Annotated in this window: 40 protein-coding genes and 1 pseudogene; 23 read left to right on the forward strand and 18 right to left on the reverse strand. The window is 63.5% G+C overall.

The window, feature by feature from the left end; genetic code table 11:
• Positions 1-118 precede the first annotated feature (118 nt).
• From ACFVVK_RS19125 to ACFVVK_RS19140, 4 genes and pseudogenes are all read right to left on the reverse strand, one after another.
• Positions 119-1099, reverse strand: a complete 981-nt coding sequence (locus ACFVVK_RS19125) for an aldo/keto reductase (protein ID WP_390270629.1) — start codon at positions 1097-1099, stop codon at positions 119-121.
• Entirely contained in the window at positions 1096-1599 is a 504-nt protein-coding gene (locus ACFVVK_RS19130; protein WP_390270632.1) for an SDR family NAD(P)-dependent oxidoreductase, read from the reverse strand. The genes ACFVVK_RS19125 and ACFVVK_RS19130 overlap by 4 nt, the downstream gene beginning before the upstream one ends.
• Positions 1550-1657, reverse strand: a pseudogene (locus tag ACFVVK_RS19135) (SDR family NAD(P)-dependent oxidoreductase); the annotation flags it as partial. The gene ACFVVK_RS19130 and the pseudogene ACFVVK_RS19135, both read right to left, overlap by 50 nt.
• A 137-nt stretch (positions 1658-1794) precedes the next feature.
• Positions 1795-2763, reverse strand: coding sequence for a helix-turn-helix transcriptional regulator (locus ACFVVK_RS19140; RefSeq protein WP_390270635.1), 969 nt, complete (start codon positions 2761-2763; stop codon positions 1795-1797).
• A 948-nt stretch (positions 2764-3711) separates the two neighbouring features.
• Between ACFVVK_RS19140 and ACFVVK_RS19145 the strand changes: the two genes are divergently transcribed.
• From ACFVVK_RS19145 to ACFVVK_RS19170, 6 genes are all read left to right on the forward strand, one after another.
• The gene (locus ACFVVK_RS19145) at positions 3712-4722 is read left to right on the forward strand and encodes a LacI family DNA-binding transcriptional regulator (protein ID WP_390270744.1); all 1011 of its coding nucleotides are present in this window, start codon (positions 3712-3714) and stop codon (positions 4720-4722) included.
• Positions 4723-4883: 161 nt separating this feature from the next.
• Entirely contained in the window at positions 4884-5693 is an 810-nt protein-coding gene (locus tag ACFVVK_RS19150; protein ID WP_390270637.1) for an ABC transporter permease, read from the forward strand.
• Positions 5694-5700: 7 nt separating this feature from the next.
• The gene (locus ACFVVK_RS19155; protein ID WP_390270640.1) at positions 5701-6660 is read left to right on the forward strand and encodes a carbohydrate ABC transporter permease; all 960 of its coding nucleotides are present in this window, start codon (positions 5701-5703) and stop codon (positions 6658-6660) included.
• A gap of 77 nt (positions 6661-6737) precedes the next feature.
• Positions 6738-8345: an ABC transporter substrate-binding protein gene (locus tag ACFVVK_RS19160; protein ID WP_390270643.1), complete on the forward strand. Its 1608-nt coding sequence runs from the start codon at positions 6738-6740 to the stop codon at positions 8343-8345.
• A gap of 120 nt (positions 8346-8465) precedes the next feature.
• Entirely contained in the window at positions 8466-9974 is a 1509-nt protein-coding gene (locus ACFVVK_RS19165) for a glycoside hydrolase family 32 protein (RefSeq protein WP_390270646.1), read from the forward strand.
• A 123-nt stretch (positions 9975-10097) separates the two neighbouring features.
• On the forward strand, positions 10098-11033 hold the full coding sequence (locus tag ACFVVK_RS19170; RefSeq protein ID WP_390270648.1) for a carbohydrate kinase: 936 nt from the start codon (positions 10098-10100) through the stop codon (positions 11031-11033).
• Positions 11034-12024: 991 nt separating this feature from the next.
• Here the strand turns inward: ACFVVK_RS19170 and ACFVVK_RS19175 are convergent.
• The 3 genes from ACFVVK_RS19175 to ACFVVK_RS19185 all read right to left on the reverse strand — a co-directional run bounded on the left by ACFVVK_RS19175 (position 12025) and on the right by ACFVVK_RS19185 (position 17627).
• Positions 12025-13431 carry an FAD-binding oxidoreductase gene (locus tag ACFVVK_RS19175; protein WP_390270651.1) on the reverse strand — a complete coding sequence of 469 codons (1407 nt, stop codon included), beginning with the start codon at positions 13429-13431 and terminating at the stop codon, positions 12025-12027.
• 75 nt (positions 13432-13506) lie between these two features.
• Positions 13507-16773 carry an ATP-binding protein gene (locus ACFVVK_RS19180; protein ID WP_390270654.1) on the reverse strand — a complete coding sequence of 1089 codons (3267 nt, stop codon included), beginning with the start codon at positions 16771-16773 and terminating at the stop codon, positions 13507-13509.
• Positions 16774-17282: 509 nt separating this feature from the next.
• The gene (locus ACFVVK_RS19185; protein WP_390270657.1) at positions 17283-17627 is read right to left on the reverse strand and encodes a hypothetical protein; all 345 of its coding nucleotides are present in this window, start codon (positions 17625-17627) and stop codon (positions 17283-17285) included.
• A 217-nt stretch (positions 17628-17844) separates the two neighbouring features.
• On the opposite strand from ACFVVK_RS19185, the gene ACFVVK_RS19190 reads away from it, so the two are divergent.
• Positions 17845-18525 (forward strand): alpha/beta fold hydrolase, encoded by a 681-nt coding sequence (locus tag ACFVVK_RS19190; protein ID WP_390270660.1) that lies wholly within the window; start codon positions 17845-17847, stop codon positions 18523-18525.
• 185 nt (positions 18526-18710) lie between these two features.
• Here ACFVVK_RS19190 and ACFVVK_RS19195 read toward each other — a convergent pair whose 3' ends face one another.
• The 9 genes from ACFVVK_RS19195 to ACFVVK_RS19235 form a co-directional block, all read right to left on the reverse strand.
• Complete coding sequence (locus tag ACFVVK_RS19195) at positions 18711-18908, reverse strand: hypothetical protein (RefSeq protein ID WP_390270663.1); 198 nt, start codon at positions 18906-18908, stop codon at positions 18711-18713.
• A gap of 139 nt (positions 18909-19047) precedes the next feature.
• Positions 19048-19746: an alpha/beta hydrolase gene (locus ACFVVK_RS19200; protein WP_390270666.1), complete on the reverse strand. Its 699-nt coding sequence runs from the start codon at positions 19744-19746 to the stop codon at positions 19048-19050.
• A 613-nt stretch (positions 19747-20359) separates the two neighbouring features.
• Positions 20360-21049 carry a GntR family transcriptional regulator gene (locus tag ACFVVK_RS19205; protein WP_390270669.1) on the reverse strand — a complete coding sequence of 230 codons (690 nt, stop codon included), beginning with the start codon at positions 21047-21049 and terminating at the stop codon, positions 20360-20362.
• A 30-nt stretch (positions 21050-21079) separates the two neighbouring features.
• Entirely contained in the window at positions 21080-22537 is a 1458-nt protein-coding gene (locus tag ACFVVK_RS19210; protein WP_390270671.1) for an NAD-dependent succinate-semialdehyde dehydrogenase, read from the reverse strand.
• 95 nt (positions 22538-22632) lie between these two features.
• Positions 22633-23886, reverse strand: coding sequence for an aspartate aminotransferase family protein (locus ACFVVK_RS19215; RefSeq protein WP_390270675.1), 1254 nt, complete (start codon positions 23884-23886; stop codon positions 22633-22635).
• 29 nt (positions 23887-23915) lie between these two features.
• Positions 23916-25049 (reverse strand): FAD-dependent oxidoreductase, encoded by a 1134-nt coding sequence (locus ACFVVK_RS19220; protein ID WP_390270678.1) that lies wholly within the window; start codon positions 25047-25049, stop codon positions 23916-23918.
• 2 nt (positions 25050-25051) lie between these two features.
• Positions 25052-25855, reverse strand: a complete 804-nt coding sequence (locus ACFVVK_RS19225; RefSeq protein ID WP_390270681.1) for an amino acid ABC transporter ATP-binding protein — start codon at positions 25853-25855, stop codon at positions 25052-25054.
• Entirely contained in the window at positions 25852-26745 is an 894-nt protein-coding gene (locus ACFVVK_RS19230; protein WP_390270683.1) for an amino acid ABC transporter permease, read from the reverse strand. Before ACFVVK_RS19230 ends, ACFVVK_RS19225 begins: the two co-directional genes overlap by 4 nt.
• Positions 26746-26792: 47 nt before the next feature.
• On the reverse strand, positions 26793-27719 hold the full coding sequence (locus tag ACFVVK_RS19235) for an ABC transporter substrate-binding protein (RefSeq protein WP_390270686.1): 927 nt from the start codon (positions 27717-27719) through the stop codon (positions 26793-26795).
• Between the two features lie 406 nt (positions 27720-28125).
• Between ACFVVK_RS19235 and ACFVVK_RS19240 the strand changes: the two genes are divergently transcribed.
• The 10 genes from ACFVVK_RS19240 to ACFVVK_RS19285 all read left to right on the forward strand — a co-directional run bounded on the left by ACFVVK_RS19240 (position 28126) and on the right by ACFVVK_RS19285 (position 38936).
• Positions 28126-28800, forward strand: a complete 675-nt coding sequence (locus tag ACFVVK_RS19240; RefSeq protein ID WP_390270690.1) for a haloacid dehalogenase type II — start codon at positions 28126-28128, stop codon at positions 28798-28800.
• 26 nt (positions 28801-28826) lie between these two features.
• Entirely contained in the window at positions 28827-30104 is a 1278-nt protein-coding gene (locus ACFVVK_RS19245) for an NAD(P)/FAD-dependent oxidoreductase (RefSeq protein ID WP_390270693.1), read from the forward strand.
• A gap of 8 nt (positions 30105-30112) precedes the next feature.
• Positions 30113-31606: an aldehyde dehydrogenase family protein gene (locus tag ACFVVK_RS19250; RefSeq protein WP_390270695.1), complete on the forward strand. Its 1494-nt coding sequence runs from the start codon at positions 30113-30115 to the stop codon at positions 31604-31606.
• On the forward strand, positions 31603-32679 hold the full coding sequence (locus tag ACFVVK_RS19255; RefSeq protein WP_390270698.1) for a tartrate dehydrogenase: 1077 nt from the start codon (positions 31603-31605) through the stop codon (positions 32677-32679). The genes ACFVVK_RS19250 and ACFVVK_RS19255 overlap by 4 nt, the downstream gene beginning before the upstream one ends.
• Positions 32676-33392 carry an SDR family oxidoreductase gene (locus tag ACFVVK_RS19260; protein ID WP_390270701.1) on the forward strand — a complete coding sequence of 239 codons (717 nt, stop codon included), beginning with the start codon at positions 32676-32678 and terminating at the stop codon, positions 33390-33392. Before ACFVVK_RS19255 ends, ACFVVK_RS19260 begins: the two co-directional genes overlap by 4 nt.
• Complete coding sequence (locus ACFVVK_RS19265; RefSeq protein ID WP_390270704.1) at positions 33386-34084, forward strand: alanine racemase; 699 nt, start codon at positions 33386-33388, stop codon at positions 34082-34084. Before ACFVVK_RS19260 ends, ACFVVK_RS19265 begins: the two co-directional genes overlap by 7 nt.
• Entirely contained in the window at positions 34081-34497 is a 417-nt protein-coding gene (locus ACFVVK_RS19270) for a hypothetical protein (RefSeq protein ID WP_390270707.1), read from the forward strand. The genes ACFVVK_RS19265 and ACFVVK_RS19270 overlap by 4 nt, the downstream gene beginning before the upstream one ends.
• Before the next feature lie 61 nt (positions 34498-34558).
• A complete protein-coding gene (locus ACFVVK_RS19275) occupies positions 34559-34939 on the forward strand; it encodes a RidA family protein (RefSeq protein ID WP_390270710.1) in 381 nt (126 codons plus the stop codon).
• 309 nt (positions 34940-35248) lie between these two features.
• Complete coding sequence (locus ACFVVK_RS19280; protein ID WP_390270714.1) at positions 35249-35707, forward strand: hypothetical protein; 459 nt, start codon at positions 35249-35251, stop codon at positions 35705-35707.
• Positions 35708-38609: 2902 nt separating this feature from the next.
• Entirely contained in the window at positions 38610-38936 is a 327-nt protein-coding gene (locus tag ACFVVK_RS19285) for a CPBP family intramembrane glutamic endopeptidase (RefSeq protein WP_390270717.1), read from the forward strand.
• A 1302-nt stretch (positions 38937-40238) separates the two neighbouring features.
• Here the strand turns inward: ACFVVK_RS19285 and ACFVVK_RS19290 are convergent.
• Entirely contained in the window at positions 40239-41228 is a 990-nt protein-coding gene (locus ACFVVK_RS19290; protein WP_390270720.1) for a sugar-binding transcriptional regulator, read from the reverse strand.
• Between the two features lie 316 nt (positions 41229-41544).
• Here ACFVVK_RS19290 and ACFVVK_RS19295 point away from each other — a divergent pair, with 316 nt between their 5' ends.
• From ACFVVK_RS19295 to ACFVVK_RS19320, 6 genes are all read left to right on the forward strand, one after another.
• The gene (locus ACFVVK_RS19295; protein WP_390270723.1) at positions 41545-42507 is read left to right on the forward strand and encodes a sugar phosphate isomerase/epimerase family protein; all 963 of its coding nucleotides are present in this window, start codon (positions 41545-41547) and stop codon (positions 42505-42507) included.
• Positions 42508-43476, forward strand: a complete 969-nt coding sequence (locus ACFVVK_RS19300) for a PfkB family carbohydrate kinase (RefSeq protein WP_390270726.1) — start codon at positions 42508-42510, stop codon at positions 43474-43476.
• A 137-nt stretch (positions 43477-43613) separates the two neighbouring features.
• Positions 43614-44672 (forward strand): substrate-binding domain-containing protein, encoded by a 1059-nt coding sequence (locus tag ACFVVK_RS19305; RefSeq protein WP_390270729.1) that lies wholly within the window; start codon positions 43614-43616, stop codon positions 44670-44672.
• 14 nt (positions 44673-44686) lie between these two features.
• Positions 44687-46192 carry a sugar ABC transporter ATP-binding protein gene (locus tag ACFVVK_RS19310; protein ID WP_390270732.1) on the forward strand — a complete coding sequence of 502 codons (1506 nt, stop codon included), beginning with the start codon at positions 44687-44689 and terminating at the stop codon, positions 46190-46192.
• A complete protein-coding gene (locus ACFVVK_RS19315; protein ID WP_390270735.1) occupies positions 46189-47277 on the forward strand; it encodes an ABC transporter permease in 1089 nt (362 codons plus the stop codon). The genes ACFVVK_RS19310 and ACFVVK_RS19315 overlap by 4 nt, the downstream gene beginning before the upstream one ends.
• Positions 47278-47470: 193 nt before the next feature.
• The gene (locus ACFVVK_RS19320) at positions 47471-48415 is read left to right on the forward strand and encodes an amidohydrolase family protein (RefSeq protein WP_390270738.1); all 945 of its coding nucleotides are present in this window, start codon (positions 47471-47473) and stop codon (positions 48413-48415) included.
• 435 nt (positions 48416-48850) lie between these two features.
• Here the strand turns inward: ACFVVK_RS19320 and ACFVVK_RS19325 are convergent, their stop codons facing one another.
• Positions 48851-49363, reverse strand: a complete 513-nt coding sequence (locus tag ACFVVK_RS19325) for a gluconokinase (protein ID WP_390270741.1) — start codon at positions 49361-49363, stop codon at positions 48851-48853.
• Between the last annotated feature and the right edge of the window lie 96 nt (positions 49364-49459).

The following is a 49459-nucleotide window of genomic DNA, read 5'->3' on the forward strand; positions in this document are numbered from 1 at the left end:
GAACGCGTTCGCGATTACCTTCGCCGGCCGGTTCGAAAGAACCACTCACTAATGAAAACCGGCCGGACCCACCCACCGTTTATCGGACAGTCCCCGGCGGGACACCCACGGCCAGGGATCAGCGGTCGATCGAGACCATATTGGCGTCGTCGTGCCGCGCCCCTGCTGCGGGCTGGAGTGAGTTCAGGCGCTCGAGCTGGTCTGCGGTGAGCTCGACTGAATCGGCTGCGGTGTTTTCCTCCACACGGGATACGCGGCGGGTTCCCGGGATCGGGGCGATGTCGTTCCCACGGGTCAGCAGCCAGGCGAGTGCTGTCTGGGCGGGGGTGGCGCCAATCTCCGCGCCGATGCTCTGGACTTCGTCGACGATGCGCAGGTTCCGGACGAAGTTTTCCCCCGTGAAGCGCGGGTTGGTTTTGCGCCAGTCATCATCGGCGAAATCCTCCACCGTCCGGATCTGCCCGGTGAGCAGACCATGCCCGAGCGGTGAGTAGGGGACGAAGCCGATGCCCAGTTCACGCAGTAGCGGTAGAATTTCGTCTTCGACGTCGCGGGTCCACAGGGAGTACTCGGTCTGCAGGGCCGAAACGGGCTGCACGGTGTGTGCCCGGCGGATTGTGTCCGGGGAGGCCTCGGACAGGCCGAAGTGCAGTACCTTACCCTCGCTGATCAGGTCCGCGACGGCCCCCGCCGTCTCTTCGATGGGCGTGTTCCGGTCGACCCGGTGCTGGTAGTAGAGGTCGATATGGTCGGTGCCCAGTCGCCTCAGGGATCCCTCGACAGCCGTGCGGATGTTCGCTGCGCTGCTGTCCGTGACACCGGGACCGCCACCGGAATGGGAGACAAGGCCGAACTTGGTGGCGATCTTCACTTCGTCACGGCGTCCCTTAATGGCCTGACCCACGATTTCCTCGCTCAGGAACGGCCCGTAGATCTCCGCTGTGTCGATGTGGGTGACTCCGAGCTCGAGTGCACGGTGGATCGTGCGGATCGATTCGCTGTTATCCAGGGCGCCCTCGCTGGTGTAGGTGCCGGCCATGGTCATGGCGCCGAGGCCGATGCGGGAGACTTCCAGGTCCCCGAGACGTACGTTTTTCATGCTGTGTTCTCCTTCGGTAGGGTTCTCAGGCTTGGGACGTGGGCATGGCCCACAGCTCGGCGATGGAGGATCGTCGGTGGCGGGTCACCATGTACGCGATGCTCTCGGCTGTCCTCCGGCTGCAGCTTCTCGGGGATGTTCTCCGCGTCGGAGACGGCGAGGTCGCCTTTGACGGTGTCGTTGTTGTGTGAGATCAGTTCTGTTTCGACTGCGCCGGGCTCGAGTACGCCGACCCGGACGTGCTTCTTCGTGATCTTCTGGCGTAGCGCTTCGGTAAAGCCGTTCACGCCGAACTTCGTCATGTTGTACGCGGCGAAGTTCACCCACGCCTGCCGTCCGGCGATCGAGGAGATGTTGACGATGTCCGCGACGCCGCGCAGTTCGTCGTCCGCCGCCGGCCGCCTCGATCTCGGCCACGAGTGTGTCGAGGCGGTCCTTGCGCCGGGCGACGACGGCGACGGACGCCCCGTGCTCGGCGAGGGCACGGGCGGTGGCCTCACCGATGCCGCTGCTGGCCCCGGTTACCAGGGCAACAGTTCCGATGAGTTTTTCTGTCATTGGTTGTTCTCTTTCATAGGGTTTTTGGCTGAATTTGGGCAGCAGTCAGCAAAGTCCGTTCAACGGAGACTGTTAGCGGGTTTGCCCGAATTGCTCGTTAAGTGGTTGCTACTGCGGTGACGGCGGGGTCTTGTCAGTTATGTCGTTGTTCTGTCTTGCCCAGGGCCTGGTTGGAGGCGCTGCGCCTGGGAACGGGCAGTTCTGGACGTTTCGTCTTCGGCGTCCTTGGTGGCGGACGGCGCCGCCGCCCAGCTGGCGAGGAACGCCAGCGCACTTGCGGAGGCCGAGCCGGGCTCGGCGGTGAAGGTGAACAGGGTCTGGCCTTCGTCGCCGGGCAGGTGCAGCGTCTCGAACTGCAGGGACAGGTCCCCGGCCACCGGGTGATGGAAGCGCTTGGTTCCCGTGGTATGGATCCTTACGTCATGCCCCGCCCAGAGTGCGGCGAACAGGCCGCTGCGGGCAGTCAGCTCCCCAACCAGTTCGTTCAATGCCCGGTCGTGCGGGTTCCGCCCAGCTTCCAGGCGCAGCATGGCTACCGTGGTGCCGGCCACCACGTTCCAGTCCGGGTACAGGTCCCCGGCGCGCGGATCGAGGAAGAGATAGCGCGCCTGGTTCGGCGGAGCGCCCGGAAGGTCGTGGCCGAAGGACACCTCGGAGTCGAATACATCCGCGTACAGCGCCCTGCCCAGCAGGTTGGCTGCGAGCACGTCCGAGCGGCCGTTCTGCACCAGCGCGGCTGCCCCGCTCATCCCGTCCAGCAGGCGCAGCACCCCGGAGCGGACCCGCTGCTGCGATGGCCTCCTGGGCGTCCGGCGTGCCGGTGTGTTGGCGGTCCGGGCCAGGTCTATCAGGTGGGCCCGCTCGGCCTCATCCAGCTGAAGGGCCGAAGCCACGGCCTCAAGGACCGAGTCGGAAACGCCGCGGAGGCTGCCGCGTTCCAGCCGGGTGTAATAGTCGGTGCTCACGCCGGCAAGCTGCGCCACTTCCTCGCGCCGCAGGCCCGGCACCCGACGCAGTTCCCCATAACTCGGGATACCGGCCTGGTCCGGGCTGATCTTCGCACGGCGTGAGATCAGGAACTCACGGATGTCTTCTCTTCTGTCCACATCCATCACGCTACGCAGCTTGTCCGGCCGGTGGCAGTGTCCATCAGACACCCCCACCGTACGCCCTATGCCTGCAGGTGCGCACCGGAGAACTGTTTTGCTGCTTCGCTTCAGCTGATCGGGTCGGTTGGCCGCGTATGCCCTCGGTTGAGGGTCGGGGGCGCAGACCATCGCGCTTTGTGGGTGATCCGGGCCGTCCGTCGTCAGGCTGGGGTGTACTTCAGTGAGACCGGCTGCTGCTTCGCGCCGGCGCGGTCCGAGCCATGCGCTCATCGACCGTTCCCCCTGGTCCCGGGAGTGGCTTCGGGGGAAACCGGCCCTCGGCACTTATCCAGGCGGTGATTTCTTCCATTCGGGCCGTAGCAGCGGGGGAGAGGGCCGTACCGGCGGCGGCGTGCTGGGCGGCCTCGAGCCCCGGCTCTCGCAGCGGGGGATAATCAGGTGGTACCCGGTGGTGGGGGCGCGGCGCGCACGAGCAGGCGATGCGTTTCCGGCCCAGCCCGAGCCGGTACATCAATACCCATTCCGGGTCCTGGGCTCGCGGTAGCCGTCTGTCCATGACGGCTCCTCCGGCCACAGCGGCCGGCTCGGGGGGGGGCAGCGGGGGCGTGGCGCAAACACCAAGGCACGCCGGGGCGTCGGGGGCCGTCGCACAGAAGCCGTTGTTGGACAAGACATCGAAGATGGCAAAGCAAGGCAGCAACGGAAAAGCCCTGAAACGCTGCGGACTCGAACGCTAGAGGACGACAGTCGGGGTCCCCGTAGTCCCCGGTGCGCGTCGAACCGTCCTGCGGTTGGTAAGGCTGGCACTGTGCTGTTTCCGTCCGTTATGTTGACCAGTGCTGTGATGCACGCTACAGTTCATCAGGAGTTATACGAATAACTTTTACATGCTAGTGGCCCAAGGAGGTGCCCATGGCCGGGTTGAGGCCCAAGTCGGGACCGACGATGAATGATGTCGCCGCTGCTGCCGGTGTATCGCAGGCCACTGTGTCTTTAGTCTTAAACTCCGCCTCCGGATCGCGTTTTTCGGAGGACACCCGTCGCCGGGTGCGTGACGCCGTGGATCGGCTCGGGTACCGCACTAACGCCCACGCGAAGGTGCTGCGCGAGGGCGTTGCCGGGATGATCGGCTTTGTCGGCGACTTCGTGGCGTCGTCACCGTTCGCCGGACGCATCATTGAGGCCGCCCAAGACCGGGCGTGGGAGTCTGGACTCCTGCTGCTGACCGTTAATACGGGAGGCGACAGGGCGCTCGAAGCGGCCTCGCTGGAAACGATGTTGTCCTACAAGGTGGCGGGCGTGGTCTACGCGTCCATGTACCACCAGATACTGGATGTCCCTGAAGTCCTCGGCGACGTTCCGTCGGTGGTCCTGAACTCCGAGGACCGCGGCGGGCGGTTCAGCAGTGTCGCGCCCGACGAGGAAAAGGGCGGTTACACGGCCACCCGGCGCCTTATCGACGCCGGCCACACCCGGATTGCCTTGATCAACAACGACAGTCTTGAGAGCGGGCTGCCGGCCGCAGTTGGCCGTTTCGCAGGCTACTCCAAAGCGATGCGCGAGCACGGGCTGGAAGTGGCTCCGGGGTTCGTCCGCTTCGGACACGGCACCGAACCCGACGGATTCGAACACGCCACGAGCCTGCTCACCGCCGCCTACCGGCCCACCGCTATTTTCTGCGGGACGGACCGAATGGCGTGGGGCGCCTACCAGGCGGCCGCCACCCTAGGATTCTCCATCCCGACCGATCTCTCAATCGTCGGTTTCGACAACCAGGAAACCCTGGCCCCCCACCTCAGGCCCGCGCTGACCACCCTTGAACTGCCGTTCGAGGCAATGGGACGTCGGGCCGTCGACCTTGTCCTCCAGGGCGCGGAACCCGGTGGCCGGGTCGAGCTCATGGAGTGCCCTTTGATCGAACGGAATTCAGTGACACATCCTAAGGAGATGCCATGAGCCGCACCATCCCGGCCCTACGCCGGCGTCCTGCCGCGGCGCCGTTGCCACAGCGAAGGATTTCTTTTTCGCTGCGCCTGAAAAGAATCTTCCGGGCCTGGCAGTTATACGTATTACTTGGGCCCGCCCTTGTCTACATCCTGATTTTCAAATACTGGCCCATGTATGGCGTGCAGATCGCTTTTAAGAACTACAACCCGGCGAAAGGTTTCACGGACAGCCCGTGGGTGGGCCTGACGCACTTCGTCCGGTTCGTGAACTCGTACCAGTTCGGCCAGGTCCTCGGAAATACGGTGTGGATTGCCGTTCTGGGCCTGTTGGTGGCCTTTCCGATTCCGATCATCCTGGCACTGCTGGTCAACCAGCTCCAGAGTGAGAGGTTCAAGAAGTTCACCCAGACGGTGCTCTACTCGCCGGCGTTCATATCCACTGTCGTAGTCGTCGGTATCATGTTCGTGGTCCTGTCTCCCCGCTCGGGCCTGGTCAACAACGCGATCCAGCTTGCCGGCGGTGAACCTGTCTTCTTCATGGGATCCGCGGAGTGGTTCCGGCCCGTCTACGTCATCTCCGACGTCTGGCAGAACGCCGGGTTCTCCATGATCGTGTACCTGGCGGCCCTGGCGGCCATCGATCCGGCGCTTCACGACGCGGCCAAGGTCGATGGCGCCTCCAAGCTGCAGCGGGTCCGGCACATTGACCTTCCCGGCATCATGCCGGTGGTAACGATCCTGTTCATCCTGGCTATCGGCAACCTGCTCAACGTCGGTTTCGAGAAGGCGCTGCTGATGCAGACGCCGCTGAATCTTTCGAACTCGGAGATCATCCAGACCTACGTCTACCACGCGGGTCTGCAGCAGGCCCAGTTCAGCTACTCGGCCGCGATCGGCCTGTTCAACTCCGTCCTCAATCTGGCGCTGCTGCTCTTCTTCAACACGGTGGCGCGCCGGGCCAACCAAGCGACCCTGTGGTGATGCCGACATGTCTCTGATTACCAACCCCCGCACTACCGACGCTCCGAAGCGGACCCTCAATCAGGTCCGCCCCAGGCAAACGCTGAGAGACAGGTACGGTGACCGCGTCTTCAACGTCACCGCCACGGCTATCCTGCTGCTGTCCATCCTGGCTGTCGTCTACCCTCTCTACTTCATTGTGATCGCGTCCGTCAGCGATCCGAACGCGATCTATGAGGGCAAGGTCTGGCTGTTCCCTTCCGGCGTGACCCTGGAGGGTTACCAGCGGATCTTCGCGGACAGCAGGATCTGGAACGGCCTGGGCAACACGCTGATCTACACCGTCCTGGGGACCGCCATCAGTGTCAGCACGATCCTTTGCGGCGCCTACGCACTGTCCCGCAAAGACATGCCGGGCCGGAAATTCCTGATGCTCCTGTTTGTGATCACGATGTTCTTCGACGGCGGCCTCATCACCAAGTACCTGGTGGTCCGCGACCTGGGCATGCTCAACACCGTCTGGGCCGTCGTGCTTCCCGGCGCCGTCGGAGTCTGGAACCTGATCATCGCCCGTTCCTTCTTCGAACACACCATCCCGAATGAGCTGCGTGAAGCCGCCCAGATGGACGGGGCCACCGACTTCAAGTTCTTCTTCAAGATGGTCCTGCCGCTCTCCAAACCCCTGATCATGCTCATGATCATGATCCACGTCGTGGCCCAGTGGAACTCGTTCTTCGACGCCCTGATCTTCCTGAACGACGACACCAAGTACCCGCTGCAGCTCGTGCTGCGCAACATCCTCATCCAATCCGATGTTTCATCCACCGGCACCACCGGGGGAGACATCCAGTCCTACGCCGCAGCGCAAAGGATCGCAGAGCTCACCAAGTACGCCATGATCGTCGTCTCGAGCCTGCCGCTGATGATTGCCCTGCCATTCATGCAGAAGCACTTCACTAAGGGCGCCATGATCGGCGCCGTGAAATAGCGATACTTCCCCCCGCGCCACCCGTCCCAGGCGTTCTCCGCCGGCCGGATAAACCACACCTGAGAATAGGAATGACCATGGCAATCAGCCGCAAATACGCCGTCCTTGGCGCCCTCCTGACCGGAACACTGGCGTTCACCGCATGCTCCGGCGGCAATTCCGGCTCCCCGGAGGCCGCAGACGCCTCCGCCGACTACGGGTACCAGGCGACCGGCTTCCCGATCGTCAGCAAGCAGCTGACCCTGAAGTTCTCGGGAACGAAAACGGCCCTGGCGCCGGACTACAACACCATGACCGTGGTGAAGAACTGGGAAAAAGACACCAACATCCACATCGACTGGCAGAACCTGCCCGAGGCGGTCTTCCAGGAAAAGAAGAACCTCATCCTGGCCAGTGGGGACCTTCCCGACGCGTTCTTCAACAGCGGCCTGACGGATGCCGAAATCGCAACGTACGCCGCGAGCGGCACCCTCATCCCGCTCGAAGGGCTGATCGAGAAGAACGCGCCGAACCTCTCCAAACTGCTCGCGGCACGGCCCGACATCAAGGCAGCCATCACTTCCTCCGACGGACACATTTACTCCCTGCCGTCCGTTGAAGAACTGGGCCTGGTCCAGTTCCCCAACGAAATCGCCATCAACACCACCTGGCTGAAAAAGCTCAACATCCCGATGCCCAAGACCATCGCCGAATTCCACGACGCCCTGCTCGCGTTCAAGACCCAGGACGCGTCCGGGACCGGCAAAACCATCCCGCTGAGCTTCATGCCCGGCTCCTGGTGCGGAGACATCGTTGACCTGATCGCGGCCCTCGGCGGCGTGCCTGACAACATGGACCACCGCATCGTCCAGGACAACAAAGTCATCTTCACCCCCACCCAGGACGGCTACAAAAAAGCCATCCAGACCCTGCACCAGTGGTACCAGGAAGGCCTGATCGACCCCGAATCCTTCTCCCAGGACGACAAGGCCTACCTCGCCAAGGGCAAGGCGGCCACAGAAAACCTCGGTGCGTTCGCCTGGTGGGAACTCCCCGAGATGGTCGGCGCGGACCGGGCCAAGGACTACGCGCTGGTCCCCGTGCTCCAGGGTGTGGACGGCAAGCGAATCGCCAGCCAGTCCAACAACCAGGAAATCGCCCGCGGCGCCTTCGCCATCACCCGCGCGGACAAATACCCCGCCGCGACCATGCGCTGGGCCGACAATCTCTACGATCCCATCCAGTCCGCGCAGGCCAACTGGGGACCGATCGGTGAGACCCTGAAGAAGGACGCCAGCGGGCCGCTGGTCCAGATCCCGGCCCCGGCCGGAACGTCCGAAGGAGAACGCCGCCAGAAGGTTGCCCCGGGCGGCCCGAAGGCCAACACCGCGGAGAACTTCAAGACCGTCGTCGCTCCCGAACCCCGTGCGGCCGAGCGACAGAAGACCGTCAACGAGAACTACAAGCCCTTCGCGGGCAACGACGGCTACCCCGCCGTGGCACTGTCCGCCGACGAACTCCAGCAGATCAGCAGTATCGAGACCGACAGCGCCTCCCTGGTCAAGCAGAACGTCGCCAAGTGGATCGTCTCCGGAGGAATTGAGCAGGAATGGGACGGCTACGTCACCCAGCTCAAGAACATCGGCGTCGAAAAAATGATCGAGGTCTACCAGCAGGCCTACGACCGTTACAAGAAGAACTCCTAACCACGAACTCCTAGCCACGAACACCGCGGGCAGGCCGGCGCACCACGCGCCGGCCTGCCCGCCACCCGGGAACCGCACCGGGTATTCCCGCCGCACCAGCACAGAAGCGAGACCACCCTCATGACTGCCGTGACCGCCACGACGGCCGACACTTTCCGGCCTGCCCTGCACTATGCAGCCCGGAACACCTGGCTCAACGATCCCAACGGGCTGATCCACCACGCCGGGGTCTACCACCTGTATTACCAGAACAACCCGCTGGACAACGTCTGGGGAAACATGTCCTGGGGCCACGCCACCTCCACGGATCTGCTGGCCTGGACCGAGCATCCCGTCGCCATCGCCTGCGACGAATTTGAAGACATCTTCTCCGGCAGCATCGTCTTTGACCGTGACAACACCAGCGGATTCGGCACCGGAACAGCCGCGCCGCTGGTGGCGGTGTATACCAGCGCCTACAAGGCGGCCTCCGCACACCATGGCATCCAGGCCCAATCCCTTGCCTACAGCCTCGACGGAGGCTACACATGGACCAAACACACCGGAAACCCGGTGCTGAACCGGGAATCCGCCGAGTTCCGCGACCCCAAGGTGTTCCGCTACGACGGCGACGCCGGCAGCTACTGGGTCATGGTGGCGGTGGAAGCCAAGGACTTCGAAGTCGTCCTCTACAAGTCCTTCGACCTCAAGGACTGGGAGCTGTTGAGCTGCTTTGGCCCGGCAAATGCGACCGGCGGCGTCTGGGAGTGCCCGGACCTCTTCCCGCTGGCCGTCGACGGCGACCCGGAGAACCTGAAATGGGTCCTGACGGTAAATCTCAATCCCGGCGGGCCGAACGGCGGTTCAGCCGGGCAGTATTTCGTCGGAGACTTCGACGGGACCACATTCACCTCAGCCACCACAGTTACCGACGGCCTGCAGGACCCGGACAGGCTCGGCGATTATCACTGGCTCGACTGGGGCCGGGACTACTACGCGGCCGTCTCGTTCAGCGACGTTCCAGATGACCGGCGGCTCATGATCGCGTGGATGAACAACTGGGCATACGCCAACGAGATCCCCACCTCGCCCTGGCGCAGCCCCATGTCCTTGGTCCGTGAAGTGTCCCTGCAGAGCGTGGGTGGGAGCTGGCGGCTGGTGCAGCAGGCCGCGGGGGAGCTGGCCCCACACGCTGAGCAGACCCCGTCATTCAGCGTCGCGGCAATCGACGTATCCGATGGCCGGCACGTCCTGGACGGTGCAGCCGGCAGCGTCCAACGCATCGAGCTCACCGCCACGCCGGGCACAGCCGAGGAATTCGGGCTGATTGTCCGCGGCCAAGGAGCGGAGGGAACCCGCATCGGTATCCGCCCCACGGAAAGCCGCCTCGTCGTCGACCGCAGGGAATCCGGTCAAACAGAATTCCACGGATCGTTCGCGTCGATCGACACTGCCCCGATCCGGACGGCGGACGGTTCCTACGAGCTCACCGTCTATGTGGACCGCTGCTCCGTCGAGGTTTTCGCCCAAGGCGGCCAGATCACCATGACCGAATTGATCTTCCCGGCCCCCACCAACACCGAGGTCTCGCTCTACGCCATCGGGGGCACCGCAACCGTCGACAACCTGAGTGTCACTCAATACGCATAACGGTCAAGGGATTGCCGGTCCAGGGGTCGGCGGCCCCGCCGACCCCACGGCGCGAGCACGCCCGCCGGCGTGGCCGCCGCGTTCACGACCGCGAGCCTGACACCACCCAAAGAAAGACATGACATGCACCATTTAGAGGCCCCCGGGCCAGCCCGTCCGCTCCTGGACGCCGTGGTCGTCGGCGAAGCGCTCATCGACGTCGTCTCCTCGCCCGAGGGGACGGTCGAATACCCCGGCGGGTCACCCGCCAACGTCGCCTACGGGCTAGGCCGGCTCGGCGTCCAGACCGGGCTGCTGACCGCCCTTGGCGACGACGAACACGGCGCCGCCATCGAAAGGCACCTGCACAGTGCCGGCGTCACCCTCCTGCCCGGCTCCTACTCCCTGGACAGAACCGCATCGGCGACAGCAACGCTCGCCCCGGACGGATCCGCAAGCTACGACTTCGACATATCCTGGGCACTGGAACCGGTCGCTCCCGCCTACATCCCGAAGGTCCTTCACACCGGTTCGATCGCCACGTTTCTCGCACCGGGCGCCGACGCAGTCAAATCCATCCTGCAGCAGTGCCGCCACGAATGCACCATCACCTATGACCCCAACATCAGACCCGCCCTGCTCGGCAGCCACGCCGAGGCAAAGTCCATCTTCGAAGACCTCGTGCACCTGACAGACGTCGTCAAACTCAGCGACGAGGACGCCCACTGGCTCTACCCCCGGAAGAAACTGGAGGACACAGCGAAGCACCTCCTGGGGCTCGGCGCCGGGCTGGCCGTCATCACCCAAGGCTCACAGGGTTCACTGCTCGCCACCGCTGCGGCACAGCTGAACGTCCCATCCGTAAAATCCAGAGTCGCTGACACGATAGGCGCAGGCGACTCGTACATGGCAGCCCTGATCCTCGGACTCCTCACCCGCGGGACCGACGGCTTCGCGCCGGCTGTCCTGGAACAGCTGGGACGCACAGCCTCCATGGCCGCCGCCATCACCGTGCGCCGCGCGGGCGCAAAACCCCCGACCTTGAAAGAACTCCGGACCGAGCTGCAGCCCGCGTTTTAGCCACGGAGCGGACTCAACTCATCGGCCTTGCCGGCGCCGCGGATTGCGGACGGCGTTGCTTTCAGCGCGACCAGCACCAAGATCTCTTGGCCACGAACGAACACGTCGGCGATGGCGGACCGATCCTGGCCAGCCGGCTGCGATCGTCCCCGCCCTGCGGGGGTCCGTGCCCTGTCCGGCGGCCTCGAAGGGCAGGAAGCCATGGCCACGACCATATCCGCCGCTGGTGCAGACATTCTTAGCCATCAATTCCGGCGCCCTGAGGGCGGGATGCTCGATGAGCTTGTCGCAGGGTGCCGGACCTTGTCACCCAGGCGGATCTCCGCGCAGCATCAGGGTCGGGCGGGGAGAGGCCCAAGTGACGCCGACTACCGCCCTAACCGTGGCCGACGGGCAGACAAAGGCACTACCCCCGGCACTGAGGGTAGCGGAGAATCGATGATCCAAAACAGTTCATGGTTTGGCGCAATGTCCGTTACCTGTCCGCGGTGGACGGGGGTGGCTGTGGTTGGTCTTGTACCTATTCAAGCTGTGGGTCCTGTTGACGACATGACCTGCGGGGATTTCCTTAAGGTCTTTTTCTCCGGAATCCGCTTTTACCGGTGGCCTGGGGGGAGGGCTGGTTCCCGTTTGTCCGGCCAAGAAGGGTGTGCATGTTGTCCACACCAGAGTGAGTTTCCTGCCGTTGCTGCTTCGTGGCCCGCTCCTTGCCTGCTGCCCAGAGGGGGGCAGGAAGTTTCCCGGAAACCGGGGGATCTTCCTGCCTCAACTCACGGAACTTCAGGGGTTTGCTGGGTACCGCGGACCCATCCGCGGTGTCAATGTTCGTGAAATTGGTACCTTGGATGATCGAGAAATTGAGCGATAACAAGACCACCGCAGTGGCGGCCTTGCCGGTCAGGTGCGGGGGAATGGAAGTGCCTCTGGCGCGGGCTGTCAGGTTGCTTCCGGATCCTCGGTCGATCATCGACTTCCCACGCAGGCCGTGCTGTCACACCATGGGGGCGATGTTCTGGTTCAAGCGGAATAGATTGGTGGGGTCGTATTCGTTCTTCAGTGCCACGAGCCGCCGGTAGGTATCCGCCGGGTACGACGCCCGGACGAGCGCCGTATTCGCTTCACCTGTGAAATTCACGTAGGCAGCCGCATCCGGACCGAGCGCGGACGTTACGCCCCGGGCCCATTCGATGACATCCGCGAACCCCTCCGCCGTCGGCGTGCGCGCAATAACATTGACGATGAATTCTTGGTCGCGGAGTGCGAAGGCCGTTGCTTCGGCCGGAACGCGGCCGACCGCGCCGCCAAGATGGTGCACATGAATCTCCGTCATGGCGTTGGGCAATGCCGCAAACGAGTCCAGCAGCACGCGAACGGATGCGTCGTCGGCGGCGCGCAGAAATGCCGAACGGAAATAATTGTGCACACCCCGCGGGTACAGCGGATCGAGCGCCTGCTGCCACCCCGTGTACGGGTGGGCCGCGAACACATCGGCGATGACCGTACCCAATGACCGGAAGGGTGCGGTGGCGGCCTCGCCGACATCGAGAGCGCCGGACCAGCACCCTGCCACAGCGATGACTGGCTTGCCGTGCACTGATTCTGGCAGGAACGGGACCGGCGGCGCCGTGGTCATGTTGACCAGCGTGGTCAGCTCATCGGGGGCCGCCGCGCTGGCCGCCCGAAAGCCGCGCAACACCTGCTCTGCCTCTTCTGCGGGGTAGAAGACCAGGCCGGAAAGGACGATGGGCCCCACTTCGTGCAGTTGGTACTCGAAGGACGTCACCACACCGAAATTGCCGCCGCCGCCGCGCAGTCCCCAGAACAATTCGGGGTGCTCGTCGGCGCTGGCGTGAATAAACTGCCCGTCAGCGGTGACGACGTCGGCGCCGACCAGGTTGTCGCTGGCCAGCCCGTGCTTGCGCACGAGCCAGCCGATGCCGCCGCCGGTGGTGAAGCCGGCGATGCCTGTCGAGGACACCAGACCACCGGTCACCGCGAGTCCGAATTGCTGGGTCTCCGCATCCACGTCCTTCCAGGTACACCCCGCCTGTGCCGCCACGCGGCGGCGGCCAGGGTCTACCTGGACCCCCTTCATCAGCGAAAGGTCCAGCACGATGCCGTCGTCGACGGTGGAAAACCCGGGGATCGAATGGCCACCGCCGCGAACCGACAACGGCAACCCCTCGCTGCGCGCGAAATCGACCGTGCGGATCACATCTGCCACACCCGCACAGCGTGCGATGAGCATCGGGTGCCGGTCGTGGGCCCCGTTCCAGATTCTGCGTACGTCGTCGTAGTCCGCGTCCCCCGGCCGGACGACTGTGCCGCGCAGGCCGACGGCGAACTCGGTGATGGTGGCCTCGCCGATGCGGGTCGGCCTAGTCTGCGTCGTAGTCACGATGCGTTCCTCCTGATTGCTGTTTGTTTGTCAGATCCATTTGTCAGATCCAGGAGTAACGCTATGGAGCCGTCCTCAACGAGCAGTCAACGCCGTCTCAACATCATCGTCGGAGTCCCGCCTACGCAGTGCGGCCAGCCGCCGACCGGCGATGAGGCATCTTGTTCGGTCGAAAATCGCCCCAGCCTTGTCAATTTCGCGGGCCGCCCGATGCGGGTCGCCGAGCTCGTTGGATAGCTCTGCCACCATCAACCGTAGCCAGCCTGTGTGTCGCCGCCATGGGTCGACCCTTTCCGCTGCCCGCCTGTACATTTCCCGCGCTGCCCGGACCTCCCCGGAGATCAGTTCGGCGGCGCCTAGAATGGTCAACGTGGCACCCATCCCCACCTGATCTCCCGCGGACTCGAACCCTGAAAGGCAACGCCGAGCGTCTGTCAGGCCGCGGTCGATATCACCACCCATGGCGCGGAGCAGGGCGATATTAATCTCGGTCAGCAGTTCGCCCCGCCGGTCGCCCAGGCCGAGCCGAAGCTCCCGCGCCAAGGACAGGGCCTCATCAGCCGCGCTGTGGTCGCCGCAGTCGCGCAGAATGCAGCCAAGTTGGTGAAGTGTTTGCGCCCTAGCCAGGTCGTCTCCTAACTCGGCGAAATGTTCGGCTGCATCCGTGATAACGGATATCGCAGACTGCGTGTCCATTGAAAGCCTGGCCGCGTAGCCGATCGCGGACAGCACGTAGCCTTTGGCCTGGATGACGCCAACCCGCCGGCCCAACAGCAGCGTCTCCTCGAGACAGGGGACCAACCGTCCGGCGATCGGGATCAGTTGCAGGCTGGGCGTGATCACCGGGAGAAAAGGTGGAGTGCCGGTTTCAGACTGTTCGAGTTCGCTCAGGCAGGTATTCAAGTGACGGGCGGCGAGTGGTCCGTCCTCCCGGGACAAAGCGCACTGGCCAAGCAGCCAACTGCTGGCAGCGCATTGTTCGGGTCTGCCACCTTGGACTGCCTCGGTGTGCACGTCGGCTGCCAGCTGTTCGGCCTCGTCCAAGTCGAAGGTGCTCCAAGCGAGCGAGGTCTCAATGAGCCGGGCCATCATCACCTCGTCGGGGTTGCCGATCTTCCGCATGATTGCCAGGGCCTCCGCGCCGAGCGCCCGATGCCGATCGCCGCGGCCCTGCCGGCTGTCCAGCCCGGTCAGGCCGATGAGAGCGGCCGCACGAGGCCGGGTCGAATCGGGAGCCACCGCCAAGGCTCGCTCGACCCAACGTGCTCCCTCGACCGCGTGACCGCGGACGAACCAGAACCGCCACAGGCTGGCGGCGAGCCGGAGCGCGGCCTCGGGCTCGCGGGCGCACGACCAGCGCAAGGCAGCGCGCAGATTGTCGTGCTCGCGGTCGAGTGACTTCGGCTGTTCGATGACCACCCCAGTGGCGCGTTCGGGATTGTGGGATTCGGCGAAGGCAAGGTAATAGGCGCAGTGGGCAGCCGCCAGTCGAGCCCCTTCACCTGCACGATCGAGATTCTCTTGGCAAAACTGGCGAACTGTCTCCAATTGCCGGTATCGGGTCCCGGCGCCCCTCCTTTCGGTGACCACCAAAGACTTGTCCACCAGCTTGGCCAACAGGTCAAGCAGTTCTATCTGCTGGAGGGGCGCGTCAGCGCAGACTGCTACCGCCGCGTCGAGGGTGAAACCACCGGCGAACACAGACAGCCGGCGCAGCAGGACCTGCTCCGGTTTGGTGAGCAGTTCGTGGCTCCATTCCAAGGTGCCACGCAGCGTCTGGTGCCGAGTGACGCCGCTGGTTCCCCCGCCGAGCACGGACAAAGCATCGCCCAACCTCTCGACGATCTCGGCGGGTTCAAGTATGGCGGTCCTGGCCGCGGCCAATTCCAGGGCCAAAGGCATCCCGTCGAGCCGTCGGCACAACTCTGCCACCCCCTGGGCGTTGTCGGCGTCGAGCGCGAAACCCGGCCGGACCTGCGCTGCGCGCTCAACGAAAAGCCGGACAGAGGGCAGGCGGCCCAGCACGGCCAGGTCGAGAGCGTCGGTCCGCAGGGGCGAGGGCAGGGGCAATGACGGCACCCGGTAGGTGTACTCCCCGTCGGCATGGAGTGGCTGCCGGCTGGTGGCCAGCACCTTAACCCCAGAGGATCCGTCAAGCAGCGCGACGACGAGTTGCGCACAGGCTGAGAGCAGGTGTTCGCAGTTGTCCAGCACGAGGAGCAGCGAGCGTCGCCGCAGTTGGTCGACCAGCGCTCGCACGGGGCTTGGTGCCGCGCCGGAATCCAACCCAAGGACCTCGGCTACGGCATCGGCGACCAGAAGCGGCTCCCCAACGGCCGCGAGGTCGACGAACCAGACTCCGTCCACGTACTCCGGACGAAGTGTCTTCGCGGCCTCCAATGCCAGTCTGGTCTTGCCGCTGCCGCCGGCCCCGGTGAGGGTGAGCAGGCGCGCATGGCCCATCAGCCGCTTGACGTCAACGAGCTCACGCTCGCGCCCGATGAAGCTTGTCAGCGGGGACGGTAGACAACCGGTGGCATCGTCTTCGCCGGTCCCACCGACGGGCTGGTGGAGGCGCTCCTCGGGCGGCGAGCCGGTCAACAACTCGCGAAACAGTCCCGTCGTCCGGACGTCTGGGTCCGTCCCGAACGCGTCTAAGAGTTCGTCGACTAGCCGCTCATATCGTGCCAGTGCCTCCGACCGCCGGCCCATTCCAGCCAGCACTGCCATCTGCGCCCGCACGGCTCCCTCGTGGACGGGATCAGATTCGAGCGCACGGGTGAGGATGACCAACGCCTCCTCCGGTGCACGCTGCGCCACCGTGGACGCCAGTTTTACCAGTACCTCGCGATGGATTTCCCGGAGCTCATCGCGGCGTGTCGCCAGCCAATCCGCATCCGGCAGATCCGGCAGGAGATCACCACCGTACAAGTCGGCCGCATCGCGCAGGCTTGCCTCGACACCGGCAGCCAACGCTGCCACGGCCGAACGCTCGAACTGCAGGACATCGACATCGACCAGGCCCCTGTCATCCAGCACCACCACCTCACCGCGGATGGCGAGCAGCCCGTCGCTGCCGGCTCCAGCGCCAGCGAGCGTACGGCGAGCGACGTACAGGGTCTGATGCAGATTCCGTGCCGCGGCCATCGGCTCCATGTCAGGCCACAGGCGGTCCAGTACCTGCTCGCGACGGCCACGCTGACCACGCGCCAATGCCAGCATCGCCACCACGGCCTTTGCCTTCTGCAGTCGCCAGCGGCTGTTCTCGACGGCGTTCCCGTTGACGTACACGGTGAACGAGCCGAGAAGTTCGATGCGCAACCCGCTTTGGGTAGGCTTCATGGTTCTTCAGTATCCGCTCGCCATCCGGCGTTGTCGAACAAAGGAATTTCCCACACGCTCGCTGCCTTGGCGCAGTCTGTGAGCGGCCCATCACTAGCAAGCAAACCACCAGAACCACAGCAGCCCAACCGTCCCAGCCCGGCTGGATTCAGCAGTTTGGGTCGGCCGTAGCGAAACAACGGGGGAGAGTGTGTCTGAGCCGAGGGATACACCTGCCCGCCAGTGGGCATAACCCGCCCGGCGCATCCCCCATTGCTTCCGACCCCCGCTCAGCGCTGCAGGAATTGCGAGCGGCGCCGGACGCGGAAGCCGGACGGAATCACCGGCCACTGTGGCTTTCCGGCGAGGGGCCCTGGCGTCGTCAGTTCGTCGCTTCGGTGTTTGTATTGCTTCGCATGGCTTCAGCATCCCACCCTACGGCTTGGCCGTACAGGTGATGTGCCACCGCCTCCCGGGGCGTCATGATGCCCTCCTCTCGGGGTGGACGTCCGGTCTCTCCCGGTTGCTGCTCACGCGACCGGGGTCCAGTTTGAGGAGGCCAGCCAGGCGCCAAGGTCGAAGACGTCGGGTACGAGTGCGCGGGTCGCTTCGAAGTCGGCCTGGTAGGCAGGCGTTTCGGCGAACCAGCGGAACATTTCGGCCATGTCGCCGAAAGGGGCGATGGCCTCGCGCGGCAGGGCCTCGTACCGTGCGGGAAGGCCTGCGTAGGCGCCTATCGCCTTCGCGATCTGCCGTTGCCGTGGATGTGGCGGACGGGGAGGGCGGGGTGGCGGCGTTGGCCGGCAGTGCCATGGCGGTGAGGGCCCCGCGCCGATCAGGGTGGCGCCTGCCGCGATTTTCCGGACGTTGTTCACAGTTTTTCTCCTTGCTGGTTCCACTCCGGCTTTCGAAGCTGTTCCTATCCTCAGATTGAACCCTGTCGGACTACCTTCATCCTGCTGTGCGCATACTGTGACTGTTTCGGCACGTCAGACTCGCAAAAAATCACTATCGCGCGATGGTGCGGATCATTCCCCGGCGTCACACTGGTCGTATGCGGAATCACCGCGCACACACGGAAGGAGAACAACCATGCCGAAGAACATCAGCATCGTCTTCGCACACGGACTGTTGGCTGATGGTTCCTGTTTCAGCAAGGTGATGGGCCCTCTCCAGGCGGAAGGCTACGAATGCCTCGCCTCACAGCACGGCCTCGACGGCCTCGCGAAGGACGTCGCCAACGTCACCCGCAACATCGCCCGGGCGTCCAACCCGGTCCTCCTCGTTGGACACTCGTACGGCGGCACCCTCATCACCCACGCCGGCGTCGACGACCGCGTGCGCGGTCTCGTCTACATCTGCGCCCTCGGCCCCGACGAGAACGAGACCTCGCAGGCTCAGCAGGACCGCTACCCGAAGACCCCGATCTTCGCGCACATCGAGGTCAGCGACAACCGCATCTGGCTCGGAAAGTCGGGCGTCCCGTACTTCGCCGGGGACCTTCCCGAGGAGGAGCAGGCGCTGGTCTGGGCCACCGCCATGCCGCCCGTGCCCGACCTGTTCGACCAGAAGGTCGACGGCACAGCCTGGCGGACCAAGCGCAGCTGGGCGATCGTCGGAGCCAACGACCAGACCGTGCAGCCCCAGCTGGAGCGCGACTCCGCTGAACGCATGGGAGCGCGCACGTTCGAACTGCAGTCCAGCCACGTCCCGATGCTCTCCCAGCCCAAGGCCACCCTCGACATCATCCGCGAGGCCGCCGAGTCACTGTAGGTAGGCACCGCCGGGCGCGCGTCCACCATCTGTCTTCGACGGGGCCGTGAGCGTTCGCCCGTAGCGAGGTCGAAGAGGTGCTCGCGCCCGTGCGCGACGGCAGCGCCGGCTCGACGCTCAAGTTGGATCCGCCCGACGTTGCCGTATCAACCCCCGCGGCGTCGGGACGTTGAATGGCCCCTTTTTTATTCGTAGAACTCGAAGCGCGGCTCGCCCTGGACTCCGGCCCGCTCCATAGCCTCCTTCAGTTGCGGGAGGTTCGTGAAAGCGCGGGCCTCGTCCACGGAATCGAAGTAGTGGAGCACGAGAACGTTGTTCGGATCATCAACTGTGCGGTGCACGGACTCGCCCGTTATCCCGCCGAATTCCGGCACGTCCGACACGGAATCGTAGATCTTGCGCCAGGCGTCGTAGTCGGCAACGCGGTGCCTATAAGTAAGAGTGCCATTCGGGCTCCTAAGAATTGGATTGTCTTTGTGCGCGCGTCCAAGGTACTGGGCGCTGAGCCCTTGGATGTCCCTGCTAGCCGCGCCTTCCGGCCGCTGCTTCCTTGATCAGTGATGCCACAGCCTGGGGCTGGGAGACGTACACGGAGTGGCTTGCGGCAACTTCGGTGACCGAGGAACCAGCCCGTTGCGACATCGCCTGCTGCGCGGCCGGCGGGATCATCCTGTCTTCCGTGGTGAGCAGGTACCAGCTGGGCAGGGCGCGCCACGCGGGCTTGGTGACCGCTCCCTGGAGGGCGTCAATGCCCCAGGGGACCTGCGAGTCAGCCATGAAGGCAGCCTGTCCCGGCGGCACGTCCGCCGCGAAGGAATCGGCAAACTTTTCGCGGTCCAGGAAGAGGAAACCGTCCCGGGGCGGCAGGATGGGTGGGACGGGCGCGCCAGGTGGCGGATCGGCGATGAGGGTGTTCACGGATTCGCCCGTGTCGGGGACGAACCCGGCGATGTAGACCAGAGCCGCGACCTTCTCGTCGGTGCCGGCCTCGGTGACGACGACGCCTCCGTAGGAATGTCCGACGAGCACGACGGGGCCCTCGCAGCCAGCGATGGCCATCTTGGTGGCGGCAACGTCGCCGGCCAGGGAGACGGTCGGGTTCTGGACGACCTGAACGTTGTAGCCGTCGGCGGTGAGCAGATCGTACACACCCTGCCAGCCCGATCCGTCGACGAAACCGCCGTGCACCAGCACAACGTTCTTTAGCGCTTCTTCGGACATGGGATCCTCCTGCTTCGATGGGGGTAATAGCCGGATGCTAGCGCCGCCCGTTCCGGTCTGCCAGAGTCAAAGGGCTGGGCTTGCCTCGAAGTCTGCCGCCCGGTTCGGCCAGCTCGTGTAAGCCATCTAGCTGTGGACTCACAGACTTCGGAAGTGACAGACTTCCGGTTCTGAGGACCGCAATTTTCGCACTCTGATAGACCGCGAATTCTGGGTCTCTAATCACGGTTTTGTTATACGTTTAGTTCTTTTTTGAACTCACCAGATCGTGATGGCATGTCGCGGACCAGATACGACGCCTGGGTGAGGGGTCCGTGCCGCTACCTGGAGCAAGTCTAGAACTCGTTCATCCGGTCATCGTCTCCTCGGGCATCGGGCGGGGCCTGTGGTGACGCCCGTCCGGCGTCGATTGCTGGCGATGCTGGGGAGGACGACGTTGAATGTTCCTATGATCGACTGGCTTCTACTCTCCAACCTCGGCACCGCTCTCGGTACCGCTCTCGGTACAACGGTGCTCGCCGTCGCGACGTTCATCTCCACTAGGTCGGCCAACCGTTCGGCGCGGCTGGCCGAGCGCGCACTGCTGAACGGGTTGCGCCCCATCCTGCTGCAGTTATGCCAGGACTTGCGCCTCTTTCGAGGCATTGAGATCCTCTACAGCCCCCTGCATATGGGTCCGGATAGCCTGTTGCAGCGCTAGTTCGTCTCCCGCCTCGAGCAGGTCCAGCAGCTTCTGGTGCTCGGTGACCAGCACGTCCACGCGCGGGTAGGCCACTTCGAGGTCCAGAATGCACATGCGCGATTCGGCAGCCAGTGTTTCGTAGATCCGGATCATCCGGGAGTTCCCGGTCCCGGCCACGAAGGCGGTGTGGAAGTCCATGTCGAGCTTGGCCAGCGCCTGCCAGTTGGCGGCCGCAACGTTCTTGGCCATGTTGGCGATGATGCCCTTAAGCGTCTGTGCTGTCTTCTTGACCTTCTCCGGGCCCGCGTTGAGCAGCATGTGCGCGCAGGCCATTTCCACGGCTTCGCGGACGTCGTAAATCTCCTGGATGTCTTCCTCGGACAGCTCCAGGACAAAGACGCCTCGGTTGCGGACGCTGACCAGGATGCCCTCCTGGCAGAGCCGCTGCAGCGCTTCGCGCAGGGGCCCGCGGGAAGTGTTCAGCTGCGTCGCCAGCACTGATTCGTTGATCTGCTGGCCAGGGCGGAACTTGCCCTGGACAATGCGTTCGCGGAGCTGGTCAGCGATTAGCTCTGCGGTGGGTCTTCCCTGAAGCACTAGTAGTTCGCCTGATGCCGCCATCTGCGTCTTCTCCTTGGGTTGCGGCCGATGTTAATGGACGGGAATAGCCGTGTACTTGTATTCGAGGAATTCTTCTATGCCGATCTTTCCGCCTTCACGGCCCAGTCCGGACTGCTTGATCCCCCCGAACGGGGCGGCGGGGTTGGATACGAGGCCGGTGTTCAGACCCACCATCCCCACTTCCAGGGCCGCAGAGAACCGCATGGCTTTGTCCACATCCTGGGTAAAGACGTAGCCCACCAGGCCCCAGGGGGTGTCATTGGCCCGGCAGATCACTTCGTCCTCACTGTCGAAGGAGGTGATGGCGGCCACGGGGCCGAAAATTTCGGTGCTCATCAGCTCGGCATCGTCGGGCACGTCCACCAACACCGTCGGTTCGTAGAAATAGCCAGGGCCGTCCCCCCGGCGCCCGCCGGTGAGTACGCGGGCGCCCTTCTGTACGGCGTCGGCCACCAGGGACTCCACCTTGTCCAGCCCGGACAGGCTGATCAGCGGCCCCACGTCCGTCCCGTCCTGGGCGCCGTTTCCCACGCGAAGCTCGGACATGCGCTTGGACAGCTTCTCGGCGAAGTCCCCGGCCAGGTTGCGGTGCACAAAGAAGCGATTCGCTGCCGTGCACGCTTCCCCCATGTTCCGCATCTTAGCCTTGAGGGCGCCGTCCACGGCGCGTTCCAGGTCCGCATCTGCAAGGACAATGAAGGGTGCGTTGCCGCCGAGTTCCATCGAGGAGCGCATGACGTTCCCAGCCGCCTGTTCCAGCAGTAGTTTTCCTACCGCCGTGGAACCGGTGAAGCTGACCTTGCGGGCAATCCCGCTGCTCATCCAAGGTTCCACCACGGAGGCGGCGCTTGAAGTGGTGACCACATTGAGCACCCCGTCAGGGAGGCCGGCCTCGCGGAGGATCTCTACCAGCGCCAGCGACGTCAACGGGGTCAGCTCCGCCGGTTTGAAAACCATCGTGCAGCCCGCTGCCACGGCCGGTGCGATCTTCCGTGCACCCATGGCCAGCGGGAAGTTCCACGGCGTGACGAGGACGCACGGCCCCACCGGCTCTTTGGTGATCAGGATGCGGTTGTTCCCGTCCACGGTGCTGGTGTGGTCGCCGCCCACCCGTACCGCTTCTTCGGAGAACCAGCGGAGGAATTCAGCCCCGTACGCCACTTCGCCCTTCGCCTCAGCCAGGGGCTTGCCCATCTCGGCGGTCATGATGGCGGCCAGCGCATCGGAGTTCTCCAGCACCAGTTCGTAGGCTTTGCGCAGGATGTCCGCCCGCTGCCGGGGAGTGGAGGCCGCCCACCCTGCTTGCGCACGGCCGGCCGCTTCGATGGCGAGCCGCGCGTCGTCGGGGCCCCCATCGGCCACGCGGGCAATCACTTCGCCGGTGGCCGGGTTCTCCACCTCGAAGGTTTGGGACGAGGCTGCCGGCCGCCAGGCGCCGTCGATGAACAGGTCTGTCCGCAGGGCGGTTGGATCAAGGGAAAAACTCATGGTTCCGCTTTCACTAGGGGAATAGGGGGCTCGTCCGGGAAAGCCCGACGCCGGCGCCCGGCGGGTGCCGGGGGTTTGGGTCCGGGATGGGCTGGTCAGGCCGTGCCCGCCTTGAGTGCTTGGGCGAACCGGCTCAGTCCGGCCTGGATTTCCTCGCTGCTGACATTGAGCGCGGGGATGATGCGGACAACGTTGCCGTGCGGCCCGCAGGTGAGCAGCAGCAGTTCCTCGGCCACGGCAGCCTGCTGGACAGCCAGCGCGGTGGCGGCGTCCGGGGTGCCGTCCGGCGCGGTGAACTCCACGCCCTGCATCAGACCCAGTCCCCGGACGTTGCCGATGGGTGCGAAGTCCTGGGCCAGCCTGTCCAGACCGGCCCGGAGCTCCACTCCGCGGAGCTGGGCGTTGGCGACGAGGTTTTCGCGGTCTATGACGGCAAGGGTGGCCACCCCGGCGGCAGCCGCCACCGCGTTGCCGCCGTACGTGCCGCCCTGGGATCCCGGCCAGGCCTTGCCCATCAGTTCAGTGGATGCGGCGATGGCTGAAATGGGGAACCCGCTGGCCAGGCCTTTGGCGGTGATAAGGATGTCCGGGGTGATGCCGGCCCAGTTGTGGCCCCAGAACTTACCGGTGCGGCCCACGCCGGCCTGGACCTCGTCGAGGATGAGGATGATGCCGTGCCGCTCGGCCCGGTCCCGGAGCCCCTGCAGGAAGGCGGGCGGAGTGGGGAGGTAGCCGCCGTCGCCGAGGACGGGTTCGATGATGAAACCGGCGGTGTCGGCCGGGCTGCTGGTGGAGAGAAGCAGATGGTCCAGTTCCTTCAGGGCGAACTCGACGGCGGTTTGCTCGTCCCAGCCGTAGCGGTAGGCGTATGGGAACGGGGCAATGTGGACGCCGCCCATGAGCGGGGAGAACCCGGACCGGAAGCGGGTGCCCGCGGTGGTGAGGGATGCGGCGCCTACCGTACGGCCGTGGAACCCTCCCTGGAACGAGATGATGTTGGGCCGTTCGGTGGCCATCCGGGCCAGCCGCACGGCGGCTTCCACAGCTTCCGAGCCGGAGGTGGCGTAGAAAACGCTGTCCAGGCCGGCCGGCAGCACGTCGCCGAGTTTCTCGGTGAGCTCGAGCAGGGGTTGGTGCATCACGGTGGTGTACTGCGCGTGGACGATCTTGCCCACCTGCTCCTGGGCCGCGGCAACCACGTCAGGGTGGCAGTGCCCGGTGCTGGTCACGCCGATTCCGGTGGTGAAATCGAGGTACTGTTTGCCGTCGGTGGCGTGGATCCAGCTGCCGGAGGCGTGGTCGACGATGACCGGTGTGGCCTGCTTGAGCAGCGGGCTAAGAGTTGCCATGGGAAGTCCGTTCTAAGTGTTGGAGGGGGTCAGCGGGAACCGAACCGCTGCGGCCGGACGAAATCCAGGCCGTCGAACCGTTGCTTTCCGAGGGCCTCGAGGGCGGCAATTTCGCCGAAGCCGGTGGCCATTTTGAAGCCGGCTCCGGAGAAGCCGGTGGCGCAGTAGATCCTGCTGTCGGGCCTTGCAGGGCCCAGCAGCGGGTGCGCGTCGGAGGTGTAAAGGTCCGGGTAGGCGTCGGAGCGGACAATGGTGGGGTGCAGGCCGGGGAAAAACTCTGTCACGGTTTCCGTGGTTTCCGAGATTTCCGCGGGAGTCAGTTCACGCAGGAGGTCATCGGCGCCGGCGGCGGGAATGGACCGGTCGTCCAGGGTGGTCTTGACCGTGACCCCGTCAACGCTGGGTGCGCCGTACATGGACCGTTGCCCGGAAATCCGGATAAACACCGGGAAACGGTCCGGTGTGAACTCGGCAGGGTCCTTGGCCACGAACCAGGTGAGGTAGATCCTCCGTGGGCTGGTTGCGCCGGCGAGCGTTGCGGGCATCAGCTGCCGGGACCATGCGCCGGAGGAGACGATGACGTTCTCGAAGGTCCAGGTCCGGTCACCAGAGGTGATCAGCACGCCGTCGTCCGTTTCCCTGATGCCGTCGATCGGTGTGTTGGGCAGCACGGCTGCACCGTTGGCCTGTGCGGCTGCGACGGCGGAGGTCACCGCGCGGTCGGTGCGCAGGGCTCCGGCACCCGGATCGAAGACCGCAGCGTCGTCCGGGCGCAGGTTGTGCTGAGGATAGCGCTCGGCCATGTCCTCACGGCTGAGGAGTTCGTGGGCGGCGTTGTTGCCCCTGGTGGTTTCCAGGAGGGCTGTCAGGTAGGGCCCGCCGGCGGTGCCGATGGAGAGGCCGCCGCACTTGAGGAGGATGTCCTGCCCCGATTCGGCTTCCAGTTCCTGCCACAGGGTGCGCGAACGCTGCAGGACGGGGTAGTAGTCGGGGACGCCGCGGTACAGCATGCGGAACAGGCGGGTGTCCCCGCCCACAGCGCTGCGCGCATGCCCCGGCAGGGCGGCTTCGAATCCCACTACGGAATCGGTCAGGCGGGACGCCTGCCAGAGGGCCATGCTGCCGATGCTGCCCAGACCGACGACGGCGAGCTTTCCGTCCATGATCACAGCACCTTCTCCAGGAAGCACTGGGTCCGGGTTTCCTGCGGATTGGCCAGGACTTCCCGCGCGTCGCCGCGCTCCACCACGCAGCCGTCGTCCATGAAGATCAGGGAATCGGCCACTTCGCGGGCGAAACCCATCTCGTGGGTCACCACCACCATGGTCATTCCTTTCTTGGCCAGGCCCTGCATCACGGCGAGCACTTCGCCCACCTTTTCGGGGTCCAGGGCGCTGGTCGGTTCATCAAAAAGCATGATCTGCGGATCCATGGCCAATGCCCTGGCGATGGCAACGCGCTGCTGCTGTCCGCCGGAGAGTTGGGCGGGGTAGTAGTCCCCGAAGCCGCTGAGGCCGACGTCGGCCAGCAGCTCGTGTGCGCGCCGGCCGGCTGCCTCCTTGTCACCGCGCTTGACCAGCACGGGCCCGGCCGTGATGTTCTGGTGCGCGGTCATGTTGGGGAATAGGTTGAATTGCTGGAAGACCATGCCGATCCGGGTGCGCTGTTCTGCCAGTTTCTTCCGGCTCAGCGCGTGGTAGGCGTGCTCGGTTTCGTAATAGCCGAAATCCTCGCCGTTCATCTTGAGGACGCCCGAGTCCACCGTTTCCAGCCCGTTCATGCAGCGGAGCAGGGTGGACTTGCCCGAGCCGCTGGGGCCGATGATGCAGCAGATCTCGCCGCTGGCGATGTCCAGGTTGATGTTCTTGAGGACCCTCTTGGCGCCGAAGGATTTCTGGATCCCGCGGGCCAGCACTGTGCCGTCGCAGGCAACCGTGCCGTCATTGGCCAACGTGACGCTGTTAGTCATCGCGCGATTCCTTCCGGAGCGGTGAGAAGCTTCCGGGCCTTGCGGGGGAGCGCGACCGCGGACCGGTTGTATTTCTTTTCGAGCAGGGACTGCGGGTAACTCAGCACCAGGGTCATCGCCAGGTACCAGAGGCTGGCAACGATCAGTAGCGGGATGGTCTGGTAGTTCCGGGCGTAGATCAACTGGGCACTCTGCAGCAGTTCGGCGACCCCCAGCACACTGACGAGGGAGGTTTCCTTGAACATTCCGATCACCTGGTTGCCGGTGGCCGGAATGATGGACGGCATGGCCTGCGGGATGATGATCTTTCGCATTTTGGTGAAACTGCTCATGCCCAGGGAATCCGCGGCCTCGATCTGGCCCTTGCCGACGGAGGAGAATCCGCCGCGGATGATCTCGGCCATGTACGCGGCCTCATTCAGGGTGAGCCCGATGATTGCGGCGGTGATCGGGGCCATCAGGGCGTTGACGTCCACCGCCTGCTGGATGTTCGTGAACGGGATCCCGACCGTGAGATTGGGGTACAGCGCTGCGATGTTGAACCAGAAAATCAGCTGAACCAGGACCGGGGTGCCCCGAAAGAAGGTGATGTACACCCCGGCCGTGGCTGCGATGGGCTTGATCCGTGAGGAGCGCATGATGGCCAGGCCCAGCCCCAGGAGTGTTCCGAGTCCCATGCTCACCACGGTGAGCATGATGGTGAGCACCAGGCCGCGCAGGATGCTCTCCTGCGTGAAGTACTGCGCCACCACGCCCCATTTGAAGTTGGGGTTGGTGGCCACCGAGGTGAGGATTCCGACCGCCAGCAGGATGCACACACACCATGCCGCGTATTCGAAAGCACTTCTGCGCCGGAGCCTCGGTTTGAGGATCCCGTCGGTCTGGCTCATTGTTGTCTCTTTTCCTTCGGAAACCAGGGACTGCATGGCCGCTCCTGCTAGTTCAGCTTTGCTTCGGTGATTCCCCCGTTGGTGAGACCCCAGTTGGCCAGGGACTCCTTGTATTCAGGGCTGTCCAGGACGGACTGCACTGCCTTCTGAAGTGCCGGCGTCAGAGCGGATCCCTTCTTCAGACCGATGGAGACGGTGTCGACGGACCGCGTATCCACCTGGGGCTTCAGTACCTGGAAGGTATTGGGTTGCTGCTTGTCGGCCCAGGCCAGGGCAGTGGTGTCGTAAAAGACGCCATCTACCCGCTTGGAGGCCAGCTGGGTCAGGGCGTCCTGGACGTTTGGCAGGGTCACGCCGTTGATGGCCGGTTTGCCCTTGGAGGTGCAGGTCCATTCGGAGATGTGGGGAAGGTGGACCAGCTGGGAGTTGGAACCCTTGGTGACCGCGATGTTTTTGCCGCACATGTTGTCATTGCTGATGCCCAGCGGATTGCCGGCAGCGACGGCCACGGACACGCCGTCGCTGAAGTAGTCCACCATGTCCAGGACCTTCAGCCGTTCGGCAGTGGCGGACATGGTGGTGGCGGTGAAGTCATACCGGCCCGCGTCGATGCCGGGAATGATGGTGTCAAAGGCCGTGTTTTCGAACTTCAGCTTCAGCCCGAGCTTCTTGGCCACGAGGCGGGCGATGTCGGGATTGAGGCCGATGGGGGTGGTGTTGTCATCGGCCAGGAAGGTGGTGGGCGGGTAGTGCAGGTCCATCGCCACCGTCAGTTCGCCTTTGTCCTTGATGGCCTGGGGGAGCAGCGCCGTTGCTGCCGGGTCGGCCTGGACGTTTTCGGAAATGTCGGCGGTGTTGGACGTCTTTGAGTTGTCCGGTGCGGGAGTGCCCGCCGCCGTGCCCCCGCAGCCGGCGAGAGCCAGCATCACGGCGAGTCCTGCGGTGGCGGTCTGTACTTTGTTTCTGGCCTTCATGATGCTTCCCTTCAAACGGCTTCAGCGCGGAGTCGTGCAGAAGCGGGTGCAGTAGTATCCCAGCGTTGTCCGGGCGGTGCGCCTGCGGAACGGAGGGTGGGATGGCGCCGGTGGAAACGTACGGTTAGAGGCCTCGTTGTCTGGATCACCTCGGCATCTAGGGGCAATGCAACCATCGAAATTGCAGATTGTCGACGATTTCAGGAAAAAATTCTGAATATTTTTCCCCCGGCAAACTTTCCAGTTCCCGCCAATCAAAACTGTTGACAATCTACAATTCTCGGCCCTAATGTCGGAGCCAGCGGGCTGGCATAGCATCCGCCGCGCCTCTCTCGAACCGCTGATTCCCCTTCCAGCCGCTGGCGCTCTCCCGGCCACCCGGCAACCCTTCTGCGAACGGATGAACATGGCAACCACCGAATTCCGGCCCGAATACATCTCTTTCGACTGCTACGGCACCCTGATCAACTACCAGATCGAGCCCACCACCCGGCACCTGCTGCAGGGCCGCGTCCCGGAAGAGCAGATGCCGGCCTTCATGCGGGACTTCCGCAACTACCGCTATGACCAGGTGTGCGGGGAGTATTACGCCTACGAGCAGGTCCTCCAGGACGCCTACGACCGTGTGTGCAAAAAGTGGAGCCTGGAACCGACAGCCGATGCCGGCAAGCAGCTGGGCGACGCCGTCCGCAGCTGGGGCCCGCACAACGACGTCCCGGACCCCTTGAAGACCATGGGTGAAAACTTCAAGCTGGTCATCCTCTCCAACGCCGATACCAGCTTCCTGGACATCAGCGTCCCCCGGCTGGGCGCCAACTTCCACGCCGTCTACACAGCGGAGCAGGCTGGCTACTACAAGCCACGCTACGGGGCGTTCGAATACATGCTGGACCAGCTCAATGCAGCCCCTGAGGATGTGCTGCACGTTTCCTCACACACCCGCTATGACCTCATGCCGGCCCATGACCTGGGCTTCACGAACACGGTGATGCTGGACCGCGGCTACGACCCGCACAGCCCGGCCTATAACTACACCACGGTCAACTCCCTGGACGAGCTGAACAAGCTCTTGGGCCTCTAAGTCCCCGACGACGCGAAGGGCCAACTGTGAAACTCACCCCTTACTGGCTGGACACGGCTGAACCATCCGGGGACTACCGCCGCAACCCGGTACCGGAGACCGTGGATGTGGCCATCATCGGAGCAGGATTCACGGGGCTTTCCGCCGCACTGGAATTCAGCAAACAGGGCGCCAGCGTGGCGGTCCTGGAACGGCACACCGTGGGGTGGGGCGCGTCCGGGCGCAACGGCGGCATGGCCACTACGGGCCTGGCCATCGGCTTCAACACTGCCGTCAAGCGCTACGGCGGCACCCGGGCCGTGGAGATGTTCCGCGAGTACAACGACGCCATCGACACCATCGAAAAGCTGGTGCACGACAATGGCATTGACTGCGACTACAAGCGGCACGGCAAGCTTTCGCTCGCCTTCCACCCCTCCCACTACGAGGGCATGCTGAGATCCCAGGAGCAGCTCGCGGGCCTGGCCGACTACCACGTCACCACCATCACCAAGTCGGAGATCCAAAGCGAGATCGGCACCGATTTCTACCACGGCGCCATGCTGGACCCCCTGGGCGCCGGACTCCACGTGGGCAAGTTCGTGCACGGGCTCGCCAGGGCAGCGTCCGACGCGGGTGCCGTCCTGTGCGAGGACGCCGCGGTGACGGAGCTGAAGAAGGTCTCCGGCGCGGTCCACGATGTCCACACCACCCGGGGGATTGTCCGCGCCAAACAGGTTTTGGCTGCCACCAGTGGCTACACGGGGCCGGTGACGCCTTGGCTACAACGCCGGGTAATCCCTGTGGGCAGCTTCATCATCGTCACGGAGCCGCTGCCGGAGGACGTGGTCAACCGGATCCTGCCCAACAGGCGCCAGGCCTCCGACAGCAAGATGCTCACGTACTACTTCAGGATCACCCCGGACAACCGGCTGCTGTTCGGGGGCAGGGCCAGGTTCGCGCTCTCCAGCCCGGACTCGGATGTGAAAAGCGGCGAGATCCTCCGGAAGGCCATGCTGGAGCTGTTCCCGTACCTTTCCACCGCGAGGGTCGACTACACGTGGGGCGGGCTGGTGGATTTGTCCATGGACCAGATGGTGCACGCGGGCCAGCACGACGGGCTCTTCTACTCGCTCTGCTACAGCGGCCACGGTGTCCAGATGGCCGCGCACATGGGCAAGAAGATGGCCAGCTACATGGGCGGAGACAGGTCCGCGAATGTCTGGGAGGACCTGAAGAACCCGCCCGTGCCCGGCCACTTCGGCCCGCCCTGGTTCCTGCCCTTCATCGGCGGAGCGGCAAAAATCATCGACCGGATCAGCTAAGGAACCCTATGCCCGCCTCCCTCAGCACCGTCGACCAAGATCAGCACACAAGCCGGAATCTGTCCGCCGTGGAGGACCTCCCGGGCGGCGCCTTCCTGGAGGGCAGCTGGCAGCTAGCGGACCGCGCACAGGAGGTGCGCAACCCTGAGGACGGAGCCCTGCTGGGCTGCGTGTCCACTTCGACACCGGCGGATGTCACCCGGGCAGTTGCCTACATCAGGGCCAACCTCAAGCAGGAGTGGCCGCTGCGATCGCGCCGGGAAGCCCTGGAGAAGGCAGCGCGACTGCTGGCCGAAGCATCGGCACCGTTCGCTGCGCTCATCGCTTCCGAAAGCAGCAAGACCATCAGGGAAGCCGAACGTGAAGTGCAGCGCTGCACCGAGACGCTGAGGCTCTCGGCAGCGGCAGCCAGCGTATTAGGCGGCGAAACGCTGAATTTTGAGGACAGCCCCGGAGGCGGGAACAAGATCGGCTGGTACAGCCGCAAACCGGTAGGAGTGGTCGCCGCGGTCACGCCCTTCAACGATCCACTGAACCTGGTGGCACACAAGCTGGGCCCTGCCCTCATCGGGGGGAACGGCGTCGTTCTGAAACCGTCCGGACGTACCCCGTTGACCGCCCTGGCGTTCGTGCAGCTGCTGCTGGCGGCCGGTGTCCCGGCCGAAAGGCTGGCGGTGGTGGCGGGCGGACCGGGGGTGGCAGAAGCCCTGGTCACGGATCCCGGGATCGACCTGATCTCCTTCACGGGAGGCCCCGGCACAGCGGAGTCCATCGCCGCTGCCGCTGGTGCGCGGAAGATTGTCTCGGAGCTGGGCGGCAACAACGCCACGATCGTCTGCGCGGACGCAGATGTGGCCCATGCCGCCGAGGCCATCGTGGCGGGTGCGTTCGGCGTGGCGGGCCAGAACTGTCTGTCCGTACAGCGCGTCTATGCCGAGGAATCGGTGTATCAAGAGCTGGTGCGCCGCGTCACGGCCGGCGCGCAGGCGCTAAAGTGCGGGCCCAAGCTGGACAGGACAACGGACGTGGGGCCGCTGATCTCTGATGCCGAAGCGGAGCGCGTGGAAGCCTGGGTGGATGAAGCCAGGACTGCCGGCGCCTTCGTCCGCACCGGCGGAACACGGCGGAACGCCTACTATGAACCCACAGTCCTCACTGACGTCCCAACGTACTGCCGCGTCATCCGGGATGAGGTGTTCGGCCCCGTGGTCAGCATCCTCCCGTTCCGGGAGGTGGGCGAGGCCGTCCGTGCGGCCAACAACACCGAGTACGGACTGCAGGCCGGCGTCTTCACCCGATCAGTGGAGCACGCCCTGGCCATTGCCGAGCTGCTGGAGGTGGGCGCAGTGGTGATCAACGAAACCAGCGATGTCCGGATCGACTCCATGCCATTTGGCGGCTTCAAGAAATCCGGCGTCGGCCGGGAGGGCGTCCGGTACGCCGTCCTGGAAATGACAGAGCCCAAGAGCACCATCATCAACCTCCCGGAGCGAATACTATGACCAGCAGCCACAGCATCGCAGTCATTGCCGGCGACGGGATCGGCCAGGAGGTGGTGCCGGCCGCCATCGAATGCCTGGAAAAGATCGCCGGCATCCACGGACTGGACTTCGACTTTGTGCCGTTCGACTGGGGCTCGGAGTACTACCTGCGGCACGGGCGGATGATGCCCGTTGACGGCCTGAACCAGCTGGCCCGGCATGAGGCCATCTTCCTGGGCGCCGTGGGTTCCCCGGACATCCCGGACGCCGAGACGCTCTGGGGGCTGCTGATTCCCATCCGCCGGGAATTCCAGCAATACATCAATCTCCGCCCGGTCAAGACCCTCGACGGCGTCGCGTCGCCGCTGGCGTCGAACGAACCGATCGATCTTCTGATCGTGCGGGAGAACAATGAGGGCGAGTACTCCGAGATCGGCGGCCGGATGTTCCGGGGTCTGCCGCAGGAGAGCGCTGTGCAGGAAACGGTCTTCACCAGGATGGGGATCGCGCGGGCCGCCCATTATGCCGCCCGGCTGGCGTCCTCCCGGCGGGGAAAGCTGACCTCAGCCACCAAGAGCAACGGCATCATCCACACCATGCCGTTCTGGGATGAGGTGGTGGCGGAAACCGTGGCTGAATACCCGGACGTGGTGCTCAGTTCCGAGCTGGTGGATGCACTTGCCGCCCACGTCGTCCTCAAGCCGTGGACCTTGGACGTCATTGTCGCGTCCAACCTGTTCGGTGACATCCTCTCGGACCTGGGCAGCGCCGTCACTGGCTCCATTGGTTTGGCGCCCAGCGCCAACCTCAACCCCGAGCGGCGCTTTCCCTCGCTCTTCGAACCGGTGCATGGCTCGGCTCCTGACATTGCCGGGAAAGGGATCGCCAATCCAGTGGGGCAGATCTGGTCAGGCGTGATGATGCTGGACCATTTGGGCCATCCGGACGCAGCGAGGCACCTGCAGTTGGCCTTTGAAGCGGCGCTGCGCAACGGGGCGGGCACCCGGGACGTGGGCGGCACGGCCTCCACGGCGGAGTTCATCAAGGCCGTCCTGGAGGCCATTGACACAGTGCCGCACGACGGCCCGGCGTGACAGACCGGCAGCAGGAGAGAGTCGCCCTGGTCACAGGTGCCAACCGCGGCCTCGGGCGGGAGATCGCCCGCCAGCTCGCCGAGCGCGGCCACCATGTGCTTATGGGCGCCAGAACCAGGGACAGCGGCGAACAGGCGGCGCAACACTTGAGGGACCTGGGCTGCAGCGCCGCCGCCGTCAAACTGGATGTCACGGATGGCCGCACCATCAGGGATGCCGTGTCCACTGCCATCAAGGAGCACGGCACCATCGACGTGCTGGTGAACAATGCCGGCATAGCTCTTGACGCTCCGGACCATCGGCCATCGGATCCACAGTTCGAGACGGTGCGGACCAGCCTGGACACCAACCTATTCGGCGCGTGGGAGTGTGTCCGGGCTGTGCTGCCTTCCATGCGGACCCAGGGCTACGGGCGGATCGTGAACCTGTCCAGCAACATGGCATCTCTAACGCTGACCGAGGACGACGAGTCGCCGGCGTACCGCATCTCCAAGGCGGCCCTGAACATGCTGACTGTCCTGCTGGCGGCAGAGGTCCGCGGCGAGGGGATCCTGGTGAATGCCGCATCTCCCGGATACACGCACACGGACATGAGCCCGAATGCCACCCTCACGGTGGAGCGTGGTGCCGACACTCCGGTGTGGCTTGCCACGCTGCCCCCGGACGGTCCATCAGGAGGCTACTTCTATGAAAGGAACCAACTGCCATGGTAAGCGGACCCCACCTGCCCGTGCCCCCCACTGGAATCGAGACACCGGCCGTGTTCATCGACCTCAGTGTCATCGACGCCAACATTCACCGGATGCAAAACGCGATCTCCGGCAAGGGCCTCACACTCCGGCCGCATGTGAAGTCCCACAAGTCGGTCAATCTGGCCAGGCGCCAGTTGGCGGCGGGTGCGGTGGGGATTACCGTGTCCAGCGTGGGTGAAGCCGAGGTCTTCGCGGAAGCCGGTTTCGACGATATCTTCCTCGCCTACACCATCTGGGCAGGCGTGGGGCGGCGCGCCAAACGGATCCTAGAACTGCACCGCGGGGTGCCGCGCTTTTCCATCGGGGTTGACTCGGTGGCCGGAGCCCAGCAATTGGCCCGGGCCGCCGTCGGCTCCGAGCGCCCGCTTCGGATCCTGGTGGAGATCGACAGTGGAGCGCGCCTCTCGGGAGTCCGGCCCGGTGAGGCTGGCGACCTGGCCGCAGCTTGCCTCGAACTGGGCCTGGAAGTTGCCGGCATCTTCACGTATCCCGGACACGCGGGAAAGTCCAAAGAGGCGCGCGCTGGGGGAGCGGCCGACGAGGTACGGGCCGCAGAAGCGGCCATCGCTTCCTTCGCGGTGCACGGTATTCCCGCGGAGACTGTCAGCGGGGGTCCACCCCCACTGCACTGCTCTCCTCACGGGCTCCGATGACGGAGGCACGTCCGGGAGAGTACATCTTCAATGACGCCGACAACGTGCGGATGGGCACCTGCGGCGGCCTGGAGGACGTGGGCCTCCTGGTGGCCACCACGGTGGTCAGTACCTCGGTGGACGGCCAAGTGATTATCGACGCCGGAACCAAGACCCTTGGCCGGGAAGGCAATCCCGAGAAGGGTTTCGGGCTGGTCCCGTCCATTCCCGGCAGCGTGCTGAGGCTGCTCAATGAGCACCACGGCTACCTTTCAATTCCCGACGGCGTTCCGCGCCCGGCCGTAGGAGAAGTCTTGACACTGGTGCCGAACCACGCGTGCCCGGTGGCAAACCTCTTCGACGAATTCGTGGTGATGAACGGCGGGTCCGCCCCGGAGCGGTGGCCGGTGGACGCACGCGGCCACCTGTCCTGAACCTGACCAACGGACCCAGCCAACAGCGGCGTCTTCAACCAGAACAGAAGATTGGAACCCAATGCCTAAGCTCATCCCTTCTATCGATGGTGTCCAGCCTGGACATGAGTCCTACTCCCAAGTTGTGGAAGCCGCTGGCCTTGTCTTCCTGGCGGGCCAGGTAGGCAGCGTGGCAGGCCGTCCCGAAACGTATCCTGCAGATTTTGATGCCGAAGTCCGCGCCACCTTCGCCACCGTTGAAGATCTCCTGGACTCGGTGGGCCTTGGGCTGGATTCCGTGGTGCGGTGCGTCATGTACCTAACAGATTTGGGGGCATTTGCAGTGATGGACAAAATCTTCCGCGAAGTCTTCCCCGTGGATCCACCGGTGCGCGCCACCGTGGGTGTTGCTGCCCTGGCGCGTGACTGCCGGTTTGAAGTGGATGTCACCGCAAGCCGGTAGCGCTCCTGCCGTGTCCGCGTCTGGACCTGGATAAGTTGCAGGCCGCGGCTACGCAACCTGGCGCCCCGTGGTACCGGCCGGATTCCCTCATACTCCCTCGTTGCCCAGCTCTTCTCAATTGCGGCGACGTACTGCGCCAACGATCAAACAGCTCGACAGAACGATCGAGCGGCGAGAACAGAGCTGGGACAGCTTATCCAGAGACTGTCCGCCCTTCCGAAGGAGAATGTCGACCTCACGGCGAAATACGCGAACGATCGCACTACACTGGACAGCCTCTCGGGAATTGCCAATGCCGAGAATCTGGTCTTGACACAACAGGCAGCCGACGTGATCGATCGGATCCCCGACCAAGTCTCAGGCGCGGAATACCTCACAGTCGCGTCCGCCCTCAAATTCTCCAACTCCTACTCCCGAAGTGCAAAGTTGATTGACGGCGGGCTGCGCGTCGATACCGATCCGCTCACCCGCGAGGGATTGCTGCGCCTGAAGAGCCAGTTGTTGTTCGAAGCGGGCGATGTCGCGGGCGGGCGCGCCCAGTTGCAGCAAGCGCTGGAGGTGTGGCACGACGGATCGGTCGTGGACCAAGCAACAGGCCACACCTACACGGAAATTCTGTGGTCCGAGTTGGAGCAACAGGCCGGGAATTGCCAGGAGGCAGCATCACATTTGATGCGAGCGCGAGCTGCTGCGGAACACCTGAACCCCGGCGCAGCGCGCAATCAGCTCACCGCGTCGGTAGGAGCCGCAAGAATGCAGTGCGGCTAATAGCCGTTATCCCCCGGTCGGCCGTGGGTGAGGGGCTGCGTTTGCGGAAGGTCCCGGCGACGGAAAGTTGGCCGGAAGACTGGATGGACCCGTACCTGAAGAGGTGTTGACAATGTCAACACTTCTGGCTTTGGATGGGGAGTATCTGGTCCGGATCGGGTCCGTATCCATACGTTTTCCAGACTTCCCAGTGTTTGCGAGGCCGGGAATGCAGTTTAGAGTCCCACCTCGGGCGCAGTGTTTTCCCTGTTCAGGGGCTTGAGGGCCTCTGACTGTGCACAAACTGTTCACTTATGGGCCCCTCCGGGGCCTATTTTTGTTGGTGTGCCGTTGCTGTGGCCGGCGGCTCCTTCTTGTGGTTCGGGCAGCGGTGGCGCTGTTTACTCGTTCATGGCCCGGGGTGCCGCCAGCTGCATGACTGGACGCTGGATGGGGGAGCGGTGCTGCCTTTGCTGGTTTGCATTTCTTGATGTCATGACTGTTCATGGCGACGTTGCCAGATAAGCGCATGACTTGATACGTCTTGTTGACGGTCAAGCGGCTAGCGCTTCCTTGAGCCCGAGGTGTGCCCGGTCGGCACCGGCGAGTCCCTGGTTCGTGAACGTCTTCTCTGACGACACTCCAAGAGCAACCAGGGGCATTCTTCCGGGCGGTAAGGTCTTGGTCTTTCGAGGATACGAGAGCGTATCCGATGGGGGCCCGGTCATGGACTTGGATGTGCTGCTTAGCCTGCGGGGGATTCTGTCGATCGAAGCAACACCTATTTCAAGGTGATTCGATATGTATTTGAGTTCGACGTCTCCAGCAGGTATCCGCTTTCTGGCCTCGATCAAGCAAGGAAATGGTCTCAAACCCTCCGCCCGTGCGGCCGGCATCGGCAAAAGCATTATCCCGGCGACTAAAGGCTGGCGATGCGTCCAGCTTGGTCTACACCGGGACCCTTGGATTTCGGTTTTCCCCACACTTCTCCGCCGGGCGTGTGTCTCAGTTTCCCTGCTCCAGTGGTGACGAGTATTCATCGCTCTCTCCCAGTGCCAGTAGGGACGCGATTGCTTTTGATGTGGGGTCATTGTGGGAGTTCAGACGCCAGGAAACCCTTGCCACGGAATCAGTGGGCGCAGCAGCAGTTCCACGTCGGGAGGCACTCATCATGGCTGCACTTACTTCCTCCCTATATCGCTCCCACAGGATTTCACTATGAAGCGGACAGGCAAGTTCCATCGGTCGAGCCGCTAGCCGGCCAAAGGTAATTAGTTCAAACGGGTCGTGATGAGGCGATAACTTCACGCCTGTCTCACCGCAGCCAGCAACGGGACACTGATTCGAAGTATTCATTTCCATTGTTCCTCTCTTGCAGGTACTTCATGAATTGTCAGCGATGGAACATTTCATCGTCCGGCGCTCTCTCGTGTCGCATTTGGTCATTCCACATCCAGTTGGACTATCCCGGCGGCGATCATCACCAGGACGAGTCCGACGCCGAGCATGATTAAGGGAGCGTGTTCATGGTTCCAGAAGCGTGGTTCGCGTTTTGGTGACATCGGGGCACCTCACTGTTCGGGGCTTGACCGGCGGATCTACTGGTCACGCCGCCGGACGTGGAGGCCGGTTTCAGAGGTACAGGCTTGTGTCGATAGCAGCCTGTCTGGGGGACTGGAGGGAGTAGGTGCTTGCACAAAGTGATCACTGAGCCTCACATCTCTAGTCGGTATAAGGGCCGGTCCTCTTTCGGCTAAAGGTCTCGCTGCTCGCCACCCACGCTCCGGTAAGTCGCGGTCGCCGTCGCGTTCGCGGCTACTCCGGTTCGAACAATGGTGGGCTCGCCGACTGTGTCCTCCGTATGGATCGCCTGAGGAATTTCTGTGCGGAACGATTAGAGGTCCCCGGGTGTGCACGGAGCGGGAAGCTGTCGTATTTGGCGACACACCGCCCTGACGGCGCTTGGCCCAGTCCTCGTTGTCCCGTCGTTGTTGTTCCCTGCTGTTTCTTAAACTGCAGCCGCCGGTGACCTAGCCAAACCGAAGCGACCATGAGACCCAGCACATTGGCGAAGCAGAGGATGGCGGCCCACAGCAGAACTCGTCCAAATGAGTAGAACAGCTCGCCGAAATCAGCCAACTCCAGTGCCTCGGACGGTTAAACACCCGACTTACAATCGAGGACATCCTCCGATATCTTTGGGCGGCTGCGGTAAGGGATCAGGGGACCCTTCCGGCCCTACCGGAATGACGAGGGACGGCTTATCGTGGTCGCTCCCCACGAAGAACCCGCGCTCCTCGCTGGCGACATCATGGCGTTCCTGCAGTCGTTGTGACCCAAGGGTGGGCGATAAGGGATCCACTGGCGGACAAGCAATTGCCGTGCAGACCGTGCTTACTTCGTCAAAATATGAAGACCAGAGTGGACGCCGTCAGCAATCGCTTGGATACGGGATAAGCGCCGTCGAAGCTGAGTTGGCTCGCAAGATGAAGCCTCGGGGGATACTTTTGCAAGCCGGTTCAATTAACCAACCGTTGGGGGCTTGCGGGTCGACGGTTGGCGTGACTCTCAAGCAAGCCGCCTGGGCGCTGATATTTGTAGCTCTGTGTCTTGCGGTCCTGACCGGGGGAGTCCTGGCTGTGGGGCTTTCCGGCCTCATTGATTTCACTCCCGAGTCCGTCATTCTTCTGATCCTATGCGGCGCCACTGCCGCGGCCATGCTGGCCCTGTACGTCCACCTGATCCGGAGAAACGGCCTAAGTCTAGGTGGGCTCGGGTTCCGATGGTTCAGGCCCAGGATGCTTCATCTGCTCTGGCAAATCCCGTCCGCCATTGTCATCTCCGCCTGCCTGCAGGCCTCTAACTCGCCGCCCTCACAAACCTGGGGATAGACAGCCCATGCGCCGGCTCCTCGAACGACACTTTGGCCAGGATCGCCGATCTGCCGATACCCTACGTCGTATTGGGCTTCCTTATCATCGCCGTGCTCACACCGCTGTGGGAAGAAGTGCTGTTCAGGGGTGCCTTCCTCAGCGGCCTTTCCCGGCGCTTCCGGCCCTTCGTGGCGGTCATGCTTTCGGCAGCGCTGTTTGTTGCTTACCACCTGGTCCTGCTCACTTTCGCATACTTTTTCGCCCTGGGCATCGCATTGGCCCTCGTCCGACGGTTCCATCAGAACCTATGGGCTCCTGTGCTTCTCCATGCTGCGAACAATGCCCTGGTGTTGATCGTCGTGCTGACGGCTGCATGAAGCATCGCGGTGTTGTGACTGCTATCGGAAACGGCGCCTAAATTTCAACCACTTCCCAGAGCAGTGCGCGAGAAAGTCACCGGCTCTCCCGCAGAACGATGCACACGTATTGGAAATCATGTCCTCAGAAACCTAATCGAATAGGCCCGGTAGGGGTTCCCCTTACGGGCATGAGGTGGCCGTGCAGACGACTTTGGTCATTTCGTGCAGATGACTTCGGAAGATGACAACCGCTTCGGACAGCCCGGCCATCAGGATGAAAACGATTTACCGGTCGGGGGCAGCGTTACTCGTCGATCACGGAAACCCCGACCCCCCCACGCTCATAGGGCCGATCGAATGGCGGGTGTACCTTCGCTTCGATCGCCCAAGCCGTTCGGATCGAAATCGCGGGGCAGACACGTACGACGCCGGGGTGACCCCGGCGCTGGATACTCTCCTCCTGTACAACCACGATGGGGAGACGAGGAAGGCACAAACGTTGAATGATCAGGAAGATGCCAACGCTATGCCGGCATCGTCCAGCCGTTGCCTCGTTCGAGGCGCGGCCCTGATCGTTGGCACCGTGCTGTGGCGGTGGCGCCGCCGGGTGCCGTTGTTTTCGTGTGGCTCCGCTAGCCCGCGGTCAGCGTCTAATGGGGCGCTGCCTGGTCATGCGGCCGTCAACCGATCGGACCATGAAGGGATGAAGAGAGGTGTCGGTATGCAGAGCCGGGAGACTCAGCGCGCCGTGCGGACGGGCCCGGGGGGCCGCACCGAGCGCGGCCAGGACCTGGTTGAAGCTGCGGTCGGACTTCTCCAGCAGGATCAAGTTTCAGGGCAAAGAAGCGCCGCACCCTGTCGATGCAGGGTGCGGCTCTTCGGGGGAGGTCTTTGGTGGGCGAAGTGGGGTGTGGGCAGTGTCCATACTTTGGGTCACGGACTGGGCCGTACCGGCGCCGGACTGGGCCGGATTCCGTATGTTTCGGCGGGACCGCAGTGTTTGCGAGGACTGGAACCCGGTTCGAGTCCCACCTCGGGCACGTGTTTTCCCTGTTCAGGGGCTTGTGAGCCTCTGAGTGTGTACAAATCTCCTTTATGGGCCCCTGCGGGGGCCCATTTTTTCTTGGTGGATGTTGCTGTGGCGGGGTGGCTCCTTCTCTTGACTTGGGCAGCGGCTTTGCTGCGTACTCCTTCATGGCGTGGAGCGCTTGGAACTGCATGACTTGGGATCGTCCGTAATAACGAGAGCCACCACTCGGGCAACCGAAACCGCATCGACTTAGCGCCCTCGCAGGATACACACGCGCGCCCTCGCGGCATTTAGAGTTTCGGCGGTTCCAGAAGCTGTCTTGCCACATCGGCATCCGTTATCAGGACGTTGATCCAGCCCCCGGCGACGGCGCCGCGGATGGCGTCCAGTTTGCGCATGCCTCCGGCTACGCCGATGCGGCGGGGTACGGCCATCATCGCTTCGGCCTCGATGGAGATCATTCGCTCTTCGATCGCTGGCTTCATGGGCAGCCCCTCAATATCGAAGAAGCGCAAACATATCTCTCCGACGGCGCCTGCGCGGGATAGTTCCTTTTCTTCAGCCCTGCTCAGGGCATTCCCGCTCGCCTGCCACAGGGGGGATGCCGGGAACGTCCCAACGCCGACCAGCAAGGTGGTCAGTCGGTCCCAGGCTTCAATGGACGTCTTCACGGCCGGATCACCAAGGAACGCTTCGCGAATCTGGGGATTCGCTACCAGCCCGGGGCATCCCATGTAGTACGGCTTGGCCGATGTCAGCTCTGCGAGATGCGAGACAAGGCGTGTGGCCTGTATTTGTGCTTGTGGGCTACCCACCCCTCCGATGAGCTGGATCACTTCATTGGCGATCTTTCTCGGCCGTGACCGCATCGCCTCAACGGTATGCAGGAGGGTGGTGCTCCATGAGGAGATTCCCACATAGTCGTCGGCATCGATGGTGGTTTCGAGGTAGGTTGCCGCGGACGAGCCCAATCGCATTCCTAAAGAGGCGCCGTCCATGACGTCAACCACCACGACTTCACGAAGTTGGTACTTCTCCTCGAGCGCCTTCTCCAGACCGACATAGATTCCGGCGGGCTGAACTATCGACGTCCGGACGATTCCCAGCTCGACAGCGTTCTTGAGATAACGCGAAACCCTCGCTTGGGAGAGGTTCAGACGCTCGGAGATTTCGGCCTGCGACATGCCTTCCTCGTGGTAGAGCACGGCGATCTTGGTGAACAGCCGAAGTTGCTCCGTGCTAGCCGAGAGGAGAGACGACTGAGGAGTGACCTGCGTCATATTTCGTCACTTTCGAGGGATTGATGAATATTCATTCATATGTGAATATAGCCCCGTTCGGCCCCGGGTGTCATCCCATGGGCCGGTTGAGGCACTCTGGATCGAAAGCGTCATTCGGTGGGCGCCGTGGTGCCACTGAATCAATATTCAGTACTGAAAGATTATTGCCCTTGTTTCATTTTTTCCCGTGATCGCGAGGCTGGATGGCTCGTAGACTTCCAACACCGGACCAACTTCAGAGTCGAAGTTCCATCAGGAATTTCGATCGCCGCACTCAGGGGCCGCAGTAACCTTCACGATCGAAAGCGAAACGCAGATGACAGATATTAAGTACTCCACCCGCCTGAATTCCTTCGGGTTGGGCAAGGGCAAGAAATACCCCAGTGGGGAAGATTCGGTGATCGACCTGATCGCCATCGCCGGAAGCGTTAAGGGTCTGACGTCTCTCGAACTGAACTACCCGGAGCACTTCGGCCAGCATTCAGTCGAGGAAATCAAGGCGGCCCTGGACAAAGCCGATCTCGATGTCCGCGGCATCCAACTCCGCTGGCCGGCGCCCCAGTTTTCCAACGGCGGGTTCACCAATCCCGATCCCGGGCTTCGGCAAGCAGCCGTCTCGATGGTTAAGGAAGCAATTGGCCTGTGCCGTGAATTCGGCACCAACCATGTACTGCTCTGGCCAGCTCATGACGGGTACGAATACCCGCTGCAGATGGACTACATGAAGTCCTGGAACTGGATGGTCGAAAGCCTGCAGGCTGTCGCCGACGTCGACCAGGATATCCGCGTCTCGATCGAGTACAAGCCGGCTGAGCCCCGTGGACGCACCATTCTTAACACCACTGGCGCTGTCATGAACCTCATCAAAGACTGTGACCGTCCGAACCTTGGCGTCACCCTGGACTTCGGCCACCTGCTGATGGCCCGGGAGAACCCGGCGCAGTCCGCCGCCATGTGCCTGCGGGAGCAGAAACTGTTCGGACTCCAGATCAACGACTCGCACGGCGTGGCCGATGACGGCCTCTTGGTGGGGTCGATCCATTTCGCGGAAACTCTGGAACTCGCGTACTACCTGCTCCGCGACGGATACCAAGGAACGTATTATTTCGACACCGATCCGGTACGCGAGAACCCGGTGACCGAATGCGAGATGAACATCGAGAGGATGGGGACCATCATCGACAAGGCCCGCGAGCTCGTCCGCGACTATCCGGACCTCCCCAGCGGAGACGCACTTCACTCCTCGTCCGTTCTGTGGTCGAAAGCCGTAGGTGTCTAGGTGACTTCAGCCGGTATCTGTGTCGTCGGGTCACTGAATGCGGATCTCATTGCCTACCTCGGCGCAGGCGGGGGCGCGGCCAGCTACGTGACCGGGAAGGGCTTCGAAATGGCTGCGGGCGGCAAGAGCCTGAACGCGGCAATGAGTATCGCCTCGCTGGATCCGACTGTGTCGCTCGTAGGGCGTGTCGGCACTGACGAACTGGGACACTTCATCACCGGCGCCCTCCGGGCGCGGGGCATCACGACCGAGGGCATCATTCACGATAACCGGATCCACACCGGCGTGGGGCATGTAAGAGTCAATCCCGAGGGCGAATACGACACCGTCGTTGTTCCGGGAGCCAACGGGAATTTCTCACCGGCTGACATCGATGCTTACCTGGAGGACCATGAGCCGCCGGCGTTTGTGGTTCTGAATCTCGAAGTGCCCCTTGCCGCCGTCCGGCGCGCAGCCACCAGGTTCCGTGAGCTTGGTTCCACCGTGGTCCTGAACCTCTCCCCAGTGCACGCAGAGGCGAGGCCGCTCCTGCGGCTCGCGGACGTCGTGGTCATGAATCTGAGCGAGGCCTGTCACGTCTTGGATGTCCCCGAAAACACAGACGTGGCGCTGCTCCTCACGGCTCTTCGCGAGGCCGGGGCCAAAACTCCCGTCCTGACACTCGGCGGCCGCGGGGTGGCGGCGCTGAACGGCAAAGAACTGGTGCACGCGGACGTCGAACCGATCCGCGTCGTCAACTCAGTAGGGGCCGGCGACAGCTTCCTGGGAACGATGGTTCTGGCCATGGCCAACGACCACCCGTTCCCTGTGTGCCTCAGGGCTGCCAACGAGGCGGGCCGGCTCGTCTGCGGCCGCTCCGAATCCTTCCTCACACCCGCCGACGTTCAACACATAGAGAGAGTCATTGGCGTTCCCCTCGCCAAAGACTGCACTACAGCCGCACAAGCGACGGAAAACATCCGTGGCTAAGGACACGACCAACATCAACCGCCGAACCGTTTCATAGCCCCACCAGCTTTGACGGTGTTCGTCTCAATGGGGGCATCGCCCATGTATGAGCACGAATCCCGCCCGCGGGCCTTCCAAAGACGAAAGGAATACAGATCATGAACAAACTTCCCAAGGCGGCCACCCAGATCGCCGCGGCCACGGCAGCAGTCGCATTGCTCGCGGCTTGCAGTGCCACTCCCGAAGGGCCCAGCGGCCAGTCATCCCAGTCCGGAGACCTCGCCAGCCTGGTTAATACGTCTGCGAAGACGCCGATCAAGGACCTGAAGGCCAGCCTCGGCGCTCCGACAGGTTCGGCCGACACCAAGCTTTGCTACATCACCCGGACGCTGTCCAACGAGTTCTGGGGATTTGAGCGGGACGGCTTCGAATCCGAGGCGAAGAAGCTGGGCGTCAAGTACCAGACGTTCGATGTGACCGACGAGTCCTCCATTACTGAGCAGCTGGACAAGGCAAAGAGCGCCGCCAACCAGGGCTGCACCGCCCTGCTTGCGTCGCCCATCTCGGCGACCGGCCTGGACACAGTCTTCACCGATGCCCTCGCAAAGGGCACGCCCGTCGTCATCCTGAACGATGCCAAGGGCACCGTGCCCGGAAGCGTCTACGTCGGTCCTGATGCGCTGACGATCGGTCAGACGGCTGCCGATTACATTGCAACCAAGCTCCCCGACGGCGGCAAGGTCGCCATGATCGAAGGTGACCCGGGATCATCCAATGCCCTGAACCGCGGCGAGGGCTTCAAGACAGGACTGGCCAAACATCCGAACTTGCAGTTGGTCGCCTCTCAGACGGCCAAGTGGGATCAGACCAAGGCACAGGAGATCGCTTCGGCCATGCTCACGGCCAACCCGGACATCAAGGCGTTCTACTCCCAGAACGACGGGATGGCCCTGGGTGTCGCCGCCGCCATCGCGGCCAAGAACCTCACGGGCAAGGTCCTCCTGGTCGGCACCGACGGCATTCCCCAGGCCAAGAAAGAAATCCAGGCGGGCAACATGACCGCCACGGTGAGCGAGCAGCCCGTCACCGAAGGCGCCAGCGGCGTTGATACAGCACTCTGGCTGCTGGCCGGCAAGAAGGTTCCCGGCTGGGTCGATGTTCCTGCCTTTATCATCGATTCCGCCAACGTCGGGCAGTACCCGACCGGAATGCCGTAGGGACGGTATCCATCATGGTTGCACCGCTGCTTGAGCTGCAGAATATCGCGAAGTCATTCCCCGGTGTCCGGGCCCTGAACGACGTCAGCTTCACCTTGGAAAGGGGCGAAATCTGCACGCTGGCGGGGGAAAACGGCGCCGGCAAAAGCACCCTGCTCGCCATCCTCGGCGGCTCTCTTGTCCCCGATCACGGCTCAGTGATCATCGACGGCACGCGAAGGGCACACTTCTCACCACGCCAGGCACTGGCTGACGGAGTGAGGATCGCCCATCAGGAACCTGCCATTGTCCCGCAGCTGTCGGTAGAACAGAACCTCGTGCTCGGGCGCACAGCACGCCAGCGCAGGGACGCCGCCAAGGACATCGACCAGGCGCTGGCCGACGTCGCCCAGATGGGATTCCCACTGAAGGCGAAAGCCTCGGTGCGGGGACTGAGCCCCGCACAACGCCACGCACTGACCATCGCCCGGGCTCTGGCCTTCGGCGCCAAAATCGTGGCCCTCGACGAACCCACAACCAGCATGCTGGAGCACAACGTCGAAGGCGTCCTGAACCGGGTGCGGGAAATCGCCCACACCCGCGGGGTAGGCATCATCTACGTTTCACACAAGATGCCCGAGGTCATGAGCGTCTCCGACAAGGTCGTGGTCCTGCGTGACGGCACCGTCAACTACACCAGGCCGATCGTGGAGACATCCGAACAGGACATAGTACGGAACATGGTCGGCCGGGAGTTGCTGTCGTTCAAACGGCAGCACCCGGTCCCCCCGGGTGCTCCGGTCCTGTTTTCCGCCTCGGAGGTCAGCCACCCGAGCGGTGGGGGACCCCTCGCCCTGGACGTGCGGGCCGGCGAAGTCTTGGGGATCGCAGGCCTGGTCGGCTCAGGCCGTACCGAGTTCCTCCGCGCAATCATTCGGGCCGACAAAGGCAGCACCGGCACAGTAAGCGTTGACGGGAAGAAGCGCAGGATCCGGTCGCCAAGGGACAGCAGAAACGCTGGTATCGCGTTCATCCCCGAAGAACGCAAACACCAGGGCCTGGTCCTGCAGGTTCCCGCCTACTTCAACGTCGCCCTCACCGCGGACGGGCAGTTTAACGGTTTTGGGCCGATCATTAGCCGGCGAAAGCAGATTGCCGCCGCGGAAGAGGCTGCGGCCCGGATGTCACTCCGGCCCGCCAATGTACGCCTCAACGCCCGCCAGTTCTCCGGCGGCAACCAACAAAAAATCGTGATCGCCAAGTGGACCTGGCGCAACACCAAAGTATTCCTCTTCGATGAGCCCACCAAGGGCGTGGACGTCGGCGGCAAGGTCGAAATCTACGAACTCATCGACGCCTTGGCCAACGCCGGAAGCGCGGTGATCGTGGTCTCTTCCGATTTACCGGAAATTATCTCCCTTAGCGACCGGGTCAAAGTAATGCGGCAGGGTCAGTTCGTCTCCGAGCACACCGGAGAAGACATCAATGAACACAGCCTCGTGGCCAACGCCATGGGCATCGCAGAAAGAACAACGACATGAGCCAGCCCACCCTGCCCACGAAAGATCCTGGTAAAGACACCCAGACGACACTTGTGGATCGACGGCAAGACGCCGCCGCCAGGAAACCACGAACCCGGCCGACACTGAACCTCCAGGCACTGGGGATTTACATCGCCGCTTTGGTCATCTTTCTGATCTTCGGACTGCTGAACCCCAACTTCCTCACCTCCGGCAACCTCCGGGACATCGCCGTTTCAGCCAGCGTCAACGCCATCATCGGGCTCGGCATCACGTTCGTCATTATCACCGGAGGCATCGATCTCTCCGTCGGCTCGATCGCGAGCTTCGTCGGGATCGCGACGGCCACCCTCATGGTAAACGCCGGGACCTCGCCTTTCCTCGCTCTGCTCGCCGGCATTGCCCTCGGACTGGTCTGCGGCGCTATCAACGGCCTCCTGATCACCAAGCTCAAGTTGCCCCCGTTCATCGCCACGCTGGGAACGATGAGTATTTACCAGGGCTTCGCGTACGTGGTCACCAACGGCAAGCCGGTCTACAACATCCCCAAGGACTTCGTCTTCATGCTCAACAGCTACGTTGGTGGCATCCCGGTCGCGGTCATCCTCGTGGCGGTCCTGGCCGTCCTCTGCTGGCTGCTGCTTCGCCGGACGGTCTTCGGGCAGAACGTCATCGCTACCGGCGGCAGCGAAGAAACGGCCTGGCTCTCCGGCGTCCGCGTCGACAGGGTGAAAATCGCTGTCTACGCCCTCTCCGGCGTGCTCGCAGGAATCGGCGGACTGGTCATCGTAGCCCGCATCAACGCGGCCCAAACCGACGCCGGCAGCCCGTACCTGCTCACCGCCATCGCCTCCGCAGTGATCGGGGGAGCCAACCTCATGGGTGGAGAGGGGCGGATCGCGGGGACTTTGGTCGGAGCCCTGATCCTGGGTGCGCTAACCAATGGACTGGTCCTGCTCAATGTTCCGAGCTTCTACGAACAGATCGTCACCGGCCTCGTCGTCGTGATTGCCGTCGCCTTGGACCAGGGCAGCAAGGGATGGCCGTTGTTCAAGAAAAGGTCAGCCCCGCAGGCGGAAGTCCCGCAGAGGGAAGCAGCGGTCTGATCCAACCCCCGGCGGTGACCAGGCCCGGGAAATGTTCACATCGAACATCCGGGGGAGCGGCGGCAGCGGGAACACCGCAGCCGCCGTTCCTACTTCCGGAAACCTTGTCTTCCTCCACGGCCGACGCCCAACTCCCCATCCCGCAGACTACAGTCAAGCAAGAGGGACAGACCCAGGACACGAGGAGCCCCCAGTGCTCGATTTTGACATCATCGACGCCCATCACCACCTGTGCGACTTCTCCCGGTCATACCCCTGGCTCCAGGGTCCGGCAGAACCTTTCCGCTATCACGGGGATGACCGGCCGCTCCGGCGAAACTATCTCATCGGGGATTACCTGAAAGACGTCGAGGGATTCCGGCTGGCAGGATCGGTCCATATCGAAAACGGCGCCGCCGATCCGCTGTGGGAAGCTGACTGGATCCAGAGCGTCCACGACAACAGCGGCCGTCCGTCCGTTCAAGTGGCCAGGGCTTCCCTGGCCGAGCCAGAAGTGCTGTCCCGTCTGGAACGCCTCGCGGCAATCCCATCGGTGCGGGGCGTCCGCGACATCCTCAACTGGCACCCGGACCCCCAATACACCCATACATCCCGCCCTGATCTGATCACCGACCCCGTCTGGCTGAAAGGGTTCTCACATCTTTCGGCTCTGGGTCTGTCCTTCGACCTCCAGGTCTTCCCCGACCAGCTGGACCAGGCGGCGCAGTTGGCCGCAAACCATCCGGACACCACCATCATCCTGGACCACGCCGGAATGCCCATTCACCGCGATCCCGAGTCCCTTCGCGACTGGCGGACCGGAATGCAAAAATTGGCAAAGCAGCCGAACGTGGTAACCAAGATTTCCGCCCTTGGAACGAATGACCACGCGTGGACGACCGCATCAGTCCGACCGGTCATCCTGGATACCATCGACGTGTTCGGCCCGCACCGCACCATGTTCGGAAGTAACTTCCCCGTTGACAGCCTCTACTCCAGCTTCAACGCGCTCTACACAGCGTTCGACGAGATAACCGGTTCAATGTCAGAAGCTGACCGCCGTGAGCTGTTCGCGGAAACCGCGCGGCGGACCTACGACATCGGACCGGAGCCCACCACGGGCAAACCGGAGCGGCACGGCGCCGCAGCGCCGAACTAGGAATCCCGCCGGATCTCGGCATTATCGCGCCGTGGTCACCGCGAGACGCCGAGCCGCCGGGACCAGGAGTGTCCGTTTAACGGTGGCTCCACGGTTGGCATTTAGTCGATTCTTCCGTCGAGACAGGAATATTAGCCTGTGAGCCGCAGAGTTGTTTGCTGCGATCCGCGGAATGGATGGCGCTCACGGTCAGTCCCGCGACTGGTCGACGGTGTGCGGGTGGAAAGAGCCGGTACGATCGGGGATTTTCGGTTGTACCCCAGATGGTGAGGGAGCCGACTGACACCTGCGCTTGGCCCCCGTTTACACCGTGTCCGGTGCTGAGGACCGCGCCGGTGCCCATTGGAGTGGCGGCCGATGGGTCACCTGTCAGCGCAGGTCAGTTACGAGTCCTCCGAATATCAAGGTGTTATTTGTAGCAGCCCACTTCGCGGTTCAACTGCCAAAGGCTTGCAGGTTGCGGAGCTGTGAGAGTATTTCGTTCGTAGTTGCCTCGATGCCTTCCTGAGTGGACACCGTCAGCCCTGCTTCGTCCGACTGAAGGGGTTCGAGTGTCTCCAGCTGGGAGCTGAGGAGAGAAGGGGGCATGAAATGTCCGGGACGCTGTGCTACCCGGCTTTGCAGAAGGGGCAGCTCGACCTCGAGCTGGACAAAGGTTGCCGCGGGTGCGCTGGCCCTGATTGCATCCCTATAGACGCGTTTTAGCGCCGAGCAGGCAACGATGACTCCATTCGGGTGGTTTGAGGACAGCTCGGCACCTACGAGTCCGAGCCAGGGCCACCGGTCCTCGTCTGTGAGCGGGTTGCCTGCAGCCATTTTTTCGACGTTGGCTTGAGGATGCAGCGAGTCTGAGTCGACAAAAGTGGCACCCATGCGTTGTGCAAGCGCGGCGCCGACGGATGATTTTCCCGCCCCGCATACGCCCATTACGACAAGGACAGGTTTCATCAGAGTGCGCCCTGGTCCGGGGTTCCGGCGAGGATCGGCTCGTGGCGCGCCACTTCGACCGGGCGCTGAAGCAGCCCGTCGAGGGAGGCGTTGAGC

Source organism: Arthrobacter sp. NPDC058192 (genome assembly GCF_042883665.1).
Taxonomy (GTDB): Bacteria; Actinomycetota; Actinomycetes; order Actinomycetales; family Micrococcaceae; genus Arthrobacter.

What these genes read in the sequence shown, in the direction of transcription:
- ACFVVK_RS19125 (WP_390270629.1), bottom strand. Translation starts at nt 1,099, where the DNA reads ATGAAAAACGTACGTCTCGGGGACCTGGAAGTCTCCCGCATCGGCCTC.
- ACFVVK_RS19145 (WP_390270744.1), top strand. Translation starts at nt 3,712, where the DNA reads ATGAATGATGTCGCCGCTGCTGCCGGTGTATCGCAGGCCACTGTGTCT.
- ACFVVK_RS19150 (WP_390270637.1), top strand. Translation starts at nt 4,884, where the DNA reads ATGTATGGCGTGCAGATCGCTTTTAAGAACTACAACCCGGCGAAAGGT.
- ACFVVK_RS19155 (WP_390270640.1), top strand. Translation starts at nt 5,701, where the DNA reads ATGTCTCTGATTACCAACCCCCGCACTACCGACGCTCCGAAGCGGACC.
- ACFVVK_RS19160 (WP_390270643.1), top strand. Translation starts at nt 6,738, where the DNA reads ATGGCAATCAGCCGCAAATACGCCGTCCTTGGCGCCCTCCTGACCGGA.
- ACFVVK_RS19165 (WP_390270646.1), top strand. Translation starts at nt 8,466, where the DNA reads ATGACTGCCGTGACCGCCACGACGGCCGACACTTTCCGGCCTGCCCTG.
- ACFVVK_RS19170 (WP_390270648.1), top strand. Translation starts at nt 10,098, where the DNA reads ATGCACCATTTAGAGGCCCCCGGGCCAGCCCGTCCGCTCCTGGACGCC.
- ACFVVK_RS19180 (WP_390270654.1), bottom strand. Translation starts at nt 16,773, where the DNA reads ATGAAGCCTACCCAAAGCGGGTTGCGCATCGAACTTCTCGGCTCGTTC.
- ACFVVK_RS19190 (WP_390270660.1), top strand. Translation starts at nt 17,845, where the DNA reads ATGCCGAAGAACATCAGCATCGTCTTCGCACACGGACTGTTGGCTGAT.
- ACFVVK_RS19200 (WP_390270666.1), bottom strand. Translation starts at nt 19,746, where the DNA reads ATGTCCGAAGAAGCGCTAAAGAACGTTGTGCTGGTGCACGGCGGTTTC.
- ACFVVK_RS19205 (WP_390270669.1), bottom strand. Translation starts at nt 21,049, where the DNA reads ATGGCGGCATCAGGCGAACTACTAGTGCTTCAGGGAAGACCCACCGCA.
- ACFVVK_RS19210 (WP_390270671.1), bottom strand. Translation starts at nt 22,537, where the DNA reads ATGAGTTTTTCCCTTGATCCAACCGCCCTGCGGACAGACCTGTTCATC.
- ACFVVK_RS19215 (WP_390270675.1), bottom strand. Translation starts at nt 23,886, where the DNA reads ATGGCAACTCTTAGCCCGCTGCTCAAGCAGGCCACACCGGTCATCGTC.
- ACFVVK_RS19220 (WP_390270678.1), bottom strand. Translation starts at nt 25,049, where the DNA reads ATGGACGGAAAGCTCGCCGTCGTCGGTCTGGGCAGCATCGGCAGCATG.
- ACFVVK_RS19225 (WP_390270681.1), bottom strand. Translation starts at nt 25,855, where the DNA reads ATGACTAACAGCGTCACGTTGGCCAATGACGGCACGGTTGCCTGCGAC.
- ACFVVK_RS19230 (WP_390270683.1), bottom strand. Translation starts at nt 26,745, where the DNA reads ATGAGCCAGACCGACGGGATCCTCAAACCGAGGCTCCGGCGCAGAAGT.
- ACFVVK_RS19235 (WP_390270686.1), bottom strand. Translation starts at nt 27,719, where the DNA reads ATGAAGGCCAGAAACAAAGTACAGACCGCCACCGCAGGACTCGCCGTG.
- ACFVVK_RS19240 (WP_390270690.1), top strand. Translation starts at nt 28,126, where the DNA reads ATGGCAACCACCGAATTCCGGCCCGAATACATCTCTTTCGACTGCTAC.
- ACFVVK_RS19250 (WP_390270695.1), top strand. Translation starts at nt 30,113, where the DNA reads ATGCCCGCCTCCCTCAGCACCGTCGACCAAGATCAGCACACAAGCCGG.
- ACFVVK_RS19255 (WP_390270698.1), top strand. Translation starts at nt 31,603, where the DNA reads ATGACCAGCAGCCACAGCATCGCAGTCATTGCCGGCGACGGGATCGGC.
- ACFVVK_RS19265 (WP_390270704.1), top strand. Translation starts at nt 33,386, where the DNA reads ATGGTAAGCGGACCCCACCTGCCCGTGCCCCCCACTGGAATCGAGACA.
- ACFVVK_RS19270 (WP_390270707.1), top strand. Translation starts at nt 34,081, where the DNA reads ATGACGGAGGCACGTCCGGGAGAGTACATCTTCAATGACGCCGACAAC.
- ACFVVK_RS19275 (WP_390270710.1), top strand. Translation starts at nt 34,559, where the DNA reads ATGCCTAAGCTCATCCCTTCTATCGATGGTGTCCAGCCTGGACATGAG.
- ACFVVK_RS19290 (WP_390270720.1), bottom strand. Translation starts at nt 41,228, where the DNA reads ATGACGCAGGTCACTCCTCAGTCGTCTCTCCTCTCGGCTAGCACGGAG.
- ACFVVK_RS19295 (WP_390270723.1), top strand. Translation starts at nt 41,545, where the DNA reads ATGACAGATATTAAGTACTCCACCCGCCTGAATTCCTTCGGGTTGGGC.
- ACFVVK_RS19305 (WP_390270729.1), top strand. Translation starts at nt 43,614, where the DNA reads ATGAACAAACTTCCCAAGGCGGCCACCCAGATCGCCGCGGCCACGGCA.
- ACFVVK_RS19310 (WP_390270732.1), top strand. Translation starts at nt 44,687, where the DNA reads ATGGTTGCACCGCTGCTTGAGCTGCAGAATATCGCGAAGTCATTCCCC.
- ACFVVK_RS19315 (WP_390270735.1), top strand. Translation starts at nt 46,189, where the DNA reads ATGAGCCAGCCCACCCTGCCCACGAAAGATCCTGGTAAAGACACCCAG.
- ACFVVK_RS19325 (WP_390270741.1), bottom strand. Translation starts at nt 49,363, where the DNA reads ATGAAACCTGTCCTTGTCGTAATGGGCGTATGCGGGGCGGGAAAATCA.